Source organism: Streptomyces sp. NPDC005496, from assembly GCF_042872045.1.
Lineage (GTDB): Bacteria > Actinomycetota > Actinomycetes > Streptomycetales > Streptomycetaceae > Streptomyces.
The window spans coordinates 650,365-693,296 of record NZ_JBIAJQ010000005.1 but is presented as its reverse complement, the minus strand read 5'-3'; the positions used below and the strand labels follow the sequence as shown (position 1 = coordinate 693,296).

At 72.8% G+C, this 42,932-nt stretch carries 23 protein-coding genes, 5 tRNA genes, 1 pseudogene and 1 riboswitch (1 of these 30 running past the window's edge); of the genes and pseudogenes, 13 read left to right on the top strand and 16 right to left on the bottom strand.

From position 1 onward, the window contains the following. Window positions 1–541: 541 nt before the first annotated feature. Window positions 542–1,096, bottom strand: a complete 555-nt coding sequence (locus ACFYQQ_RS19160) for a MarR family transcriptional regulator (protein ID WP_355792894.1) — start codon at window positions 1,094–1,096, stop codon at window positions 542–544. Window positions 1,097–1,271: 175 nt separating this feature from the next. Here ACFYQQ_RS19160 and ACFYQQ_RS19155 point away from each other — a divergent pair, with 175 nt between their 5' ends. Continuing rightward, a complete protein-coding gene (locus ACFYQQ_RS19155) occupies window positions 1,272–2,543 on the top strand; it encodes an MFS transporter (protein WP_356176028.1) in 1,272 nt (423 codons plus the stop codon). Window positions 2,544–2,556: 13 nt separating this feature from the next. Here ACFYQQ_RS19155 and ACFYQQ_RS19150 read toward each other — a convergent pair whose 3' ends face one another. Both ACFYQQ_RS19150 and ACFYQQ_RS19145 read right to left on the bottom strand, forming a co-directional pair. Further along, window positions 2,557–4,227: a SpoIIE family protein phosphatase gene (locus tag ACFYQQ_RS19150; RefSeq protein ID WP_388904862.1), complete on the bottom strand. Its 1,671-nt coding sequence runs from the start codon at window positions 4,225–4,227 to the stop codon at window positions 2,557–2,559. 203 nt (window positions 4,228–4,430) lie between these two features. After that, complete coding sequence (locus ACFYQQ_RS19145; protein WP_355787744.1) at window positions 4,431–5,834, bottom strand: FAD-dependent oxidoreductase; 1,404 nt, start codon at window positions 5,832–5,834, stop codon at window positions 4,431–4,433. A 375-nt stretch (window positions 5,835–6,209) separates the two neighbouring features. Here ACFYQQ_RS19145 and ACFYQQ_RS19140 point away from each other — a divergent pair, with 375 nt between their 5' ends. Both ACFYQQ_RS19140 and ACFYQQ_RS19135 read left to right on the top strand, forming a co-directional pair. Next, window positions 6,210–6,974, top strand: coding sequence for a helix-turn-helix domain-containing protein (locus tag ACFYQQ_RS19140; protein ID WP_356176034.1), 765 nt, complete (start codon window positions 6,210–6,212; stop codon window positions 6,972–6,974). 306 nt (window positions 6,975–7,280) lie between these two features. Next, the gene (locus ACFYQQ_RS19135; protein ID WP_388904861.1) at window positions 7,281–9,206 is read left to right on the top strand and encodes a sigma-70 family RNA polymerase sigma factor; all 1,926 of its coding nucleotides are present in this window, start codon (window positions 7,281–7,283) and stop codon (window positions 9,204–9,206) included. Between the two features lie 12 nt (window positions 9,207–9,218). Here the strand turns inward: ACFYQQ_RS19135 and ACFYQQ_RS19130 are convergent. Together ACFYQQ_RS19130 and ACFYQQ_RS19125 are read right to left on the bottom strand one after the other, a co-directional pair. Further along, a pseudogene (locus tag ACFYQQ_RS19130) lies at window positions 9,219–12,471 on the bottom strand (BTAD domain-containing putative transcriptional regulator). A gap of 515 nt (window positions 12,472–12,986) precedes the next feature. Further along, on the bottom strand, window positions 12,987–15,092 hold the full coding sequence (locus tag ACFYQQ_RS19125; protein WP_355790584.1) for an asparagine synthase-related protein: 2,106 nt from the start codon (window positions 15,090–15,092) through the stop codon (window positions 12,987–12,989). Between the two features lie 810 nt (window positions 15,093–15,902). Here ACFYQQ_RS19125 and ACFYQQ_RS19120 point away from each other — a divergent pair. The 4 genes from ACFYQQ_RS19120 (at window position 15,903) to ACFYQQ_RS19105 (ending at window position 21,054) form a co-directional block, all read left to right on the top strand. Next, the gene (locus ACFYQQ_RS19120; protein WP_355790582.1) at window positions 15,903–17,324 is read left to right on the top strand and encodes an MFS transporter; all 1,422 of its coding nucleotides are present in this window, start codon (window positions 15,903–15,905) and stop codon (window positions 17,322–17,324) included. A 108-nt stretch (window positions 17,325–17,432) separates the two neighbouring features. Next, window positions 17,433–18,644, top strand: a complete 1,212-nt coding sequence (gene lhgO / locus ACFYQQ_RS19115) for an L-2-hydroxyglutarate oxidase (RefSeq protein WP_388904860.1) — start codon at window positions 17,433–17,435, stop codon at window positions 18,642–18,644. 128 nt (window positions 18,645–18,772) lie between these two features. Further along, entirely contained in the window at window positions 18,773–19,639 is an 867-nt protein-coding gene (gene trmB / locus ACFYQQ_RS19110) for a tRNA (guanosine(46)-N7)-methyltransferase TrmB (RefSeq protein WP_356176045.1), read from the top strand. Window positions 19,640–19,704: 65 nt separating this feature from the next. Next, window positions 19,705–21,054, top strand: a complete 1,350-nt coding sequence (locus ACFYQQ_RS19105) for a PrsW family intramembrane metalloprotease (protein WP_356176047.1) — start codon at window positions 19,705–19,707, stop codon at window positions 21,052–21,054. Between the two features lie 255 nt (window positions 21,055–21,309). Here the strand turns inward: ACFYQQ_RS19105 and ACFYQQ_RS19100 are convergent, their stop codons facing one another. The 10 genes from ACFYQQ_RS19100 to ACFYQQ_RS19055 all read right to left on the bottom strand — a co-directional run bounded on the left by ACFYQQ_RS19100 (window position 21,310) and on the right by ACFYQQ_RS19055 (window position 33,810). Further along, the gene (locus tag ACFYQQ_RS19100) at window positions 21,310–22,254 is read right to left on the bottom strand and encodes an aldo/keto reductase (RefSeq protein WP_356163568.1); all 945 of its coding nucleotides are present in this window, start codon (window positions 22,252–22,254) and stop codon (window positions 21,310–21,312) included. A gap of 56 nt (window positions 22,255–22,310) precedes the next feature. After that, window positions 22,311–23,360 (bottom strand): M23 family metallopeptidase, encoded by a 1,050-nt coding sequence (locus ACFYQQ_RS19095; protein WP_355782432.1) that lies wholly within the window; start codon window positions 23,358–23,360, stop codon window positions 22,311–22,313. Window positions 23,361–23,371: 11 nt separating this feature from the next. Next, a riboswitch (cyclic di-AMP (ydaO/yuaA leader) is annotated at window positions 23,372–23,529 on the bottom strand. Window positions 23,530–23,784: 255 nt separating this feature from the next. Continuing rightward, entirely contained in the window at window positions 23,785–25,122 is a 1,338-nt protein-coding gene (locus ACFYQQ_RS19090) for a PP2C family protein-serine/threonine phosphatase (protein ID WP_388904859.1), read from the bottom strand. 143 nt (window positions 25,123–25,265) lie between these two features. After that, a tRNA-Met gene (locus tag ACFYQQ_RS19085) sits at window positions 25,266–25,339 on the bottom strand. A 93-nt stretch (window positions 25,340–25,432) separates the two neighbouring features. Beyond that, window positions 25,433–26,647, bottom strand: a complete 1,215-nt coding sequence (locus ACFYQQ_RS19080; protein ID WP_355782427.1) for an alginate lyase family protein — start codon at window positions 26,645–26,647, stop codon at window positions 25,433–25,435. Window positions 26,648–26,746: 99 nt separating this feature from the next. Further along, window positions 26,747–27,889 (bottom strand): dihydrofolate reductase family protein, encoded by a 1,143-nt coding sequence (locus ACFYQQ_RS19075; protein WP_355782425.1) that lies wholly within the window; start codon window positions 27,887–27,889, stop codon window positions 26,747–26,749. Window positions 27,890–27,984: 95 nt separating this feature from the next. After that, window positions 27,985–28,060, bottom strand: a tRNA-Lys gene (locus tag ACFYQQ_RS19070). A 110-nt stretch (window positions 28,061–28,170) separates the two neighbouring features. Continuing rightward, entirely contained in the window at window positions 28,171–29,724 is a 1,554-nt protein-coding gene (locus tag ACFYQQ_RS19065) for an amino acid permease (protein WP_356238146.1), read from the bottom strand. A 162-nt stretch (window positions 29,725–29,886) separates the two neighbouring features. Further along, window positions 29,887–32,013 carry a DEAD/DEAH box helicase gene (locus ACFYQQ_RS19060; RefSeq protein ID WP_355785085.1) on the bottom strand — a complete coding sequence of 709 codons (2,127 nt, stop codon included), beginning with the start codon at window positions 32,011–32,013 and terminating at the stop codon, window positions 29,887–29,889. A 1,446-nt stretch (window positions 32,014–33,459) separates the two neighbouring features. Beyond that, the gene (locus ACFYQQ_RS19055) at window positions 33,460–33,810 is read right to left on the bottom strand and encodes a metallopeptidase family protein (protein WP_355785087.1); all 351 of its coding nucleotides are present in this window, start codon (window positions 33,808–33,810) and stop codon (window positions 33,460–33,462) included. 137 nt (window positions 33,811–33,947) lie between these two features. Between ACFYQQ_RS19055 and ACFYQQ_RS19050 the strand changes: the two genes are divergently transcribed. The 5 genes from ACFYQQ_RS19050 to ACFYQQ_RS19030 all read left to right on the top strand — a co-directional run bounded on the left by ACFYQQ_RS19050 (window position 33,948) and on the right by ACFYQQ_RS19030 (window position 37,759). Further along, window positions 33,948–35,510, top strand: a complete 1,563-nt coding sequence (locus ACFYQQ_RS19050; RefSeq protein WP_355785090.1) for a metallophosphoesterase — start codon at window positions 33,948–33,950, stop codon at window positions 35,508–35,510. A gap of 255 nt (window positions 35,511–35,765) precedes the next feature. Beyond that, window positions 35,766–35,838: transfer RNA gene (locus tag ACFYQQ_RS19045), tRNA-Glu, on the top strand. A 47-nt stretch (window positions 35,839–35,885) separates the two neighbouring features. Beyond that, window positions 35,886–35,960 (top strand) — tRNA-Asp (locus ACFYQQ_RS19040). A gap of 24 nt (window positions 35,961–35,984) precedes the next feature. Further along, window positions 35,985–36,058 (top strand) — tRNA-Phe (locus tag ACFYQQ_RS19035). A 69-nt stretch (window positions 36,059–36,127) separates the two neighbouring features. Beyond that, entirely contained in the window at window positions 36,128–37,759 is a 1,632-nt protein-coding gene (locus tag ACFYQQ_RS19030) for a hypothetical protein (RefSeq protein ID WP_355785093.1), read from the top strand. A gap of 99 nt (window positions 37,760–37,858) precedes the next feature. On the opposite strand, the gene ACFYQQ_RS19025 is transcribed toward ACFYQQ_RS19030, so the two are convergent. Further along, on the bottom strand, window positions 37,859–38,911 hold the full coding sequence (locus tag ACFYQQ_RS19025) for an ABC transporter permease (RefSeq protein WP_388904867.1): 1,053 nt from the start codon (window positions 38,909–38,911) through the stop codon (window positions 37,859–37,861). A gap of 153 nt (window positions 38,912–39,064) precedes the next feature. Between ACFYQQ_RS19025 and hrpA the strand changes: the two genes are divergently transcribed. Then, window positions 39,065–42,932, top strand: the 5' portion of a protein-coding gene (gene hrpA / locus ACFYQQ_RS19020) for an ATP-dependent RNA helicase HrpA (RefSeq protein ID WP_388904858.1). Its footprint extends 101 nt past the window's final position; only the first 3,868 of its 3,969 coding nucleotides appear in the window; the start codon lies at window positions 39,065–39,067; its stop codon lies beyond the right edge, outside the window.

The following is a 42,932-nucleotide window of genomic DNA, read 5'->3' as shown; positions in this document are numbered from 1 at the left end:
AACATATCTGGCGTTGATTTTTGGCACGCTGTTGAGTTCTCAAGGAACGGACGCTTCCTTTGTACTCACCCTCTCGGGCTTTCCTCCGGGCGCTTACCTTCGGTCTTGCGTTTCCGACTCTATCAGACCGTTTCCGGTTCCGATTTCCTCGGTGCTTTCCAGGTTTCCGCTTTCGCGTTTCCCTCTCCGGCGACTCCGACTCTATCAGATCCTTTCGGGCCTGATTCCCAGTCAGCGGGGCTTGTCTTCGCGGCTGTTGGGCCGTTCCGACGTCCCAGACTTTAGCGGATCCGCTCGGCGGTTCCTAATCGGAGCCGCCGGAGTCAATCGAATTGAATTCGGACATGCCGAAATACAACCCGGTTGGGAGATCCTGCTGGTGGTTTGGGTGCCGCTTCAGCGGCGGAGGTGCTGTCGCAGAACCGTTACGGCCCCGCGGCAACTCGAAGAACCTTACGGATCCGGCAGATGGCTGTCAACCACCTCTGTCAAGATCTTTTGCGGGAGGCTCCGACACCCTCACTGACCGGGGTCGACGCTCTCAGTCGAGGTCGGTGAGACGGCCGCCCGCGTCGGGCTGGGCGTCCTCCACGCGGCGGAGGAGTCGGGTGAGCACCTCGCCCAGGACGCCGCGCTCGTCCGCGGACAGGTCTTGGAGCAGGTCCTCCTCGAAGACCGTGGCCAGGCGCATCGCCTCGAGCCACTTCTCGCGGCCCTCCACCGTCAGCTCGACGATGACACGCACCCGGTTGGTCTCGTCCCGCTCCCGGGTGACCAGCCCCTCCGTGACCATGCGGTCGATCCGATGGGTCATGGCGGCCGGCGTGAGGCCCAGCCGCTTGGCGAGCTCGCTCGGGCCCAGACGGTACGGGGCGCCGGAGAGGACGAGGGCCTTGAGGACCTCCCATTCGGCGTTGCTGATGCCGAGGGTGGCCGTCTGCCTGCCGTAGGCGACGTTCATGCGGCGGTTGAGCCGGCCGAGCGCCGAGACGATCTTCTCGACCTGGGGGTCGAGGTCGCGGAACTCGCGCTGGTAGGCCGCGATCTGTTCTTCGAGGGTCGGCTCGCTGACGCCGCCGCCGGGGGTGTCACCCATGGGCGCAGTATGGCACGCCCTCGCTTGGCTTCGAAGTCCTTGGAGGTGTACTGTTTAGCTTCGAACTTTAGCTCTGAAGTCTTCAGGGTTAACTCCTCATCCGTACCTCTGGACCGGCTCCCCGCTCGGGGGCCGGCCGGTCCTCGTTCCAAGGCAGGTGAAAGTGACCAGGGCGATGGGCGCAGCGATGCGCCGGATCCACGTGGGCAACGCACTCAGCGCGTTCGGGCTCGGCTTCACGGTTCCGTATCTGTACGTCTACGTGGCGCAGGTGCGGGAGCTGGGGGCCATGACGGCGGGGCTCGTGCTCGCCGTCTTCGCCGTGGCCGCGCTCGTGGTGCTTCCGTTCGCCGGGCGGGCCATCGTCCGGCGCGGTCCGCGGCCGGTCCTCGTCGCCGCCCTGGTCACCGCCGCCCTCGGAGCGCTGAGCCTGGGACTCGCGGGCAGTGCGACGACGGTCCTGCTGTCGGCCGCCGCGCTGGGTGCCGGTCAGGCCGTCATGCAGCCGGCGCTGGCCACGATGATCGTGGACTGCTCCACCGCGGACACCCGCTCGCGCGCCTTCGCCACGCAGTTCTTCCTGCAGAACCTGGGTCTCGGCGTCGGCGGCCTGATCGGCGGCCACCTCGTCGACACCACCCGCGCGGACTCGTTCACGCTGCTGTTCGCGATCGAGGCGGCGATGTTCCTGCTGCTCGCCGTGATCATGACGACGGTTCGGATGCCGCACGCGCCGCGGGTCGAGGGTGCCCCGCAGGCCAGGGGCGGCAGCTGGAAGCAGCTGCTCGGCAACCGGGCCATGGTGCAGCTGTGCGTCCTCGGCTTCGTGCTGTTCTTCGCCTGCTACGGCCAGTTCGAGTCGGGGCTGAGCGCGTACGGCGTCGAGGCGGCCGGTATCTCGACCTCCGCGCTCGGTACGGCTCTCGCGGCGAACACGGCGATGATCGTCGTCGCGCAGTTCGCGGTGCTGCGGTTCGTCGAGCGTCGCAAGCGGTCCCGGGTGATCGCCGCGGTCGGGCTCATCTGGGCCCTGGCGTGGGTCGTGGCCGGGTACGCGGGCCTCGGGCACGGCAGCCAGACCATGGCGACGGCCGCGTTCGTGTCGACGTACGCGCTGTTCGGTCTCGGTGAGGCGATGCTCTCCCCGACGGTCGCGCCGCTGGTCGCCGACCTGGCTCCGACCGGCATGGCGGGCCAGTACAACTCCGCCTTCGCGCTGGTGAAGCAGCTCGCGCTGGCGGTCGGCCCGGCGGTGGGCGGTCCGATGGGCGCGTCCCTGCACGCGCCGTACGTCGTGACGTTCCTGCTGTTCTCGCTCGGCATCACCTACCTGGCGGTCCGGCTCGGACGGCAGCTCACCCCCGTGCAGAACCAGCCGTCGCTCGCGCGCAGCCGGGTGGTGGCGCAGGGCGGTGCGCCGGCCGAGCCGGCCCGCTCCAGCGCCTGACGGGAGCGGCCGCTCAGCCCACCTCGCGCGGCAGGGCGAACTCGCACCACACCGCCTTGCCGCCGCCCGGCGTGCGCCGGGAGCCCCAGCCGGAGGCGATCGTGGCGACGATGGCGATGCCGCGTCCCGCCTCGTCGCCCGGTTCGGCGCGGCGGCGGCGTGGCAGGTGGTCGTCGCCGTCGGTGACCTCGATGATCAGGCGCCGGTCGGTCCGGCGCAGCCGCAGCCGCATCGGCGGGGTGCCGTGCTGGAGGGAGTTGGCGACGAGTTCGCTGGCGGCCAGCACGCCGAGGTCGTGCAGCTCGCGCGGGAAGCGCCAGCTGGTGAGCACCCCGGAGGCGAAGGCACGCGCGCGTGGGGTGGCCTCCACCCCGCCGAGCAGCTCCAGTGCGGCGTTGCGGAAGAGCTCGCTGTCGGGGCCGGTGCGGGCCGGGTGCTGGAGGACCAGGACGGCGACGTCGTCGTCGTGGTCGGCCGTCACCCCCGCCGAGCGGACCAGTCGGTCGCAGACGACCTGCGGGGTGCCGGTCGCGCCGGCCAGGGCGCGCTCCAGGGCGGCGATCCCCTCGTCGAGGTCCTCGTTGCGCCGCTCCACCAGGCCGTCCGTGTAGAGGACGGCCGTGGAGCCGGGGCCGAGCGGGACCGTGCCCGAGGCGTGCATCCAGCCGCCCGTGCCGAGCGGGGGCCCGGTGGGTTCGTCGGCGCGCAGCACGGTGCCGCTCTCGTCGCGTACGAGGATCGGCAGGTGGCCCGCGGACGCGTAGACCAACCGGCCTTCGTTCGGGTCGTGGATGGCGTACACGCAGGTGGCGATCTGGTTGGCGTCGATCTCCGTGGCGAGGCCGTCGAGGAGCTGGAGCACCTCGTGCGGCGGCAGGTCGAGCCGGGCGTACGCGCGGACCGCCGTACGGAGCTGGCCCATGACGGCGGCGGCACGCACCCCGCGCCCCATGACGTCGCCGATGACCAGCGCCGTGCGGCCGCCGCCCAGGGTGATGACGTCGTACCAGTCGCCGCCGACCGCGGCCTCGGTGCCGCCGGGGTGGTAGGTGGCGGCGACGCGCAGGTCGTCCGGTTCCTCCAGCTCCTGGGGCAGCAGGGAGCGCTGGAGGGTGACGGCGGTCTCGCGCTGCCGGCGCTCGCTGGCGCGCAGCCGCTCGGCGGCCTCGGCGTGGTCGGTGACGTCGGTGGCGAAGATCAGCACGCCGCCGCCCCGGCCATCGGTGCCGTCGTCCCCGTCGGGCGTGTCCACGGGGGTGCAGGTAAAGGTGTACGAGCGGCCGTCGGGTGTCCTGCGGGACTTGACCGTGCGCGGTTTGGCACTGCGCAGCACCTGGTCGAGGAGGGGCAGCAGGCCCAGCCCGTCCAGTTCCGGCAGGGCCGAGCGCGCGGGCTCGCCGAGGGGGCGTACGCCGAAGGCGGTCACGTACGCGTCGTTCACGTACGCGATGCGGTGGTCGGGGCCGTGCACGAGGGCGACGAGGGCGGGGACGCGGTCGAGGACCTCGCGCACCGGCAGTACGTCGACCGCGGGCACGTGCGGCGCGGCGTCGGTCAGCTGCTCGACGCGGGCCGCGGGCACGGATCCGTCGCCCCGCCGGTCCTGGGTGACCGGATGGTCGCCGCGCGCCGCGGCGCGGCGCTGCGTTCCGGGGAGTCGGGCGCTCCAGCGCGTGAAGTTCACGAGTCCTTGCCTCGGGTTCATGGCCCCCGGCCGGCACGGTCGGCCGGGGGGCCGGGGGTCTCCCCCGGGGGATACAGCACGTGGGAAAAAGCGTCGTGGGTCCGAAGAGCGGGGCGGCGGACCCGCCCGGCCGGGGAACAGTCTGGCCGACCGGACCGACATCCGTCAGACGCGGGCCCCTCCGGCGGAGTTCCTGGCTCCGGTCAGGACGACCCCTTCGGGTCCCGGGCGGGTTTTCCACCGGCCGCGAGTTCGAACTCGGCACGGGGGTGTTCGAGTGAGCCGAGGGAGACGATCTCCCTCTTGAAGAGCCCCGACAGGGTCCATTCGGCCAGGACGCGGGCCTTCCGGTTGAAGGTCGGGACCCTGCTCAGGTGGTAGGCGCGGTGCATGAACCAGGCAGGGTAGCCCTTCAGGCGCCGTCCGTAGACGTGGGCCACGCCCTTGTGCAGCCCGAGCGAGGCGACGGAGCCGGCGTACCGGTGGGAGTACGTCTCCAGCTCCTCGCCGCGCAGGGCGTGGGCGATGTTGTCGCCGAGGAGCTTCGCCTGGCGCACCGCGTGCTGGGCGTTGGGCGCGGTCTGCGCGCCGGGCTTCCCGGCGGCGACGTCGGGGACGGCGGCCGCGTCACCCGCGGCCCACGCGTGCGGGGCGCCGTCCACGGTGAGCCGGGCCGTGCACTTCAGGCGCCCGCGCTCGTCGCGCGGCAGGTCGGTGGCGGCGAGGAGCGGGTGGGGTTTCACGCCGGCCGTCCACACGACGGTGCGGGTCGGGAAGCGCGCTCCGTCGCTGAGGACGGCGACCCGGTCGGCGCACGATTCCAGCCGCGTCTCCAGGCGTACGTCGATGTTGCGCCGCCGCAGCTGGGTGACCGTGTACCTGCCCATCTCCTCGCCGACCTCGGGCAGGATGCGCGGCGAGGCCTCCACGAGGATCCACTTCATGTCCTCGGGACCGATGTTGTGGTAGTACCGCGTGGCGTACCGGGCCATGTCCTCCAGTTCGGCGAGGGCCTCCGTGCCCGCGTAGCCGCCGCCCACGAACACGAAGGTCAGGGCCGCGTCGCGGACCGCGGGGTCGCGGGTGGAGGAGGCGATGTCCATCTGCTCGATGACGTGGTTGCGCAGGCCGATGGCCTCCTCGACGGTCTTGAAGCCGATGCCGTGGTCGGCGAGGCCGGGGACCGGCAGGGTGCGCGAGACCGAGCCGGGCGCGAGGACCAGTTCGTCGTAGGTGAGCTCCTCCGCGCTCGCGCCCTTCTCCTCCGTGGCCGGGGTGGTGAAGACCGCCGTGCGCGCGGCGTGGTCGATCGACAGGACCTCGCCGACGACGACCGTGCACCGGTCGAGGACCCGCCGCAGTGGGACGACGACGTGGCGCGGCGAGATCAGACCGGCGGCCGCCTCGGGCAGGAACGGCTGATACGTCATGTAGGGGTCCGGGGAGACCACGACGACCTCGACCTCGCCCCGTCTGAGCTCCGGTTTCAGCTTCCGCTGCAGTTGCAGCGCGGTGTACAGCCCCACATAGCCGCCACCGACGATGAGAATGCGTGCGTTCTTCCGGGGTTCGGGGGTCGTCCCCTGATTGATCTCAGCCGTCACCATCCCATGACGCACCCGGCGCCTGCGTTTGTCCACAGCCCCGACAAATTGTGTGACCGGCGGTCGCCGTCGCGCGGGGTCGGCCGAATTGCCGGAGTACGGAGAAGACGCCCAGCTCAGTGGGGGCGCACGGGGTGGGTAGAGGGGGCGCAATCGGGAGGTAACAGACCCGTGCTCCGATCGGGGGGCGCTCTGTGCGGAACCTGCCCCTTCTGAATTGACCCCCTCTCAACTATGTTCGTGTGTCGACGGGGTGCAGGGGGATGTGCTCGACGGGCCGCAGGAGCGGACCCGTGAAACACGCTCGTTCCACACGCTCCGGCTTTTCAATGGCGGGGAGAGTCTCCGGGGGGAGACGTCATTACCGGGGGAACGCTTATGCACATTCAGGACTCTCATTGGTCTTCCGCGTCGGCCATCGCACCCGGTGGCGCACTCGGCGCGGCAAGCGGCAACGGACGCGGTCCGGGGGACGGTTCCCGTACCACCCCGTTGCGCGTGGACGCACAGCGCAATCTGGAACACGTACTGCGCGCGGCGCGCGAGGTCTTCGGCGAGCTGGGGTACGGCGCGCCGATGGAGGACGTCGCACGGCGCGCCCGGGTGGGTGTCGGCACGGTCTACCGGCGCTTCCCGAGCAAGGACGTCCTGGTGCGCCGGATAGCCGAGGAGGAGACGTCCCGGCTGACCGACCAGGCGCGTACGGCGCTCGGCCAGGAGGACGAGCCGTGGTCGGCGCTGTCGCGCTTCCTGCGGACGTCGGTGGCCTCGGGCGCCGGGCGGCTGCTGCCGCCGCAGGTGCTGCGGGTGGGCGTCGCCGACGAGGGCGCCGACGGCGTGCTCGCGGAGGAGGCCCGGGTGCCGCACCAGCGGACCCAGCCGGCGGCCGAGCTGCGGCTCGTCGAGGACACCGCGCCCGATCCGGGTGACGACACCGGCGCCGCGGCGCTGCTCGAGGTCGTCGGCCGGCTCGTGGACCGGGCCCGCGCGGCGGGCGAGCTGCGGGCGGACGTGACCGTCGCGGACGTCCTGCTGGTCATCGCGACGGCCGCGCCCTCACTGCCGGATCCCGCCCAGCAGGCCGCGGCCTCGGCCCGGCTGCTGGACATCCTGCTGGAGGGCCTGCGGTCCCGGCCGCTGTAGAAGCACGGCGTGAGGATCGCCGCGAGAGGCCGCCGGTCGTGTCCGGCGCGCCTCCCGCGGCGGCCCCGCCCCGCTCTCCCGCGCGCCGGGCGGGCATTTCGGGCAGGACGCCAACTTCCGTACAGCCGCGCCCTGTTGGCGCCGCGAGAAGCGGTGAAGCCTTCCCCGAACAGGTGACGGTCAGTACCGCCGTACGAAAAAACCCCACGGACGAGTGGTTGATCCCCGCGCCCCGGCTCCTCAGGGGCCCCGTGTGCCACGCTTTCCCGGTATCCGGGTCGAGTGTGCAGGCGGGGGCAGTCCGCGATGAGTGTTGACGGACGGGACGAGTCGCCCGGCGACGCGGGCGCGGAGCCCGACGGACCGGCCGCGCGGCAGGTCCCGGGCCAGGGCCGCTCGCACGGTGGCCGCCCCCTCCCCGCGACCGCGGACACCTCCGCGGACGGGACGCCGCAGCCCAGCGTCCCCTCACAGCGCGAGCGCCGCGAGGACGGCGTGCTGCCGCCGCCGGCCGAGCTGCCGCCGTCCGACGCCGACCTGATCGAGCGGATGCGCGCGGGCGACGACACGGCCTACGAGGCGCTGTACCGCCGCCACGCCGACGCCGTACGCCGTTACGCGCGCACCTGCTGCCGGGACGGGCACACCGCGGAGGACCTCACGGCCGAGGTGTTCGCGCGCATGCTCCAGGCGGTGCGGGGCGGCAGCGGCCCCGAGCACGCCGTACGGGCGTACCTGCTCACCAGCGTCCGCCGCGTCGCCGCGCACTGGACGAAGACGGCGAGGCGGGAGCAACTCGTCGACGACTTCGCGGTGTTCGCCGCGCAGGCCGCCCACAACCCCGAGGTCCGCGACGACGACACGCTCGAACTCGGCGCGGACGTGCGGGCGATGCACGAGGCCGAGCAGTCGATGGCCATGCAGGCGTTCCGGTCGCTGCCCGAGCGCTGGCAGGCCGTGCTCTGGCACACCGAGGTCGAGGACGAGTCGCCGAGCGAGGTCGCCACGCTCTTCGGGCTCGACGCGAACGGCACCCGCGTCCTCGCCAGCCGCGCCCGCGAAGGACTCAAGCAGGCCTACCTCCAGGCCCACGTCAGCACCACGCTCATCGCCGACGAGGAGTGCGCGCGCTACGCCGACCGGCTCGGCGCCCACGCGCGCGGCGGACTGCGCAGCCGGGCCGAGCGCGGGCTGCGCAAGCACCTGGAGGAGTGCGTCAAGTGCCGCCTCGCGGCGGGTCAGATCAAGGAAGTCGCCGGCGGCATCCCCGCCGTCGTACCGGTCGCGGTGATCGGCTGGTTCGGGGCCGCCGGGTACGCCAAGGCGGTCGCGCTCGTCGCGGGCGGCACCGGGGTCGGCGCCGCGGGTGCGGCCGCCGCCGCGGGCGGTTCCGCCGGAGGGGCCGGTGGCGCGGCGGCCTCCGAGGGGCTCGGCGCGCCGGCCAAGGCCGGTATCGCGGCGGGAGTCGCCGCGGTGGCCGTCGCGGCGGTCGCCCTCGCGCTCGTCGGCGACGACAGCCCCGCGAGGAAGCCCGAGGCCAGGCCGAGCGCGTCGCACGCCGTCGAGTCGCAGGCCCCGGAGCCCGCCCCGGACCCGCCGGGGAAGGCGTCCCGGCGGCCGCCGGTGGTCGCCGCCGGCGCCCCGACCCCGGCCCCGGCGACGACCCCGGCGCCCGCTCCCCGGCCCACGCGGGCCGAGCCGTCCCCGACGCCCAGCCGTACGAAACCGGCGCCGGCCCCGGCACCCCGGCCCACCCCGAAGCCCACACCCCCGCCGCCGCCCGCGCCCGCGCCCGCGCCCGCCGTCTACCCGTGGAACGAGCTGAAGTACGGCCTGACCGGTGACGGCACCGAGCCCGAGATGCGGCTCGGCGAGAGCAGCTGGGTGTGGCAGCGGTGGGGCGTCTCGGTCGGCGGCCGGGAGTACGCGCGCGGAGTGACCGTGCACGGCAAGTCCTCGGTGACCATCGACCTGAACCGCGACTGCACGGCGTACGACGCGGTGGTCGGCGTCGACGACATGACGCTGGGGCTCGGCAGGGTGCGGTTCTCCGTGTACGCCGACGGCTCGCGTCTGTGGCGGTCCCCGCTGCTGGCCGGCGGCGACCGCGCGGTCCCGGTCCACGTGGACCTCACCGGCCGCCGGACCATCCGCCTCGCCGTCGACCCCGACACCTCGTTCGACGCCGTGACGCTCGCGGACTGGGCGGACTCGGCGTTCAGGTGCCGCTGAGCCGCGCGAGGGCTACCCGGCGTCCAGGGCCTCCTTCAAGGTGAGCAGGACGCCGTCGGGGGTGAGGCCGCCGCCCAGCGCGCGCTCGGACTCGTAGCGGGCGCGGCCGAGGGACGCGCGCGCCTCGGCCGTGATGCGCTCGGCGTGGCAGCTCTCCGGCATCGGACGCGGGTGGCCGCCCCGCCAGCGCTCTCCGGCGGCGAGCAGGCGGACCGCGCGCGCGAGGTCGCCCGTCTCGGCGAGCAGCCGCGCCGCGTTGTCGGCGAGGGTGGCCGTCACCCACTCCGCGCAGCGCGCGTCCATGGCGTCGCGCAGGGTCTCGGTGATCTTCGCCAGGCCCCGCTCCGGGGTCGTCTCGATCGCCGTGATCATGGCGTCGAGCTGGCCGAGGGCGGCGAGGAACTGCGGCGGCGGGGTGCCCCGGCGGGACTCCGTGCGCGCCGCCCGGAGCAGCTCGCGCGCCTCGCCGGCCGCCCCGTCGTCCAGCGCCATGTGGGCGCGCATCATCAGGACGAAGGCCCGGGAGTCCGTCACCCCGTGGCGCTCGGCGGCCTCGCTCGCCCGGTCCAGGAGGGCCAGCGACTGCGAGCGGTCGCCCGCGCGGTACGCGATCTCGGCGAGCCGCGCGATGAGGAACGGCGTCTCCGTGTGGGCGCCCACCTCGTGCGCGAGGCGCAGCGCGTCCTCGTACTCGCCCCGCGCGTCCTCGAACCGGCCGCGCACCATCGCCGTCTCCCCGGCCGCGCTGCACACCTGGGCGCGCATCCAGCGGTCGCCGACGCGGCGGCTCAGGGTGCGGAGCTCGGCGAGGTCGCCGTCGATGTCGTGCAGCCCGCCGGGTGAGTCGACGACCATGTGCGTACGGAACATGAGGATGACGCCGACCTCCCAGTCGCCGCCGTACGTACGGCAGTTGGCGAGGGCGGCGTCCAGGGCGGGCCGCAGGTCCTCCGATGAGCCCAGGAAGTAGACGGCGAGCGGCCAGACCAGTCCCGGCATGACCGCCGCGTCCGGACCGCCCTTCTCGAAGACGCGGCGGACCCGGCGGATGTACTCCGGAGTGAGCCGGTCCCGGAGCGACTCCAGGGGCTGCGCCTCCATGACGAGGAACAGCTCCTGCATACGGAGGTTCATCCGCAGGCGGTGCAGCGGGTGCTCCTCGCCGTCGGCGTCCGCCAGGCAGGCCCCGGCGGGGTCGACGCCGGACAGCGCGGCGAGCAGGTCGTCGCCGCGGGCGTCCGGGCCCGCGTCCAGGACGAGCCCCAGGCGCAGCACGCGGTCGGTCCATTCCGCGCCCTCGGCACGGTCGTTGCGCAGCCACCAGAACCAGCCCATGGCGAGGACGAGGGCGCCGGCCTCCTCCTCCGCACCGGCGTGGACCGCCCGCCAGAGCGCCGCCCGGATGTTGTCGAGCTCGCTCTCCAGGCGCCGGATCCAGGGGAGTTGGCCGGCTGAGCGCAGCTGGGGCTCGGCCTCCTCGACGAGGGCGCGCACCCAGGCGCGGTGGCGCCGCTCGGCCGCGTCCCGCAGCCCGGGCACCTCGGCGGCGCGTTCACCGGCGTACTCGTGGATGGTCTCCAGCATCCGGTACCGCATCCCGCCGTCCTCGCCCGGTGTCGCGACGACCAGGGACTTGTCCACGAGCGCCCCGACGAGGTCGGCCGCGGGCCCGGTGCACACCGCCTCCGCCGCCGCGAGGTCCCAGCCGCCCGCGAACACGGACGCCTCGCACAGCACGGTGCGTTCCCGCTCGTCGAGGAGGTCCCAGGACCAGTCGACGACGGCGCGCAGCGTCTGCTGGCGGGGCAGGACCGTGCGGCTGCCGGAGGTGAGCAGTCGGAAGCGGTCGTCCAGGCGGTCGGCGATCTGGCGCGGGGTGAGCATCCGCAGCCGGGCGGCGGCCAGTTCGATGGCCAGCGGCAGTCCGTCGAGCCGCCGGCAGATCTCGTCCACCGCCTCCGGGTCGTGCACGGCGTCCGCGTCGGGGCGGACGGCGGCGGCCCGCTCCACGAAGAGCCGGCGGGCGGGGTCGGGCGGCAGCGGCTCCACCGGGCGGACCGACTCGCCCGGCACACCGAGGGGTTCGCGGCTGGTGGCGAGGATCGTGAGGCCGGGGCAGTGCGTCAGCAGGGTCTCGGCGAGGGCGGCCGCGGCGTCGATGACGTGCTCGCAGTTGTCGAGGATCAGCAGCAGGCTGCGCGCGGCGCAGTGCTCGACGAGCAGGGCGAGCGGGTCGGTCGCCGCCGTGGCGGACATCTCGTTCGTGACGAGCACGGTCTCGCGCAGGCCGAGGGCGCCGACGACCGCGCCGGGCACCGCCTCCGGCCGCTCCAGCGGAGCCAGTTCGGCGAGCCACGCCTGCGGCAGGCCGGCGGCGGCCTCCTCGGCGAGGCGGGTCTTGCCGGAGCCGCCGGGTCCGGTCAGCGTGACCAGGCGGGCCCGGCGCACGTCCGCGCGGATGGACTCGATCTCGGGTTCCCGCCCGACGAAGGAGTTCAGCCGCCGCCGGATGTTCCCGCCGCGCGGCTCCGGCCGTACGGGTGCGGGAACCGGCGCCTCGGACTCCCCGAGCAACTCGCCGTGCAGCGCCCGCAGTTCCGGTCCCGGGTCGGTGCCGAGCCCTTCCAGGAGGGCGCGGCGCGCGGTCTCGTACGCCGCGAGGGCGTCCGGCGTCGCGCAGGGCGTGGATGAGGAGCGCGTGCAGTGGTTCGTCGTAGGGGTGCGCGGCGGTCAGTTCCCGCAGCTCCGGCACGACGTCGGGGGCGCGGCCCAGTCGCAGGTCGGCGGCGAGGCGGGTACGGGTCGCCTCCAGGCGCAGGGCCTCCGCGGGGGTCGCCGCGTCACGGTCGGGGAGGTCTGCGAGGGCGGGGCCGCGCCAGAGGGCGAGGGCTTCGCGCAGCTCGTCCGCGGCACTGTGCGCGTCGCCCCGGGCGAGGGCGGTCTTGGCGTCGCGCACGAGGCGTTCGAAGACGTACAGGTCGACGTCGTCCCGTGCGGCGGCGAGGCGGTAGCCGCCGGGCCCGGAGATGACAGCGTCCTTGCCGAGGGCCCGGCGGAGGCGGCCGACCAGGGCCTGCAGCGCCGCGGGGGCGTCCTGGGGCGGGTCGTCCGCCCACACCTCGTCGATCAGGGTCTCGGGGGTGGTCGTGCGGTCGGGGCGCAGGGCGAGGGCGGTGAGGAGTGCGCGGACTCGGGGGCCGCCCATGGCTATGGGGGTTCCCTGGTCGTCCTCCGCCTGGGTGACGCCCAGGATTCTGTACCGCACGCCCCCATTCTCACCGCCCCACCATCCCCCAGCACCCCCTTTCCCCGGCGAGCCCCACCCCGACCTCACCAGCCCCGGCCCACTCCCCGCCCATACGCCGGCCTCGGAAACCCCAACAGACCAGGCAACCCGAACCACGAAGCCCCCACGTACAGCAGCCCCCGCTGCCTCGGCCGACGCCGGGGTGGGACGGCGAACCCGGCGCCTACGGGGAGCCGCCTGCGCCCACCCTCCCCCACTTTCGGCTCCGTTCGAGCGGGGGGACCCCCATCGCCCCAGCGGCACGATTGCCCGCAGCTGGGGTGACGACGGCCCGCAGCCGCCCTCCGACCGAAGGGGCCGTGCCGGTACTTCAACTGGCCGTCGAGACGGGGACGTACGCAACCGAGGAACGCTGGTCACGGACGCCAGCGACAACTACCGACGGCCGGATGTACCGGCACGGCCCCGACCCACCCACCGGACGGCCAGCGCCCGACGCCCACCCCACCGGACACCGCCCAGGACAACCCCGCTCAAGGCGCCCCCGCCAGCCCCCGTCGCCCCGACCCCAGCACCCGCCCCTGCGGCGCGATCCCCGCGGGTACCGCCCGCTGCCGGGCCGGCGTCCCCGTCCAGCACGTGCCCCGGCGGCTCAGCAGCCGACGGAGCCACAGCTCCAGGGAGACCAGGTCCGCGAGCCCGTCCAACGGCAGCGGCTCCCCGTCCGCCGCAGCCCGCAGCGCCCTGCGGACCACCCGCGCCTCGACCAGCCCCGCCTCCGCGAGCAACGGCGTGTCGAACAGGGCGATCAGCGAGTCCACGGACACCCGCAGCCCCGTCCGGACGGCCGCCGCGGAAGAGGCGTTGGACGGCGCGCCCCAGCCCGCGGGGAGGTCACCGACCCCGGCCCCCTCCAGCACCGTACGGAGGATCGCCGCCCGCGCCCCGGGCTGCACCCGCAGCGCCTCGGGCAGCGCCCGGCACGCCCGCACGACCTGGTTGTCGAGGAACGGCGCGTGCAGCCGCTGGAAGCGGATCTCCACCGCCTGCTCCAGGATGCGCAGGTCCGCCGCGTGCCGCGCGAGCGCCGCACGCGCGCGGAAGTCCCCGGGCCGCTGCCCGGGACTCACCCCCGCCCGCCCGGACGCCGCCTGGAGACGAACCGATACTTCAGCGAGAGCCTCCCCGGTCAGCCACCGCGCGGCGGGCCCGGGCCGGGCCCAGGTGAGCGCGGAGAGGGAGGCCCCGACGGCCCCGACGGGCTCCTCGAACCGGCGGTGCAGCAGCCGGTCGGCGAGGACGTCGACCCCGGCCCGGTACGGCGTACGGGCCAGCTTGCGCGCCGCGCCGTACACGCGCGCGGGGACCATGACGGACCCGTCGGCCCGGGTGAGCGCGGCGACGGGCCGCACGAGATGGCGCCGCTTGCGGTCCATCAGGAGATCCGCCAGCCGGGCGGGGTGCGCGTCGAGCACCTGCCGCGCCCCGTACCCGGTGAAGTGGTCGGCGCTGCCCGCGGCGAGCCGGGCCCGGTGCCGGGCGGCCGTCACCAGCGAGGGCGCGGGCTCGTCGGTGAGCGGCCCGTCCAGGTCGGCGTAGGGCAGGACCTCCTCCCCGCCGGCGACGACCACGTGGTGCAGCCGGGGGTTGGCGGCCAGCGACCCGGCCCGCTCCAACTCGGCCTCACGCCCGCTGACGGCGAGGTCGTTGAAGGTGACGGCGAGGAGTCGCTCGCCCGCGCCGGTGCCGTGGCCCAGCACGGTGCCGGGCATCCCGGGGAGCCCGGCGGCGAGGAGCGCGAGGGTCCCCGAGGCGGGGCCGCCGGAGAGGTCGGCGCCGATGCCGGGGACGGGCATGCCGCGGGCGGCGCGCCGCTCGGCGGGGCCCATGCCGGGCACGGGACCGGGGTCGACGTCGGCACCGGGCACGTGCCGGGGCGCGGCGAGCCGGGCGCGTACGGCGTCGACGAGGGCGTCCCGGACGGCGTCCACGGAGGCGGTGGGATCGGCGGCCGGTGCGGCGACGGCGAGCGAGGCGACGGCCTCGTACCCGGCGATCTCCCGGGCCCCCGCGCGCAGGATGAGCGCGTGTCCGGGCGGGATGCGCCGCACGCCGTCGTATGGCGTGGAGTCGTGCACGGCGGCGGGCACGTCGGGAGCGGCGAGCAGCGCGGCGAGGTGTCCGAAGTCGAGGTTGGCCTCGATGAGGTCGGCGAGGGGCAGCGCGGCGGTCGCGTAGGCCGTACCGCCCGCCCAGGGGGTGTAGAACACGGGCCGGGCGCCGGCGAGATCGCCGCAGACGGTGACGCGGCGGCCGGCCTGGACGATGGCGGTGTAGCTGCCGGGCCAGGCGGTGAGATGGCGAAGTGCCCCTCCGCGGGCGGCGAACAGCCCCACGCGCAGTTCCTCGTCGGAGGCGCCGCAGGTGCCGAGGACGGCGATCCGGTTCTGCGCGCCCGCGTTGACGACGCGCACCTCGTCGGGGCGCCAGTCGCCGACCGCCCAGAGCGGATCGGGGTCGCCCCAGAGCAGTTGGGAGCCGACCGGGTGCACGGTCTCGCCGTCGCTCCCGGTGGCACCCGCCGAGCCGACCTCAGAGGCCCTGGCGGCGGTACTGCTCCACCCCACCAACCACCGCATCGCCGCCTCCACAGGCTGTGGACAACCAGTGCACCGCACGAACTGGGCACCATGCTGCCACGAAGCGGGCACGCTGGAAGGCCTGTGGGACTGCTTGCGCCCCCGGAACGCGCCCCCGCGGACCCCGGGCAGGTCCCCGACCGGCCATGCGGCGGATGCCGGGAAGCAGTCGAGGGACCGTCAGAGGGACTTCGGCGAGGGTGAGTTGACGCACCGGCGAAGGGCCGGTGGAGGGTCGGCGGACGGGAGCCGGGGAGGCGCGGCCAGGGCTGCCGCCAGGGCGGTCACGAAAGACACCCCCACGAACAGCGACTCGAATGCGCCCCCGATACGCTCCCCAAAGGCACCCCGCGCGCCCTCAAGTGACGTGGTGAGACGGCGTATTGACCTCCCGAGGGACCGTCGATAACAAGCCAAATCGGTGCTGGATGGCCACGCGCGCACACGCTCCGTACAGGCCGTGCGGAGGGCCGGCGACCTCCAGTCCGGGAGGCGGAGTTCGCCTCCCGGACCGATCCGCCGCCCGCGGGGATGTAGGCGGCGGTGTCCCCCAGCCCACCGGATCCAGTACAGCGGGCCGACCCACGCGTCCTCATGGAAGCGCTCCCCCCGTGGCCGGAGAAGAGCGCACGGGCGGGCGCACGGCCACACAACGGGAGCACGCCGCAACACTCCGTACTGCCGTGCGGACCACAATCCCGCCATCCGGAAGTACGCCCCTTAACGCTTGGGATTGGGCGAACTACGCTGGGTTTACGAATGCCGCGTGGTTATGCCAGCGCGGCAGCCGTCTGTGTCGAGGGGTGGCGCATGTCCAGGGAGCAACGCGGGCCGAACGAAAAACTCGGCACCGTTCTCGCCCTCGCGGGAATCAGCAACGCGGGCCTCGCCCGGCGCGTCAACGACCTTGGCGCCCAGCGCGGTCTGACTCTTCGCTACGACAAGACGTCGGTGGCGCGCTGGGTGTCGAAGGGAATGGTGCCCCAGGGTGCCGCCCCGCACCTCATCGCGGCCGCCATCGGGCAGAAACTCGGCCGCCCCGTACCGCTCCACGAGATCGGTCTGGCGGACGCGGACCCCGCACCCGAAGTGGGCCTCGCCTTCCCGCGCGACGTGGGACAGGCGGTGCGGTCGGCGACGGAGCTGTACCGCCTCGACCTGGCCGGCCGCCGGGCCGGCGGCGGCATCTGGCAATCGCTCGCCGGTTCCTTCGCGGTGAGCGCCTACGCGACGCCCGCCTCACGGTGGCTGATAACCCCGGCCGACAGTTCGGTGGCACGCGACGCGAACCCCGGTGAGGGTTCCGGAGCACCGCTGAAAGTCGGCCACAGCGATGTGCTGAAACTGCGCGAGGCCGCCGAGGACGCCCGACGCTGGGACTCCAAGTACGGCGGCGGCGACTGGCGTTCGTCGATGGTGCCCGAGTGCCTGCGGGTGGAGGCGGCGCCGCTGCTGCTCGGCGCGTACTCCGACGAGGTCGGCCGGGCACTCTTCGGGGCGAGCGCCGAGCTGACCCGCCTCGCCGGCTGGATGGCCTTCGACACCGGCCAGCAGGAGGCCGCCCAGCGCTACTACATCCAGGCGCTGCGCCTGGCCCGCGCCGCCGCGGACGTCCCCCTGGGGGGCTACGTCCTGGCGTCGATGTCCCTCCAGGCCACCTACCGGGGCTTCGGCGACGAGGGCGTCGACCTCGCCCAGGCCGCCCTGGAGCGCAACCGCGGGCTGGCCACCGCGCGCACGATGAGCTTCTTCCGCCTTGTCGAGGCGCGGGCCCACGCGCGCGCGGGTGACGCCCACGCGGCCGGCGGTGCCCTGAAGGCGGCCGAGGGCTGGCTGGAGCGGGCCCGCGACGGTGATCACGACCCGTCCTGGCTCGGCTTCTACTCGTACGACCGCTTCGCCGCCGACGCGGCCGAGTGCTACCGCGACCTGAAGGCCCCGCGCCAGGTCCGCCGCTTCACGGAGCAGGCGCTGTCGAAGCCGACGGAGGAGTTCGTACGCTCCCACGGGCTGCGGCTGGTGGTGTCGGCGGTCGCCGAGCTCGAGTCGGGCAACCTGGACGCGGCCTGCGAGCAGGGCGTGCGGGCGGTCGAGGTCGCCGGGCGCATCTCCTCGGCCCGCACCACCGAGTACGTGAAGGACCTGCTGCACCGCCTGGAGCCGTACGGGGACGAACCGCGCGTGGTGGAGCTGCGGGAGCGGGCGCGGCCGTTGCTGATGGCTCCCGCGTAGCCTCGCGGTCCCGCCGCTCCTGCGCACCCGCGGGCACGGGGAGCGCGATCCGGGTTTGAGGGCATTGTCAGTGGCGCAGTGCACTATCGAAGCCGGGAGGTGAAGCGGGTGCGGCAACGGGTTGCATACGACTGCGACGTGCTGGTGACCGGCGGCGGGATCGTCGGTCTGTCGGCCGCGTACGCGATCTCGCGCGCCGCACCGGGCACGCATGTGATGGTGCTGGAGAAGGAGCAGGGCCCCGCCCGTCACCAGACGGGCCGCAACAGCGGGGTCATCCACAGCGGGGTGTACTACCGCCCCGGCTCCATGAAGGCGCGCTACGCGGTCCGGGGCGCCGCCGAGATGACGAAGTTCTGCGCCGAGTACGGCATCGCGCACAGCGTCACCGGCAAGCTGATCGTCGCCACCGACAAGGCCGAGCTGCCCCGCCTGCACGCCCTCGTCCAGCGCGGCCGGGAGAACGGCATCGCGGTCCGCGAGCTGGGCCCCGCCCAGATCGAGGAGTACGAGCCGGAGGTCCGCGGACTGGCCGCCATACACGTCGGGACGACGGGGATCTGCGACTACGTGGCCGTGGCCCGCCGGCTCGCGGAGTCCTCCGGCGCCGAGATCCACTACGGCGCGCGGGTCGAGCGCGTCGACCGGCGCCCCGACCTCGGCGTCGCCGTCCGGACGGCCGACGGCCGGATCGTCCGCGCGCGCGTGCTGGTCAACTGCGCGGGGCTGCACTGCGACGAGATCGCCCGCCTCGCCGGGGACGACCCGGGGATGCGGATCGTCCCGTTCCGTGGCGAGTACTACACGCTGGCCCGCCCGGAGCTGGTGCGCGGACTGGTGTACCCGGTGCCGGACCCGGCGTTCCCCTTCCTCGGGGTGCATCTGACCCGGGGCATCGACGCGGGCGTGCACATCGGCCCGAACGCGGTCCCCGCGCTGGCCCGCGAGGGGTACGGCTGGGGCACGGTCCACCCGCGCGAGCTGGCGGCGACCCTGGCCTGGCCGGGCTCCTGGCGGATCGGACGCCGCCACTGGCGGTACGGGGCCGGGGAGCTGCGCCGCTCGGTGTCGAAGGCGGCGTTCACCGAGGCCGTCCGGCGACTGCTGCCCGCGGTCACCCCGGACGACCTGATACCGGCCCCGGCGGGCGTCCGCGCCCAGGCGGTCCTGCGGGACGGGACGCTGGTGGACGACTTCCTCATCCAGGAGCGCCCCCGGACGGTCCACGTGCTGAACGCGCCGTCGCCGGCCGCCACGGCCTCCCTCCCGATCGGCCGGGAGATCGCCCGCAGAGCCCTCAAGGCGCTGTCCCAGCCCTGACCCTCCCGGCAACGGGCCGCGACCGTGCCCGCCCGGCCCCGCGGGCGCGTCCTCCCCGGCCCGCCCGGGAGCGGCCCGTCCCCGGGGCGGGAGGCGCCGGGAGCCGTCCGCCGTAAAATCGACTCACTGTGTCTGATTCCCTCAACTCCTCCGAAGAGCCCCGGCCCTCCGCGGCCGAGGGCTCGCCGCGCCCTTCCCGTGCCAAGGGCGAGCCCCGCTTCCCCGACGGGCCGAAGCCCGATCCCGCCGGTTCGCACTTCGAGCGCCGGATCCGGAGCTTCCAGCCGCGGCGCAGCCGGGTGACGGCCGGCCAGGCGGACGCGCTCCAGCGGCTGTGGCCCAAGTGGGGACTGGACATCGACGGGCGCCCCCTCGACCTCGCGGAGCTCTTCGGCACCGACGGCCCCGTCGTCCTGGAGATCGGCTTCGGGATGGGCGAGGCCACCGCCCAGATGGCCGCCGCGGACCCGGACACCGGCATCCTGGCCGTCGACGTGCACACGCCCGGCCAGGGCAACCTGCTCAATCTCGCCGACCGGAACGGGCTGTCCAACATCCGGGTGGGCAACGGCGACGCGATCATCCTGCTCCGCGAGATGCTCGGACCGGACACCCTCGACGGACTGCGCGTCTACTTCCCGGACCCGTGGCCGAAGAAGCGCCACCACAAGCGCCGCATCATCCAGCCGGAATTCCTGACCCTGGCCGCGACCCGTCTGAAGCCCGGCGCCGTCCTCCACTGCGCGACCGACTGGGAACCGTACGCCGAGCAGATGCTCGACGTGCTGACCGCGCACCCGGACTTCGAGAACACCCAGCCGGACGGCGGTTACGCGCCGCGTCCCGGCTTCCGTCCGCTGACCCGTTTCGAGGGCCAGGGACTGGACAAGGGCCATGTGGTGCACGACCTGCTGTTCCGCCGTGCGGAGCACCGGGCCGAGGACCGGAACGAACGCCAAGAGGAACACGCTGACCAACCCCCCGCCGGCGACTGAGGCACCGCACGGCCCCCACCGGGTGCCGTCGCGGGCAGCGCCCCTCCCTCGTTAGGGTCGATGCCGTGGCCACCTTTCCTCCGTACCCGACGTACCCCACCGGCTCGGCCGACGGTGCGCTGCGGCATGCGCACTGGTGGCAGCACAGATGGGTGCGTTACGGCGCCCTGGTCACCCTGCTCGCGCTCTCCGGACTGGTCATCCTCGCGCTGGTCCGCCGGCAGACCGGCACCCAGGGCTTCCTGGTGGGCCTCGGCCTCGCCGTGCTGCCGGTCCCGCTCCTGCTGGCCGCGTTCCGCTGGCTGGACCGCGTCGAACCGGGCCCCTGGCGGAACCTGCTCTTCGCCTTCGCCTGGGGCGCCTGCGCGGCGGCGCTGATAGCGATCGTCGCCAACAGTTTCGCGACCCGGTGGATAGCGACAGCGACCGCTGACCCGTCCGGCGCCGACACGCTCGGTGCCACCGTCATAGCGCCCGTGGTGGAGGAGTCCGCGAAGGCGGCCGCCGTGCTGCTGGTCTTCCTGTTCCGCAGACGGGACTTCACCGGGATCGTCGACGGGGTCGTCATAGCCGGGGTGACCGCCACCGGCTTCGCCTTCACCGAGAACATCCTCTACCTCGGCAACGCCTTCGGCACCGACCAGCTCAACGGCGGCCGGGGCCTGGCGTCGGTGACCGCGGCGACCTTCTTCGTGCGCGTGGTGATGTCCCCGTTCGCGCACCCGCTGTTCACCGTCCTCACCGGCATCGGCTTCGGCATCGCCGCGCTGTCCGCGGACCGCCAGCGCCTGCGCCGGGTGCTGCTGCCGCTGTCCGGACTGCTGCTGGCCATGGGCATGCACGCGGTGTGGAACGGCTCCTCGTCCTTCGGCGAGTACGGCTTCTTCGCGGTCTACGCGGCCTTCATGGTCCCCGCGTTCGGCCTGCTCACCTGGCTGGTCATATGGACGCGCCAGCGGGAACTGCGCACCGTGCGCGCGGAGCTGCCCGCGTACGCCGTGGCGGGCTGGCTGACGGCGCCCGAGCCGTTCGTCCTGGGGTCCATGCGGGCGCGGCGTTTGGCTCGCGACTACGCCGCTCACCATTTCGGCAAGGCCGCCGCCCGGTCGGTCGCCGAGTACGAGTCCTACGCGACCTCGCTGGCGTTCCTGCGGCACCGCGGGCGCGCCGGCCGCGCGAGCGCCGACTTCGTCGTACGGGAGAGGGAGCTGCTGCACGAGCTGTGGCGGCGCCGGGAGGTAGCCCGGCCCTCCCTCGCGTACGCGGCCCGGGCGTCCGCCCCCGCGGTCGTACCGCCCTGGCCACCGCTGTACGCGCCGCCGCCCGTCCACCCGTACGCCGGCCCCCCGTCGGCGTACCCGGCGCCCCACCCGGGCCACGACCCCTACGGCGCGTACAACCCGTACCGCTCGTAGCGCGACCGGGGCGGAGCGACCGGCGGGACCTGTCTAGGGCCTGTCGTTTGGATCAGGTCGGCCGTGACAGACGGTTCGTCCCGGCCGACCCGAGCGGGGTCTGGTGCGTGCAGCTGCAAGGCGGAGGAGGGAGTCGAAGCGATGGGGGTCCCCCCGCTCGAGCGGAGCCGAGAGTGGGGGAGTCGGCGACCGACGACAACGCCGCAGATGTGCGCACCAGACCCCGCGACACCGGCCTGATCCAAACGACAGGCCCTAGGCGGACGCCTGCGTCAGCGTGGCCAGCTCCGCGTCCGTCAGGGTCAGGTCGGCCACCCCGAGGAGCGCCGGGAGCTGCTCGACCGTCCGGGCGGAGGCGAGCGGCGCCGCCACCGTCGGCCGGTCGGCGAGCCAGGCCAGGGCGACCGTGGCCTGCGGGACGCCCCGGGACCCGGCGATCTCGTCGAGCGCGGCCAGCACCCGCGTCCCGCGCTCGGTCTCCAGGTGCTTGCCCGCGCCGGCGGCCCGCGCCGAGTCGACCGTCGTACCCGGGCGGTACTTGCCGGTGAGGAAGCCGGAGGCCAGGGCGTAGTACGGGACGGCGGCGAGGCCGGAGCGGGAGGCGATCTCCTGGAGCGGGCCCTCGTAGGTGCGGCGGGAGACGAGGTTGTAGTGCGGCTGGACGGCGACGTAGCGGACCAGGCCCTCGCGGTCGGAGAACTCCAGGGACTCCTGGAGCCGTTCGGGCGAGATGTTGGAGGCCGCGACGGCGCGCACCTTGCCGGCCCGCACCAGTTCGTCGAGCGTGCCGATGATGTCCTCGACGGGGACCGAGGGGTCGTCGTAGTGCGTGTAGTACAGGTCGATGTAGTCCGTGCCCAGCCGGCGCAGCGAGGCGTCGGCGGCGGCCCTGAGGGTGTCGGGCGCCAGCCCCTTGTACGCGGGGTGCGCGCCGGCCTTGGTCGCGAGGACGATGTCGGAACGGTTGCCGCGCGCGGCGAACCACCGGCCGATGACGGTCTCCGACTCGCCGCCCTCGTTGCCGGGAGCCCACGAGGAGTAGGTGTCCGCGGTGTCCACGAAGTTGCCGCCGGCCGCCGCGTAGGCGTCCAGCACGGCGAAGGACTGCGCCTCGTCGGCGGTCCAGCCGAAGACGTTGCCGCCGAGGGCGAGCGGGAAGACCTCGAGGTCTGACGGGCCGAGCTTGCGGAGAGAAGTCATGGACGATTTCAACATCGTCCGCGGTACCGCCTATTCCGCGAGCCCGGCCGGCGGACCTACGGGTTGAGGCCCTTGCTCTGCAGCCACGCCATCGGGTCGATGCCGGTGGCGGCGCCGCCCGCGTGGACCTCCATGTGCAGGTGCGGCCCGGTCACGTTGCCGGTCGCGCCCACCCGTCCGATGACGTCACCGGTGGCGACCTTCTGGCCCACGCTGACGCTGATGGACGACTGGTGGCAGAACCAGACCTCGGTGCCGTCCTCCAGGGTGAGGATGGTGCGGTAGCCGTACGAACCGGCCCAGCCCGCCTCGGTGATGGTTCCGGTGTGCACGGCCTTGATCAGCGTGCCGGTGGGCGCCGCGAAGTCGAGGCCGGTGTGGTAGCCGGAGGACCACATGGAGCCGGAGTCACCGAAGCGCGAGGTGAGCGTGTACGAGGAGGTCGGCAGCGCGTAGCTCTTGGCGAGCTCCGCGAGGCGCTCCGCCTCGGCCTTCTCCTTGGCCTCCTGCTCCGCCTTCTTCTTGGCGGCTGCGGCCTTGGCCTCGGCCTCGTCCTGGGTCTTGGCGGCTTCCTCGGCGGCCTTCTTCACGGCGGCGGCCTGAGCCGCCTCGGCGGCCTTGAGGTCGACCTGGTCCTGCTGCGACTCGGCCTGCTGCATGATGCGGGCGCGCAGGGCCTCGCCCGCGTCGGTGGTGCCTCGCGCGGTGTCCGAGTTGGTCAGTCCCGCGGTGGTGAGCGGGGTGGCCGAGCCCTTCGGTGTGCCGGCGTCGGAGCCGTCCGATATCAGGCCCTTGGCCGAGTCGGCGACCGATGACAGGTCGGGCATCGAGATGGACACCGGCGGCTTGCCGCTCTGCGCGGTGGCCATGCCGCCCGCGCCGACGGCGGCGATGACGCCTACGCCGAGGACGGTGGAGCTGCGGGCGAGTCCTCCGCCGCGCTGCTTGGAGACGCGGTGCCGGCCACGGACGGGACGGACGGAATCCTCGGTGGGATTCCACTCCTCCCAGGGGCCCTCGTCGTTGCCGCGGCCGTAGCCGAAGGTGTTGCTCTGCTGGTCACTCGGCGCGAACGAGGTTGACTGGGCAGGCCGGTTGGACGCCACGTGGGCGCGCTCCTTTCCTTCCTTCTCGCCTACCGGGTTAGCTGACGGGTTCGGAGCAGGAAGGTCTCCTACGCGCGTCGACCAGGGTGCACCGCACCGCGGAAGACGCTCGATTCACCCCAAGTTGGTGGTTCCCCGGTTCCCTTGCGGGATTCGGCGCGTGCGCACGGAGCCATCTCTTGTGACGGCTGGGACGACCGCGCTGCGTTATCGAACGTTAATAGACTCGGGTCCCGTATTCCAAGCTGTTCCGACTGATCATTAACGTCTTCGTCACGGACTTACGGGTCACGGGCGGTGAAAACCGGGCGAGTTGACCCTGCGGGCTAAACCTCATTTTCGCTGACGGTTCGTCAGTTGTTATGCGCAGCGGTGCTACTCGATCACTCGCGGTGACCTCGGCCCCTTCTCCCGCCCCGGTGACTCACGGCCGCCGTACGGCCAGCAGCGCCAGATCGTCCGTCGTCCCGTCTCCCGTGTGCCGGTGCACGTCCTTGATGAGGGTGTCGAGTAGCGCGTCCGGGTCGCGGAAGACCCGTCCCGCGAGACGGGCCGCGGGGTCGTAGAAGCGGCCCTCCGGGTCGCGCGCCTCCGACAGCCCGTCCGTGTAGACGAGGAGCGTCGCCCCGCCCGGGAACGGCACCACGGCGGCACGGTCGGGCCAGGTGCCCAGCTCGCCCATCCCGAGCGGCAGCGCGGAGTCCGGCCCCTCCAGCGTGCGCAGGGTGCCGTCCGCGTGCAGGAGCAGCGGCGGGGGATGGCCGCGGTTGACGACGCGCACGAAGCCGTCCCCGTGCGGGACCTCCGCGAGAACGGCGGTGGTGAACCCCTCGAAGGCGTCCAGCCCGTCGCGCCGCGTCCCCTCGCGCGCCAGCGCCCGTTCCAGCCGCTGGGCGACCGCCTCCAGCGTCGGCTCGTGCTCGGCCGCCTCACGGAACGCCCCGATGACGACGGCGACGGCCGTCACCGCGCCCATTCCCTTGCCCCGCACGTCCCCGACGACCAGCCGCACCCCGTACGGGGAGTCCTGCACCGCGTACAGGTCGCCGCCGATGAACGCGTCGGCCTGCGCCGCCTCGTAGCGCGCCGCGACCTCCAGGCCGCCGATCCGTTCCTCCGGGCGCGGCACCACGGCGCGCTGGGCGGCCTCGGCGATCTCGCGGGCGGAGGCGAGCCGCCGGTCGGTGCGGCGGACGAGCATGTTGATGAGCACGGCGAGGACGGTGACCGTCGCCACGGTGACCAGCTCGGTGACCGCCTCCGCGTGCGCGACGATCCCGAGGTCGATGTGCACGGCGAGGACGGCGGCGACCGTGGCGAGGCCGGTGAGGACCGTGCCGCGCAGCGAGAGCAGCGGCGCGGCGACCAGGGGCGCGGCCGTGAAGAAGGGGGCGGCCGTGAACTGCGACGGGGTGAGGTAGTCGTAGAGGACCCCGGCGACGATCAGCAGCGCGGGCAGGGCGCGCACCACGGTGCGCGCGTACGAGATCCGGCGGGCGGGCCGCTCCGGGGCGGGCGGTGACGGGACGCCCAGTCCGGGATCGGGCACCGGATCGCCGGGCAGCCGTCCCCCGGCCCGTTCGCGCCCTCCGGGAAGCGGTTTCCGGCCGCCGTCCACGAGGCCCGCTCCGAGGTCCGGCCCGCCGCCGGGCACGCGGTCACGGGGGTCTGGCGCGGCCCGGTCGTCGGCGTCGGAGAACCGGCCGCCGGCCCCGCCGGACCCCGGTTCCTCCGGCCGTCGCGCGCCACCTCGCTGCCCCACCCGTCCAGGCTTCCCGCCACGGGGGCGGGCGGCGACCGGTGTGGACCGACCGGATGACACCGATGGGAGCGCCGGCGGGCCCGGCCCGGGAAACGACTCAGGGCCGGAACTCGATGATCCGAGTTCCGGCCCTGGGCCTTCAGTAGCGGGGACAGGATTTGAACCTGCGACCTCTGGGTTATGAGCCCAGCGAGCTACCGAGCTGCTCCACCCCGCGTCGTTGAGACCAGTGTACGCCATCGGCGGGGGCGCGGACGCACGCCTGCACCCGGCCACCCCCGCGACCTGCGAATTCGGCTCCTGCCGGGGGTCAGGCGGCCGGGTTCCCGGCGTGGGTCAGGGTCTCCCAGGACACGAACAGATCGTCCGTTCCGGCGGGCCGGGTCCGTTCGACGAGCTTGCGGGCGGCCGGGACGCGGACGTCGAGCCGGCCCTCCAGGTGGTTGAGGGCGACCTCCATGTCGGGCCCCATGTCGCGGTCGACCTTGCCGCCGCACAGCCAGCCGGGCGGCGTCTCGCCCAGCTGGTAGCGGGCGTGGAAGGTGAGCGCCGCGCGCAGCCGGTCCTCGACCTCGCGGTACAGGTCGACGCCCTGGTGCCAGGCGGTCTCGGCGATGTGGGCGGTGGCGGCGAGCGCGTACCCCACGTGCTTGAAGTTGCGGCAGGTCTCCTGCGCGACCCCGTCCGTGTAGCGCTTCTGCCCGAACCAGTACGTCGTCATCTTCTGCGGGGTGTCCACCGTGCCGCCCGCCGGGGCCATCGGCAGCTGCCCGTCCTGACGCAGGTAGAAGTAGGCGGGGACGCGCTGCCGGAAGCGCGCGAGCGCGGCGTCGAAGGCCCGGTGGTCGTCGAGGAAGACGGCGATGCCGATGGCGGCGTCGGTCATGACGAGGTCCCAGTTGCCGTTGAAGTCCGGGACCGGCTTGGTGACTTCGGGCTGGTACACCGTCCGCAGCATGCGCCGGAACCGCTCGACGCCCGCCGCCGGCCAGTGGGCCTTCGTGTGCCGCACGATCTCCCCGGCGCGGGCCCAGGTCGATCCCGCCCAGGCGGTCTGCAGCCCGGCGTTGGCCTCGGTGTGCCGCCGCACCCGGTCCGACCAGGCGTCCATGATCTCGATCGCCTTGGCCGCGTGCTCCGGCCGGCCGGTGACGCTCCACAACAGGGCCTGGGTGTACGCCGCGATGGCGTCCTCACGCTCCTCGACGCAGCCGCTCCCGGCCCGGGTGTCGGGCGGGCACGCCACGGTCGCGTACGGCTTGGCCTGCCACTTGTACGACCCGTAGCGGCTGTCCCGCATGCCGAGGAACGCGCTCACCCACGGCTGCTCGCCCTGGTCCACGTGCCGCCGCACGTTGTCCAGCTGCTCCCGGCTGACCAGCACTCCGGGGTGCTCGAACGCCCCGTCCTCGGGCCGCGCCCGCACCGCCGAGCGCGCGTGCGAGGACGTCCCGCAGGACGCCATCAGCCCCATCAGCAGCGGTGCGAGCAGCACCGCCGTCACCCGCCGCCCCACTGAACGCATCGCCTCGACCTCCGGGTCCGCCGCATCGACTCCCTCGCAGCCTGACCCCTCGGCCGCCCGCCCGCAGGATGGCTTAGCCCGTCCGGCAGGCGGCCCCGGTCACGCGGCGGGCGGCAGCAGGTGCCGGTTGGGCGCCTTGGCCGCCTCCTCGTACTCCGGCAGTACGACGACGTCGGCGCCGCCCGCCGTCAGGACCCCGCTGCCGTCGGCACCGGCGACGAACGTGTCGGGCTCCCGCCAGGCGGTGACGACGCGCCGCACCCCGGCGTCGAGGATCAGCCGGGCGCAGGGCGCGGGCCGGGACGCGCGGCGGGCGCAGGGCTCCAGGCTGCTGTAGACGGTGGCGGTGGCCAGGCGCGGGTCCGCCGGGTCGGTCCTGGCGAGGGCGGCCTCCTCGGCGTGCTCCACCGGGTCGCCCTGGCGCGAGTACCCGCGGGAGATCTCGGTGCCGTCCGCCGCGACGACGACCGCGCCGACGCTGAAGGCGGTCTCCGAGGGCGGGCACTGGGCGGCCAGTTCGCAGGCCAGTGCCAGCCAGCGCCGGTCGGCGGCGGTGGCGAGCGGTCCGGTGCCGGGGGCGGTGGGGACGTAGCGCATGAGGACGACGTCCCCGACCGGCCGGGTCTCCACCAGGCTCATCCGTCCAGCCGGGTAGGGGCCGGGGCCGAACATGCGGGGTGCGTCGGGCTCGCCCACGAGGAGCGGGGCGAGGACCAACTGCAGTTCGTCTGCGAGGCCCTGACGCAGCAGCTGGGTGTGCACCCGGCCGCCGCCCTCCACCATGAGCCGCCGGACACCGCGTACGTCGTGCAGGTGCTCCAGGACGGTCCGCCAGTCCAGTTCGGGGCCGGCCGCGACGATCTCGACGCCGAGTCCGTGCAGCGCGGCGGCTGCCCGGGCGGCCCCCGTGTCCGTCGTGTAGACCGTCTTGTCGCCGCCGGTGTGCCAGAACCGCGCCGCGGGGTCGAGGTCGCCGGACCCGCTGACCGTGACCTTGAGCGGGTACTCCGGGCGCCCCGCGTCGAGCCGCGCCCGCCGCCGCTCGGCCGAGTTCACCAGCAGCCGGGGGTTGTCGGCGCGGATGGTGCCCGCGCCGATCAGGATCGCGTCGCTGGACGCCCGTACCTCGTCGACCCGGTCGAAGTCGGCCGGCCCCGAGAGCAGCAGGCGGTCGGGCCCGGTGTCGTCCAGGAAGCCGTCCAGGGAGACGGCGGCGGACAGCAGGACGTGGGGGTGGGGCATGGGCGCACTCTCCGGCTCCGAGCGCTCGGCTCGTGGTGGTTCGGGTCAACGACAACAGCGCCCCACCCGGCCGAGGCCGCGTGAGGCGCTGTGCGTGGTAGACCCTGTGGGACTCGAACCCACAACCAATGGATTAAAAGTCCACTGCTCTGCCAATTGAGCTAAGGGTCCACGCAACGGCTCGCGCCGATGCATCCCCGAGCATAGCCGGACGCGGCCGGGACTCCGATCGGGTATCGGTGACCCGGCCGCGCCGGGGGGTCTGAAGTGGGCGGGAAGGGTCAGGGATCGACCGGTTCGGGTGCGCCCGCACGGGCGGCCTCACGGGCGATGGTGCGTTCGTGGCCGGGGTTGAGGAACCAGTGGCGGGCCGAGACCAGCCACCAGGTCGCGGCGAAGCCGAGGACGACGAGGACCGCGACCGGGGCGTAGTTGAAGGTCTCCCAGGTGACCGGCGAGACCTGCGGCAGCATGAAGAGGACGGTGATGACGGCCACCCAGGCGACGGAGACGATCCCGATCGCCCGCGACCAGCGGCCCAGGTGCCAGGGCCCCCGCTCGAACGCCTCGCCCTTGCGCAGCCGCAGGAGCGTCGGGATGACGTACGCGATGTAGAGGCCGATGACGGCGATCGACGTCACGGCCGCGTACGCCGTCACATTGATCAGGTACGGCAGGCCGAGCACCAGGGCGCCCAGTGCCGCCAGCCAGACCGCCGCGACCGGTGTCCTGGTCCGCGGGTTCACGGTGTGCCACACCTGCGAGAACGGCAGCGCGCCGTCCCGCGAAAAGGCGTAGATCATGCGGCTGTTGGCGGTGACGGAGGCCATCCCGCAGAAGAGCTGGGCGCCGATGACGACCAGCAGCAGGAGCTTGCCCGCCGTCGCCCCGAGCGCGTCGAGCAGGATCTGCGCGGGCGGCGCCCCCGTGGGCGAGGCGAGCGCCTTGTCGTACGACTGGATGGCGTAGGTGAAGCCGAGGAGCAGGACGAAGCCCGCGATCCACGAGGTCCAGATGGAGCGGACGATACCCCGGGGGCCGGCCGTCGACGCGTCGTGGGTCTCCTCGGTCATGTGGGCCGAGGCGTCGTACCCGGTGAAGGTGTACTGGGCCATCAGCAGGCCGATGAGGACGACGTAGACCCCGCTGCCCCAGCCCGTGTTGTTCACGAACTCGGTGAACACGAAGGACGTGGACTGGTGGTGGTCGGGCACGAGGGCGAGCGCGCCGACGATGACCGCGACGCCGAGGACGTGCCACCACACGCTGACGCTGTTGAGGAGGCCGACGATGCGGACCCCGAAGGTGTTGAGGAGTCCGTGCAGGACGAGGATCCCGGCGAAGAGCAGGATCGTCCGGCCCGGGGTGACCTCGAAGTCGAACTGCAGGTTCAGGTAGGCGCCCAGGAAGGAGGCCGCGCCGAAGTCGATGCCGGCGGTCACGGCGAGCTGCCCGAGGACGTTGAACCATCCGGTGAACCACGCCCAGGCCGCGGCGGTGCGGGGCGGCGCCAGCCGGTGGGCCCAGAAGTACAGTCCCGCGGAGGTGGGATAGGCCGAACAGATCTCCGCCATCGCCAGTCCGACGAACAGCGTCATCAGTCCGACCGCGACCCATCCCCAGGTGATCAGGGCGGGACCGCCGGTGTTCATCCCGAACAGGTACAGCGTCAGACAGCCCGACAGCACCGAGATGATCGTGAAGGACACCGCGTAGTTCGAGAACGCGGACATGCGGCGGGCGAGGACCTGGGTGTAGCCGAGCTGGGCGAGCCGTTCCTCGTCGGAGAGGGCGGCGGAGGGGTCACGCGCCCCTGAGGCGGGTGGAGTTGTCATGCCCCCAGCGATTCCCTCACCAAGTGCCGGGCATGCGCGGCACGAAGGCCGAAACTCGACCGTGACCCGGCCGCAAAATGATCTTCCCGGACAGACGGAAGGGCCCGTACGACGTGAGTCGTACGGGCCCTTCTCCGTCAGGGCGCGAGGCCCGTCACCGGATCAGCCGTTGCGCTTCCAGCGCGGCTTCTCGTCACGGCGGCCGAAGGAGCCGGCACCGGTGCCGCGGTGGTCGTCACGACGGCCGTACGGGCGGTCGTGGCTGCCGGAGCGGAAACCGCTGGAGGGGCGGTTGTCCTGGCGGTCGCGGTTGAAGGGACGGTCGCTGCCACGGTGACCGCCGCGCTCGTCGCGACGCTCGAAGGTGCGGCCGCCTCGGTCGTTGTCACGACGCTCGAAGGTACGACCGCCGCGGTCGCCACCCTCACGACGCTCGAACGTACGCCCGCCGCGGTCGTCACGGCGGTCGTCACGGCGGAAGCCGCCACGGTCGCTGCCACCACGGTCGTCACGGCGGAAGCCGCCGCGGTCGTTGTCACGACGCTCGAAGGTACGGCCACCGGCGTTGCCGCCGCGGTCGTCACGGCGGAAACCGCCACGGTCGCTGCCACCACGGTCGTCACGGCGGAAGCCGCCACGGTCGCTGCCACCACGGTCGTCACGGCGGAAGCCGCCACGGTCGTTGTCACGACGCTCGAAGGTACGGCCGCCGCGGTCGTTGTCACGACGCTCGTAGTTGCCGCGGTCGTCGCGGCGCTGACGCGGCGCCTCGTAGGCACGCTCACGCTCGACGGGTTGCTCGGCGGCCTCGGCGGGAGCCTCGGCCACGGCCTGCTCGGCGGCGGCCGCGACAGCCGCCTCCGGGTCGTCTCCCCGCTCGCGCGCGGCACGGGCGACCAGGCGGTCGGCCTCCTCGCGGAGCTCGGCCGCGCGGCGCTGCGCACGCTCCAGCTCCTTGGTGAGCTGCGAGACCTCGCGCTCGGCCTGCTGCGCCGCGTTGCCCGCGGACTCGGCCTGGACCTCGGTCATCGAGCGGGCGCCGGTGATCTCGGCGACCTCGGGCTCGAAGGCCGTACCGGAGTTGATGATGTGACGCGAGGCGTCGACGCCCGCGTCCTCCATCAGCCGGAAGATCTGACGGCGCTGGTGCGGCAGGGACAGCGAGACGACGGTGCCGGAGCGGCCGGCGCGCGCGGTGCGGCCGGAGCGGTGCAGGTAGTCCTTGTGGTCGCCGGCCGGGTCCACGTTCAGCACGAGGTCGATGCCGTCGACGTGGATGCCGCGGGCGGCGACGTCGGTGGCGACCAGGGCGTTGACGTAGCCCTTCTTGAAGTCCTCCAGCACGCGGGTGCGGGCACCCTGCGTCATGCCGCCGTGCAGCGCGTCGGCCTTCACGCCGGACTCGCAGAGCTGCTCGGCGATGCGGTCGGCGCCCAGCTGGGTACGGACGAAGATGATCGTGCGGCCCTTGCGGGAGGCGATCGCGGCGGTGACCGGCGCCTTGTCCTTGGGCTTCACGATGAGGATGTGGTGCGACATGGTCGTGACGTTGCCCTGGGCGCTGTCGACCTCGTGCGTCACCGGGTTGGTCAGGTAGCGCTTGACCAGCGTGGAGATCTCGTTCTCCATCGTGGCCGAGAACAGCATGCGCTGGCCGCCGCCGGGGATCTGGTCGAGCAGCTCGGTGACCTCGGGCAGGAAGCCCAGGTCGGACATCTGGTCGGCCTCGTCGAGGACGGCGACCTGGACGTTCTCCAGCGAGCAGGCGCCGCGGCTGATGATGTCGCGCAGGCGGCCCGGGGTGGCGACGAGGACGTCGACGCCGCGCTCCAGGGCGTAGATCTGGTTGCCCATCGACGTACCGCCGCAGACGACCTTCATCTTCAGGCCGAGGACGTCGCCGTACGGCTGGAGCGCGTCCGCGACCTGCATCGCGAGCTCACGGGTCGGCGTGAGGATGATGCCGCGGGGCTTCTTCTTCTCGGTGTGGCCGCCGGACAGCGTCGCGAGCAGCGGCAGACCGAACGAGAGGGTCTTGCCGGAGCCGGTGCGGCCTCGGCCGAGGATGTCCTTGCCGGCCAGGGCGTCCGGGATGGTCGCGGCCTGGATCGGGAAGGGGGCGGTCACGCCGTTCTGCGCGAGCTTGCGCACGACGCCCTCGGGGAGACCCAGAGTGGCGAAGGTGACCTCGGGAGCGGACTCCGCGGCCGGCGCGAGCTCTACGACGTCGGCGCCCTCGGTGTCGATGTTCTCGGGCACGACGACGTGATCAGTACTGGAAACAGACATGCGAAATGCGAACCTTCCGGAGTTCTACGGCACGCGCCCAAACTCCGTGAAGTCGCAATCGACCGCCTCTATGCGGTCCGGCCACGGCAAGGGAGAGTACGCGCCACGCGGCGCTCTCTGTTGGCGCCGGGCAATTGGTATCAAACGATCTACCACCATACGCACCCCTCCACTCCCCTGGCAAACCGCGTCCCCCCTCACGCCCCCCACACCCCGATTTTCCCCACCCAAATCCCCCATCCCCCCAGCTCAGCGCCCCGCACGTCCCCCACGTGAGCATCATCACCCCCTCCTCCGAAGGCCCCGCCACACGCCCCCAGCGCCGCAGCCGAGGTCGAGGCAGGACGGCGAACCCGGCGCCAACGGGGAGCCGCCTGCGCCCACCCGTGCCGCCCCTAGCGGCACGCCTGCACGCAACTGGAGCGGGTGGGACGGCCACCCCGGCCAGGGTCTGGGCCCCGCACCGGAACCACCGGGCCCGAGCCCCCGCAGCTCAGCCGCCCACGGACCGCAAGCCGCCATGAAACCGAAGGGGCCGTGCCGGTACATCAAATGGCCGTCGAGACGGGGACGTACGCAACCGAGGAACGCTGGTGACGGGGGCCAGCAACAACTACCGACGGCCGGATGTACCGGCACGGCCCCGCCCCCCCCACCGGACCGACAGCGCCCCACGCCCACAGAATCAGGACGCCTGATTCGAGAACGGCGCCCCCGCCCGAGGCGCCGGCTCCCGCTGCACCAACTGCGTGGTCTGCTCATGCGCCGAAGACGACGGCTCCGCGCTCGGATCGGCGGACGGCTGCGTGGTCTCCGTGGCCGTGGGCCCGACCGTCCGCGTAGGACTGGGCTCCCCCTTGGTGGGCCGGGGCTCCCCCGGCCGCCCCCCGCCCTTGCCGCCGCCCCCCTCCCCCTTGCCGCCCTTGCCGTCCTTCGACGTCACCTCGGCCGAGGGCTTCGCGGACCGCCCCCCGGACGCGGAAGCGGAGGCGGACGCCGACCCCGACGCGGAGTCCGGCTCACCCGAGCCGCCCCGCCCTCCGGGCCCCCGGTGGAATCCCGCCACACCCCCGGACCCCGCCGGCCCCCCGTCCGGCGCCTCCCCACCCCGCTGCCCCGAGGAATGCGACGGCCCGGGCCCCGCCCCGTCGTTGCCCACGCTCATGCAACCGGCAGCCGCGGCGACGGCGACGACCGTGGCGGCCAGACGGACAGGTACGTACAAGGCGCGCACGGGCAGCCACCTCCGAGGGCGGGTCGGGAGTCCACCTGCCCAACTCCCGTCGCACGCCCAAGGACACGCGCCCCCCAAGAGCGACCCACCCCATCCGGCCACCCCCTGATCCGGACGGGGCGCCCCACACCCCGACGCGGCGTCACATCACGCAACCGGAACCCGCAAACAGCTCCCGGTCACCCATCCCCGTCACGCCCCCCGTTACCCCGTCACCCGTACCCCAGCGCATGCAACCGGGCATCGTCGATCCCGAAGTGATGGGCGATCTCGTGGACGACGGTCACCTCGGTCTCGGCGACCACGTCCTCACGCGTGTCGCACATCCGCAGCGTCGGCAGCCGGTAGATCGTGATCCGGTCCGGCAGCACCCCGGCGTACCACTCGCCGCGATCGGTCAGCGGCGTGCCCTCGTACAACCCGAGCAGCTCGGGATCATCGGCGGGCGGTTCGTCCTCGACGAAGACCGCCACGTTGTCCATCAACCGCGTCAGCTCCGGCGGAATCCGGTCCAACGCCTCGGACACCAGTTCCTCGAACTCCTCGCGCGTCATCTCCAGCACACCGCCATTGTCGGGCACGAGCCCCTTTCCCGAGAGTCCACGCACGACGCTCCACCGCAAGAACCACGGCACGACCCACCGCGCAAGCCACCGCACCGCGCCGCATATCCACCCCCACCCATGGGCATACGGCACCAATGGCCAGCGCCGCAGCCACCGAGCACCGCCTACGCACCCGCATCCGCAACGCACCCCGCGCCCTGCTCCGGCACCACCGCTCCCGCCGCGGCCACCCCGAGGTCGAACTGGTCCCGCAGCCGCACCCGTACACCCGCGCCCTCGGCCTGACCGCCGTCGTCCTGCTGGGCGCCTGGCTCGGCCTGCTGATCGTCGGCAACGTGCGCGCGCCGGTCGGCCCGATGGACACCACGATGACGCTGCGCCCCTCCCTCACCGGCGGCACGAAGATCAACATCTCTCCGCTGGGCGCCCTGGAACTACGCAGCCACCGGGCCCCGATCCGCCTGGACGTGGACGTCGACCAACTCGACCCGGTCCGCTCCCAGGCCCTGGTGGACCACCCGGAACGGCTCTCCGGCCTCCAGGACGAGGTGACGCGCGACGTCGAGCACGGCACCGTCGACCTGGCGGTCCGCTCCTGCGTGGCCGTCGTCTCCGGCGCCACGGCGCTGGGCCTCGCGGTGTACCGCCGCCCCCGCCGCGCCCTCGCGGCCGGCGGCCTGGCGCTCGCCCTCCTGGCGTCGTCCGGGGCGACGGCGTACGCCACCTGGAACCCGAAGTCCGTCCTGGAGCCCAAGTTCTCCGGCCTGCTCTCCTCGGCCCCCTCGGTCGTCGGCGACGCCCGCAGCATCGTCAGCGAATTCGACGTCTACCAGAAGGAGTTGGCGCGCCTGGTGACGAACGTGACGAAGCTGTACGACGTCACCTCCACGCTTCCGGCCTACGAACCGGACCCGGGCACGATCCGGGTGCTGCACGTCTCGGACATCCACCTCAACCCGGCGAGCTGGAAGATCATCGCCTCGCTGGTGGAGCAGTACGACATCGACGTGATCGTGGACTCGGGCGACACCATGGACCACGGCTCGGCGGCCGAGAACGGCTTCCTGGACCCGATCCCGGACCTCGGCGCCCCGTACGTGTGGGTGCGCGGCAACCACGACTCCGCCGACACCCAGCGCTACCTGGAGCGCATGAAGAACGTGCACGTCCTGGACGACGGGAGGGCGGTCTCGGTGGCCGGCCTGCGCTTCGCGGGCATCGGCGACCCGCAGTTCACGCCGGACCGCACGGCGCGGGTCGGGGGCGACGCGGCCGAGCGGATGGCGGGGCTGCGGCTGGCCTCGGCCCTGGTGGACCAGAAGACGGCGGGCACGCCGGTCGACGTCGCCGTCGCCCACAACCCGGACGCGGCCCGGCAGACGGACGGCGACGTGCCGCTCGTCCTGGCGGGGCACGTCCACCACGAGGAGATGGAGGTCATGCCGTACGGCACGAGGCTCCGTGTGGAGGGTTCGACGGGCGGCAGCGGACTGCGGGCGGTGGAGGGGAAGTACCCGGACCCCATCGAGGCCTCGGTCCTCTACCTGGACCGCGACACGCGCCGGCTGCAGGCCTGGGACGAGATCGCGCTGGGTGGCCTCGGCCTGACGACGGCGGAGGTCAGCCGGCACCTCCCGAAGGAGAACCAGCCAGGCGCGACGCGCTTCTCCAGCCCCCCGCCGAACACCCGCCCCTGACAACCCGCCCGTCACCCTTCCCCCAGCGACGATCACCGGACCCCCACCGCTGCGGGCCCGGACCCGGCACCGGCCTGCATCGCCACGGGCCGGAACCCGGCACCCGCCCCCACCAACAAGGCCGCCGGAGCCCCGCCGCTTCCGGTGTCCCCGGCCCGCCGGAAGCCCTCCGGAAACCGTTTTGGCGATACCTCCCGCCATCCCATATGCTTCTCACGTCCCCGACGCGCTGAGAAGCGCCCAGGCGGGCCGATAGCCCTCATCGTCTAGCGGCCTAGGACGCCGCCCTTTCAAGGCGGTAGCACGGGTTCGAATCCCGTTGGGGGCACGCAAAACCGTGTGCGACACTGTTCACGCAGCCGCACACAACAGCTTGGTCCTGTGGAGCAGTTTGGAGTGCTCGCCACCCTGTCAAGGTGGAGGCCGCGGGTTCAAATCCCGTCAGGACCGCTGAGATTCCGCGAGGAATCTCGTGGCTGGGTAGCTCAGTTGGTACGAGCGATCGCCTGAAAAGCGATAGGTCGCCGGTTCGACCCCGGCCCCAGCCACAAGAGTCGAAACCCCCTCCGGGTGACCGGAGGGGGTTTTCGTCGCTCATGGGGAACCTAGGGGGGTTCTTGAGACACACCAGCAGGGCCATCGTCACGGCCGGCGCCGTCCTTCTCGCCACCTTCGCCGTGCCCGGCACGGCCCACGCCACCGCGCCGACGGTCAAGGAGGCGTACAGCGACTCGGCCGACTGGTCGGTCATCGACGTACGTCTCGGTCACGGCAGTGCCGTCGGTGAGGACGTCGAGAAGGTCACCGCGGAGCTCCGGCCCGCGGGCAGCACCGCGACAGAGCCGGTTGCGACGGTGACCGGATTCACGCAGAAGTACTGGAACAGTCCCTGGGACGGCGTCTGGGCCTCGGAACCCGTCCACCTGGACAGCCTCGGCGACTACACGATCGACATCGAGGTCACGGACAGCTCGGGCGAGACCTCCGTCCGCAAGGACGCGGGCACACTGCGGTACCGGAAGCAGCCGGTCATCAGTGCCTTCACCGTGACGCCCGACGAACCGACCATCGACGACAAGACCGTCGCGGTCGGCGGCGACCTGGTGGTCCGCGACCCGCGCACCCGCGCGACGGTTCCGCTGGCCGACGCCGCCGTCGACATCCATCTCGACCAGAACGGCGACACGAGCGCCCGTACGGACGAGAACGGTCACTTCGCCCTCTCGCGCGAGCTGGAGCAGGGCGGTTGGGCCTGGGCCGAGTACCGCGGCGACCTGGGGTTCGCCACGGTCCCGTGGGTGGACATCAGGCCGAAGGCGGCCCCGACCCGTCTGGTCCTCGACCGGGCCTCATTCCATCCCGCCGCCGGTGACCCGATCTCCGTCTCCGGCACGCTGCAATACCAGAGCGGGACGGAGTGGAAGCCCCTGTCCGGCATTCCGCTGGAGATGGACCACAAGGGCAGCAGCACGAGCAATCCGGTTCTCGCGACCACCGACGCCGCCGGCCGCTTCACCTTCTCCGCCCGGCCCTACCAGAAGACCGTGTACGAGGTGTCGTTCCCGCCCTACCCGTACAACGCGTGGATCCAGCGCACGGCGACCGCCGATGTCGCCGTCGCGGTCACGGCGGGCACGACGTTCAAGGAGTTCACCGCCTCCCTGGACGAGCGCGCCGAGCTGAGCGTCTCCGGCATCCTCGGCATCACCGGCGAGGACCACAGCGAGCGGGTCGACGTCGACGTGCAGTACTCCGCGGACGGCCGTACCGGCTGGAAGACCGAGAAGACGGTGCGGACCGGGTTCGACGAGCAGTTCCACGTCGACCTGCCGGGCCACCCGGACGGCTACTGGCGGCTGCGGTACGCCGGTTCCACGACCAAGGACGTCACCGGCACCACCAGCGGCTCCCTGCGCAGGAACCGCTCGCTGACCCGGATCAAGGACGCCAACGCGTCGCCGGAACCCGTACGCAAGGGCGGCACCGTCACGGTCAAGGGCGTACTCCAGGAGCGGGCGCCCGGCGCGTCGAGCTGGCGTGCGTACGGCGGCAAGAAGGTCCAGATCCTCTTCCGGCCCAAGGGCAAGTCGACCTGGTACCTGATGACGACCGTCACCACCAGCGCCGGCGGGTCCTTCTCCAAGGGGTTCAAGGCGCAGCAGGACGGCACCTGGACGCCCGTGTTCCTGCACCCCGACAGCAAGCACTTCGTGGGCGGCGGATACGAGGACTACGTCGACGTGCGATGACACCCCGTCCGGTCACGGGTGACCGGACGGACCCGGCGGGAGGGGCGGACGCGTACGGCGTCCGCCCCTCCCGCCGTCCGCCGCCGTACGGGGCGGTGGTCAGGCCGCCGCGTGTGCCGCTCCCCCCGTACGGCCGCCCGGATGCCGGTGCCGCCAGGTCCAGAACACCCCGCAGGAGACCAGGGCCCAGCAGGCCAGCACCAGGAACGGGAACACGTGCTGGTGACCGGCGAAGTACACCGCCGTGTGCTGGGCGTTGACGGAGGCACCCGGGGGCAGCCAGCGCCCGATGGCGCCGAGCGCGGACGGCAGCAGCGGCCAGGACACCGCGCCGCCCGACGAGGGGTTGCCGAGCAGGACCATCAGCCCCCAGGTGGGCAGCATCGCCCAGCGCCCGAAGAGGGTGTTGAACATGGTGAAGACCATGCCGGAGGTGAACATCGTCAGCGCGAGGATCAGCCACGACTCCACGAAGGGCAGGTCGAGCGCGCCCAGCACCCAGTCCACCACCGCCGCGATCACGAACGCCCCGAGCAGGGCGTACGCGGCCGTGAACGCGATGCGCTCCAGCGGGTTCAGATCCCGCGCGTGCACGCTGAGCTGGATCGCCCCGACGAAGCCGATGATCACGGCCGCCAGGGAGACGTAGAAGATCGCGAGGCCGCGCGGGTCGCCCGCCTGGAGGGGCTTGATGTCCTTGACGGTGACCGCGACGCCGGTGGCCCTGCCGACGGCCGGCGCGGCCTTGGCGATGATCTCCGCGACCGAGGCGCCGGACGCCCCGGAGACGTCGAGCGTGACCGCGCGCCCGGCCTCCCGCACGTCGAGGATCGCGAAGACCTTCTGCTCGTCCACCGCCTCGACGGCCGCCGCCCGGCCGTCGTAGGCGCGGATCCGCAGGGACGCGTCGAGCGCCTTCTCCATGCCGTCGATGAACGCCTTGCCCCGCACCGTGTCGTAGGCGCCGATCACCGCCGTCGGGACGTGCCGGGGTGTCGGGTTGGCCATGGTGTACGTGTACGAGCCGGCGAAGAGGCCCGCCGACGCGGCGAGGATCAGCACCAGCACGGACGCGGGCAGGAACGGGGACTCCTTGAACCAGGCCCACCGCTCGCCCCGCGTCGGGCTCCTGCCATGGGCACCGTGCGGCATCTCGGACATACGGACACGCTAAAGGCGCAGAACGGATATTTCTTGACGGAACGGGATATCCATTCACCTTCTCCGCGCCTCCGCGGCGCCGGCGGGTCCGCCGCGCAAAAGCGTTCGCCACTCATTTCGCCGAGGTGAGATCCTGGATCGCGTATGTCTACGCATCCTGCCCCCGTTCTCGGCGATCTCGCCGCCCGCCTGACCGAGCTGTCCCTGCGCGACGCGCACCGACTCGGGCGCAGGCTCGAAGGCGCGCGCAAGATCCGCAAGCCCGAGGCCCGGTCCGCCGTGCTCGCCGAGATCGACACGGAGGTCACCCGGGCCGAGTCCCGCATGGCCGAGCGGCGCCGCCGCGTCCCGGCCGTCACCTATCCCGAACAGCTCCCGGTCAGCCAGAAGAAGGACGCGATCGCGGAGGCCATCCGCGACCACCAGGTCGTGATCGTCGCGGGCGAGACCGGCTCCGGCAAGACCACACAGATCCCCAAGATCTGCCTGGAGCTCGGCCGGGGCGTCCGGGGCATGATCGGGCACACCCAGCCCCGCCGGATCGCCGCCCGCACCGTCGCCGAGCGGGTCGCCGACGAGCTCGACACGCCCCTCGGCGAGGCCGTCGGCTGGAAGGTCCGCTTCACCGACCAGGTGAACCCGGAGGGCACCTTCGTCAAGCTCATGACGGACGGCATCCTGCTCGCCGAGATCCAGACGGACCGCGAGCTGCGCGCGTACGACACGATCATCATCGACGAGGCCCACGAGCGGTCGCTGAACATCGACTTCCTGCTCGGCTACCTGGCCCAGCTGCTGCCCAAGCGCCCTGACCTCAAGGTCGTCATCACCTCGGCCACCATCGACCCGGAGCGCTTCTCCCGGCACTTCGGCGACGCCCCGATCGTCGAGGTCAGCGGTCGTACGTATCCCGTGGAGGTCCGCTACCGGCCCCTCCTGGAGGAGGACTCGGACGACGCCGACCGCGACCAGATCACCGCGATCACGGACGCCGTCGAGGAGCTGATGGCGGAGGGCAAGGGCGACATCCTCGTCTTCCTCTCCGGCGAGCGCGAGATCCGGGACACCGCCGACGCGCTCACCAAGAAGAACTACCGGTTCACCGAGGTGCTGCCCCTCTACGCGCGGCTCTCGCACGCCGAGCAGCACCGCGTCTTCCAGCAGCACACCGGGCGCAGGATCGTTCTGGCGACCAACGTCGCCGAGACCTCCCTGACCGTCCCTGGCATCAAGTACGTCATCGACCCGGGCACCGCGCGCATCTCCCGCTACAGCCACCGCACGAAGGTGCAGCGGCTGCCCATCGAGCCCGTCTCGCAGGCCAGCGCCAACCAGCGCAAGGGCCGCTGCGGCCGTACCAGCGACGGCATCTGCATCCGGCTCTACAGCGAGGACGACTTCCTCTCCCGGCCGGAGTTCACGGACGCGGAGATCCTGCGGACGAACCTCGCCTCCGTCATCCTGCAGATGACCGCGGCCGGCCTCGGCGACATCGAGAAGTTCCCCTTCATCGACCCGCCGGACCACCGCAACATCCGCGACGGCGTGCAGCTCCTCCAGGAGCTCGGCGCCCTCGACCCGGCCCAGAAGGACCCGCGCAAGCGGCTCACGGACACCGGCCGCAAGCTCGCGCAGCTGCCCGTGGACCCCCGGCTCGCCCGGATGGTCCTGGAGGCCGACAAGAACGGCTGCGTGCGCGAGGTCATGGTGATCGCCGCCGCGCTCTCCATCCAGGACCCGCGCGAGCGCCCCGCGGAGAAGCAGGCCCAGGCCGACCAGAGCCACGCCCGCTTCCGGGACGAGACGAGCGACTTCCTCGCCTTCCTCAACCTGTGGCGGTACGTGCGCGAGCAGCAGAAGGAGCGGGGCTCGTCCTCGTTCCGCCGCATGTGCAAGCAGGAGTACCTGAACTTCCTGCGCATCCGCGAGTGGCAGGACATCTACAGCCAGCTGCGCACGGTCGCCAAGCAGATGGGCATCCAGCTCAACGAGGACGACGCGCCCGAGCAGAGCGTCCACGTCTCGCTGCTCGCCGGCCTGCTCTCCCACGTCGGCATGAAGGACGTGAAGGAGACCGGCGGCGAGAGCGGCCGCGCCACCGGCAAGAACGAGTATCTGGGCGCCCGCAACGCGAAGTTCGCGATCTTCCCCGGATCGGCGCTCTTCAAGAAGCCCCCGCGGTTCGTGATGTCCGCCGAGCTGGTCGAGACGTCCCGGCTCTGGGCGCGCGTGAACGCGCGGATCGAGCCGGAGTGGGTCGAGCCGCTGGCCGGGCACCTCCTCAAGCGCACGTACAGCGAGCCGCACTGGGAGAAGGACCAGGCCGCGGTGATGGCGTACGAGAAGGTCACGCTGTACGGCGTCCCGATCGTGGCCCAGCGCAAGGTGAACTACGGGCGGATCGACCCCGAGGCCTCCCGCGAGCTGTTCATCCGCAACGCCCTGGTGGAGGGCGACTGGCGCACGCACCACAAGTTCTTCGCCGACAACCGCAGGCTGCTCACCGAGGTCGAGGAGCTTGAGCACCGTGCCCGGCGCCGGGACATCCTGGTCGACGACGAGACTCTCTTCGACTTCTACGACCAGCGGGTGCCCGAACACGTCGTGTCGGGCGCGCACTTCGACTCCTGGTGGAAGCACAAGCGCCACGAGGAGCCGGAGTTCCTCGACTTCGAGCGCTCGATGCTCATCAACGTGCGGGCCGGCGACGTCAGCAAGGACGACTACCCCGACTCGTGGCGGCAGGGCCCGCTGAAGTTCCGAGTGACCTACCAGTTCGAGCCGGGTGCCGACGCGGACGGCGTGACCGTCCACATCCCGCTCCAGGTGCTCAACCAGGTGACGGACGAGGGCTTCGACTGGCAGATCCCGGGGCTGCGCGAGGAGGTCGTGACCGAGCTGATCCGGTCGCTGCCGAAGCCCATCCGCCGCAACTACGTCCCGGCCCCGAACTTCGCCCAGAAGTTCCTGGAGCGGGCGGTGCCCCTCCAGGAACCGCTGACGACGACGATGGCCCGCGAGCTCAAGCGGATGGTCGGCGTCCCGCTGACGGCCGACGACTTCGACTGGTCCCGGATCCCCGAGCACCTCAAGATCACCTTCCGGATCGTCGACGAGCGGCGCCGCAAGCTCGCCGAGGACAAGGACCTCCAGGCGCTCCAGCTCCAGCTGAAGCCCCGGGCGCGCAAGGCGATCTCGCAGGCCGCCGCGGCCACCGCCGAGCGCGAGGGCGGCCAGTCGCTGGAGCGCACGGGGCTCACCGACTGGACGATCGGCTCGCTCACCCGCGTCTTCGAGACGCGCCGGGCGGGCCAGCCGGTGAAGGCCTACCCCGCGCTCGTCGACGACGGGGACACCGTCTCCGTACGCCTCTTCGACACCGAGGCCGAGCAGCAGGAGGCGATGTGGAAGGGCACCCGGCGCCTCATCCTGCGCAACATCCCGGTGAACCCCGGAAAGTTCGCCTCGGACCGGCTGACGAACGCGCAGAAGCTCGCCCTGTCCGCCAATCCGCACGGCACCGTCCAGGCGCTCTTCGACGACTGCGCGATGGCCGCGGCGGACAAGCTGATCGGCGACTTCGGCGGACCGGCGTGGGACGAGGAGTCGTACCGGAAGCTGTACGACCGGGTGCGTGCCGAGATCGTGGACACCACGGTCCGCACGGTCGGCCAGGTCCAGCAGGTCCTCGCCGCCTGGCAGGCCTGTGAGCGCCGCCTGAAGGCCACCAGGAGCGTCGCGCTGCTCGCGAACCTCGCGGACGTACGTGCGCAGCTGGACGCCCTCGTGAAGCCCGGTTTCGTGACGGAGACGGGTCTGCGCCGCCTCCCGGACCTGATGCGGTACCTGGTGGCCGCCGACCGGCGTCTCCAGCAGATGCCGACGAACGTCCAGCGGGACACCAGCCGCATGGAGAAGGTCCACGAGATGCGGGACGAGTACGCCTGGCTGCTGGAGCAGCTGCCCCAGGGCCGGCCGGTGCCGCAGCAGGTCCTGGACATCCGCTGGATGC

Bases quoted from the DNA above. Each gene is read 5' to 3' on its own strand.
- ACFYQQ_RS19050 (WP_355785090.1), top strand. From the start codon at position 33,948: ATGGCCAGCGCCGCAGCCACCGAGCACCGCCTACGCACCCGCATCCGC.
- ACFYQQ_RS19025 (WP_388904867.1), bottom strand. From the start codon at position 38,911: ATGCCGCACGGTGCCCATGGCAGGAGCCCGACGCGGGGCGAGCGGTGG.
- ACFYQQ_RS19145 (WP_355787744.1), bottom strand. From the start codon at position 5,834: ATGGTGACGGCTGAGATCAATCAGGGGACGACCCCCGAACCCCGGAAG.
- ACFYQQ_RS19080 (WP_355782427.1), bottom strand. From the start codon at position 26,647: ATGCGTTCAGTGGGGCGGCGGGTGACGGCGGTGCTGCTCGCACCGCTG.
- ACFYQQ_RS19075 (WP_355782425.1), bottom strand. From the start codon at position 27,889: ATGCCCCACCCCCACGTCCTGCTGTCCGCCGCCGTCTCCCTGGACGGC.
- ACFYQQ_RS19140 (WP_356176034.1), top strand. From the start codon at position 6,210: ATGCACATTCAGGACTCTCATTGGTCTTCCGCGTCGGCCATCGCACCC.
- ACFYQQ_RS19100 (WP_356163568.1), bottom strand. From the start codon at position 22,254: ATGACTTCTCTCCGCAAGCTCGGCCCGTCAGACCTCGAGGTCTTCCCG.
- ACFYQQ_RS19120 (WP_355790582.1), top strand. From the start codon at position 15,903: ATGTCCAGGGAGCAACGCGGGCCGAACGAAAAACTCGGCACCGTTCTC.
- ACFYQQ_RS19155 (WP_356176028.1), top strand. From the start codon at position 1,272: ATGGGCGCAGCGATGCGCCGGATCCACGTGGGCAACGCACTCAGCGCG.
- ACFYQQ_RS19065 (WP_356238146.1), bottom strand. From the start codon at position 29,724: ATGACAACTCCACCCGCCTCAGGGGCGCGTGACCCCTCCGCCGCCCTC.
- ACFYQQ_RS19060 (WP_355785085.1), bottom strand. From the start codon at position 32,013: ATGTCTGTTTCCAGTACTGATCACGTCGTCGTGCCCGAGAACATCGAC.
- ACFYQQ_RS19125 (WP_355790584.1), bottom strand. From the start codon at position 15,092: ATGCGGTGGTTGGTGGGGTGGAGCAGTACCGCCGCCAGGGCCTCTGAG.
- ACFYQQ_RS19135 (WP_388904861.1), top strand. From the start codon at position 7,281: ATGAGTGTTGACGGACGGGACGAGTCGCCCGGCGACGCGGGCGCGGAG.
- ACFYQQ_RS19160 (WP_355792894.1), bottom strand. From the start codon at position 1,096: ATGGGTGACACCCCCGGCGGCGGCGTCAGCGAGCCGACCCTCGAAGAA.